The 51503-nt window shown below is 68.4% G+C and carries 46 protein-coding genes and 3 pseudogenes; 38 read left to right on the plus strand and 11 right to left on the minus strand.

Features of this window, described 5'->3' with window-relative positions:
- The 7 genes from HFP15_RS34715 to HFP15_RS34745 form a co-directional block, all read left to right on the plus strand.
- Nucleotides 1-653: ABC transporter permease (locus HFP15_RS34715; protein WP_168521460.1), on the plus strand; the 653-nt coding region annotated here is incomplete at its 5' end.
- Nucleotides 646-1446 carry an ABC transporter ATP-binding protein gene (locus tag HFP15_RS34720; RefSeq protein WP_168521462.1) on the plus strand — a complete coding sequence of 267 codons (801 nt, stop codon included), beginning with the start codon at nucleotides 646-648 and terminating at the stop codon, nucleotides 1444-1446. The genes HFP15_RS34715 and HFP15_RS34720, both read left to right, overlap by 8 nt.
- Nucleotides 1436-2416: an NAD(P)-dependent oxidoreductase gene (locus tag HFP15_RS34725; protein ID WP_168521464.1), complete on the plus strand. Its 981-nt coding sequence runs from the start codon at nucleotides 1436-1438 to the stop codon at nucleotides 2414-2416. Before HFP15_RS34720 ends, HFP15_RS34725 begins: the two co-directional genes overlap by 11 nt.
- Nucleotides 2413-3723, plus strand: a complete 1311-nt coding sequence (locus tag HFP15_RS34730) for an amidohydrolase family protein (protein ID WP_168521466.1) — start codon at nucleotides 2413-2415, stop codon at nucleotides 3721-3723. The genes HFP15_RS34725 and HFP15_RS34730 overlap by 4 nt, the downstream gene beginning before the upstream one ends.
- A 29-nt stretch (nucleotides 3724-3752) precedes the next feature.
- Entirely contained in the window at nucleotides 3753-4709 is a 957-nt protein-coding gene (locus tag HFP15_RS34735; protein ID WP_168521468.1) for an aldo/keto reductase, read from the plus strand.
- Nucleotides 4706-5491 (plus strand): SDR family oxidoreductase, encoded by a 786-nt coding sequence (locus HFP15_RS34740; protein ID WP_168521470.1) that lies wholly within the window; start codon nucleotides 4706-4708, stop codon nucleotides 5489-5491. The genes HFP15_RS34735 and HFP15_RS34740 overlap by 4 nt, the downstream gene beginning before the upstream one ends.
- A gap of 11 nt (nucleotides 5492-5502) precedes the next feature.
- Nucleotides 5503-6261 carry an HpcH/HpaI aldolase family protein gene (locus HFP15_RS34745; protein WP_168521472.1) on the plus strand — a complete coding sequence of 253 codons (759 nt, stop codon included), beginning with the start codon at nucleotides 5503-5505 and terminating at the stop codon, nucleotides 6259-6261.
- Nucleotides 6262-6416: 155 nt separating this feature from the next.
- Here the strand turns inward: HFP15_RS34745 and HFP15_RS34750 are convergent, their stop codons facing one another.
- A complete protein-coding gene (locus tag HFP15_RS34750; RefSeq protein WP_168521474.1) occupies nucleotides 6417-6983 on the minus strand; it encodes a manganese efflux pump MntP in 567 nt (188 codons plus the stop codon).
- Between the two features lie 322 nt (nucleotides 6984-7305).
- Here HFP15_RS34750 and HFP15_RS44230 point away from each other — a divergent pair.
- Nucleotides 7306-7494, plus strand: a pseudogene (locus HFP15_RS44230) (hypothetical protein); the annotation flags it as partial.
- A gap of 340 nt (nucleotides 7495-7834) precedes the next feature.
- Here HFP15_RS44230 and HFP15_RS34760 read toward each other — a convergent pair.
- The 3 genes and pseudogenes from HFP15_RS34760 to HFP15_RS34770 all read right to left on the minus strand — a co-directional run.
- Nucleotides 7835-8088: pseudogene (locus tag HFP15_RS34760) on the minus strand (tannase/feruloyl esterase family alpha/beta hydrolase); the annotation flags it as partial.
- Between the two features lie 29 nt (nucleotides 8089-8117).
- Nucleotides 8118-8876, minus strand: a complete 759-nt coding sequence (locus HFP15_RS34765; protein WP_168521476.1) for an SDR family NAD(P)-dependent oxidoreductase — start codon at nucleotides 8874-8876, stop codon at nucleotides 8118-8120.
- On the minus strand, nucleotides 8873-9691 hold the full coding sequence (locus HFP15_RS34770) for an ester cyclase (RefSeq protein WP_168521478.1): 819 nt from the start codon (nucleotides 9689-9691) through the stop codon (nucleotides 8873-8875). Before HFP15_RS34770 ends, HFP15_RS34765 begins: the two co-directional genes overlap by 4 nt.
- A 68-nt stretch (nucleotides 9692-9759) precedes the next feature.
- On the opposite strand from HFP15_RS34770, the gene HFP15_RS34775 reads away from it, so the two are divergent.
- From HFP15_RS34775 to HFP15_RS34790, 4 genes are read left to right on the plus strand one after another with little or no spacing between them, the layout of a single operon-like run.
- On the plus strand, nucleotides 9760-10533 hold the full coding sequence (locus HFP15_RS34775) for an enoyl-CoA hydratase/isomerase family protein (RefSeq protein WP_168521480.1): 774 nt from the start codon (nucleotides 9760-9762) through the stop codon (nucleotides 10531-10533).
- 10 nt (nucleotides 10534-10543) lie between these two features.
- Entirely contained in the window at nucleotides 10544-12097 is a 1554-nt protein-coding gene (locus HFP15_RS34780) for an acyl-CoA carboxylase subunit beta (RefSeq protein WP_168521482.1), read from the plus strand.
- 10 nt (nucleotides 12098-12107) lie between these two features.
- Nucleotides 12108-13082, plus strand: coding sequence for a cyclase family protein (locus HFP15_RS34785; protein ID WP_168521484.1), 975 nt, complete (start codon nucleotides 12108-12110; stop codon nucleotides 13080-13082).
- A gap of 14 nt (nucleotides 13083-13096) precedes the next feature.
- Nucleotides 13097-14026, plus strand: a complete 930-nt coding sequence (locus HFP15_RS34790; protein ID WP_168521486.1) for an SDR family NAD(P)-dependent oxidoreductase — start codon at nucleotides 13097-13099, stop codon at nucleotides 14024-14026.
- Nucleotides 14027-14090: 64 nt separating this feature from the next.
- Here HFP15_RS34790 and HFP15_RS34795 read toward each other — a convergent pair whose 3' ends face one another.
- Nucleotides 14091-14975: an LLM class F420-dependent oxidoreductase gene (locus HFP15_RS34795; protein ID WP_168521488.1), complete on the minus strand. Its 885-nt coding sequence runs from the start codon at nucleotides 14973-14975 to the stop codon at nucleotides 14091-14093.
- A 69-nt stretch (nucleotides 14976-15044) separates the two neighbouring features.
- Here HFP15_RS34795 and HFP15_RS34800 point away from each other — a divergent pair, with 69 nt between their 5' ends.
- Genes HFP15_RS34800 through HFP15_RS34825 form a run of 6 tightly spaced genes read left to right on the plus strand, consistent with a single transcriptional unit; the run spans nucleotide 15045 to nucleotide 21255 of the window.
- On the plus strand, nucleotides 15045-15212 hold the full coding sequence (locus HFP15_RS34800; RefSeq protein ID WP_168521490.1) for an aldehyde dehydrogenase: 168 nt from the start codon (nucleotides 15045-15047) through the stop codon (nucleotides 15210-15212).
- An 11-nt stretch (nucleotides 15213-15223) separates the two neighbouring features.
- Nucleotides 15224-16981, plus strand: a complete 1758-nt coding sequence (locus HFP15_RS34805) for an acetyl/propionyl/methylcrotonyl-CoA carboxylase subunit alpha (RefSeq protein WP_168521492.1) — start codon at nucleotides 15224-15226, stop codon at nucleotides 16979-16981.
- The gene (locus HFP15_RS34810; protein WP_168521494.1) at nucleotides 16978-18063 is read left to right on the plus strand and encodes an acyl-CoA dehydrogenase family protein; all 1086 of its coding nucleotides are present in this window, start codon (nucleotides 16978-16980) and stop codon (nucleotides 18061-18063) included. Before HFP15_RS34805 ends, HFP15_RS34810 begins: the two co-directional genes overlap by 4 nt.
- Nucleotides 18064-18087: 24 nt before the next feature.
- Nucleotides 18088-18954 carry a 3-hydroxyacyl-CoA dehydrogenase family protein gene (locus tag HFP15_RS34815; RefSeq protein WP_168521496.1) on the plus strand — a complete coding sequence of 289 codons (867 nt, stop codon included), beginning with the start codon at nucleotides 18088-18090 and terminating at the stop codon, nucleotides 18952-18954.
- The gene (locus tag HFP15_RS34820) at nucleotides 18951-19736 is read left to right on the plus strand and encodes an enoyl-CoA hydratase/isomerase family protein (RefSeq protein ID WP_168521498.1); all 786 of its coding nucleotides are present in this window, start codon (nucleotides 18951-18953) and stop codon (nucleotides 19734-19736) included. The genes HFP15_RS34815 and HFP15_RS34820 overlap by 4 nt, the downstream gene beginning before the upstream one ends.
- 28 nt (nucleotides 19737-19764) lie before the next feature.
- Nucleotides 19765-21255 carry a class I adenylate-forming enzyme family protein gene (locus HFP15_RS34825; protein WP_168521500.1) on the plus strand — a complete coding sequence of 497 codons (1491 nt, stop codon included), beginning with the start codon at nucleotides 19765-19767 and terminating at the stop codon, nucleotides 21253-21255.
- Here HFP15_RS34825 and HFP15_RS34830 read toward each other — a convergent pair whose 3' ends face one another.
- On the minus strand, nucleotides 21256-22410 hold the full coding sequence (locus HFP15_RS34830) for an acetyl-CoA C-acetyltransferase (protein ID WP_168521502.1): 1155 nt from the start codon (nucleotides 22408-22410) through the stop codon (nucleotides 21256-21258).
- 114 nt (nucleotides 22411-22524) lie between these two features.
- Here HFP15_RS34830 and HFP15_RS34835 point away from each other — a divergent pair, with 114 nt between their 5' ends.
- The 14 genes from HFP15_RS34835 (at nucleotide 22525) to HFP15_RS34900 (ending at nucleotide 41171) form a co-directional block, all read left to right on the plus strand.
- Nucleotides 22525-23295, plus strand: a complete 771-nt coding sequence (locus tag HFP15_RS34835; protein ID WP_168521504.1) for an SDR family NAD(P)-dependent oxidoreductase — start codon at nucleotides 22525-22527, stop codon at nucleotides 23293-23295.
- A gap of 27 nt (nucleotides 23296-23322) precedes the next feature.
- A complete protein-coding gene (locus HFP15_RS34840; protein WP_168521506.1) occupies nucleotides 23323-23979 on the plus strand; it encodes a TetR/AcrR family transcriptional regulator in 657 nt (218 codons plus the stop codon).
- Nucleotides 23980-24085: 106 nt separating this feature from the next.
- Complete coding sequence (locus tag HFP15_RS34845; RefSeq protein ID WP_246272319.1) at nucleotides 24086-25246, plus strand: acyl-CoA dehydrogenase family protein; 1161 nt, start codon at nucleotides 24086-24088, stop codon at nucleotides 25244-25246.
- Between the two features lie 147 nt (nucleotides 25247-25393).
- On the plus strand, nucleotides 25394-26866 hold the full coding sequence (locus HFP15_RS34850) for an aldehyde dehydrogenase (protein ID WP_168521508.1): 1473 nt from the start codon (nucleotides 25394-25396) through the stop codon (nucleotides 26864-26866).
- 30 nt (nucleotides 26867-26896) lie between these two features.
- Nucleotides 26897-28015, plus strand: coding sequence for an NDMA-dependent alcohol dehydrogenase (locus HFP15_RS34855; protein WP_168521510.1), 1119 nt, complete (start codon nucleotides 26897-26899; stop codon nucleotides 28013-28015).
- A gap of 674 nt (nucleotides 28016-28689) precedes the next feature.
- Nucleotides 28690-29964: an ABC transporter substrate-binding protein gene (locus HFP15_RS34860; RefSeq protein WP_168521512.1), complete on the plus strand. Its 1275-nt coding sequence runs from the start codon at nucleotides 28690-28692 to the stop codon at nucleotides 29962-29964.
- A gap of 96 nt (nucleotides 29965-30060) precedes the next feature.
- The gene (locus HFP15_RS34865) at nucleotides 30061-32856 is read left to right on the plus strand and encodes a branched-chain amino acid ABC transporter permease/ATP-binding protein (protein ID WP_168521514.1); all 2796 of its coding nucleotides are present in this window, start codon (nucleotides 30061-30063) and stop codon (nucleotides 32854-32856) included.
- On the plus strand, nucleotides 32853-33575 hold the full coding sequence (locus HFP15_RS34870) for an ABC transporter ATP-binding protein (protein ID WP_168521515.1): 723 nt from the start codon (nucleotides 32853-32855) through the stop codon (nucleotides 33573-33575). The genes HFP15_RS34865 and HFP15_RS34870 overlap by 4 nt, the downstream gene beginning before the upstream one ends.
- 156 nt (nucleotides 33576-33731) lie before the next feature.
- Nucleotides 33732-34844, plus strand: a complete 1113-nt coding sequence (locus HFP15_RS34875; protein ID WP_168521517.1) for a CaiB/BaiF CoA transferase family protein — start codon at nucleotides 33732-33734, stop codon at nucleotides 34842-34844.
- A 9-nt stretch (nucleotides 34845-34853) separates the two neighbouring features.
- Complete coding sequence (locus HFP15_RS34880; RefSeq protein ID WP_168521519.1) at nucleotides 34854-35969, plus strand: acyl-CoA dehydrogenase family protein; 1116 nt, start codon at nucleotides 34854-34856, stop codon at nucleotides 35967-35969.
- Between the two features lie 10 nt (nucleotides 35970-35979).
- The gene (locus HFP15_RS34885) at nucleotides 35980-37176 is read left to right on the plus strand and encodes an acyl-CoA dehydrogenase family protein (RefSeq protein ID WP_168521521.1); all 1197 of its coding nucleotides are present in this window, start codon (nucleotides 35980-35982) and stop codon (nucleotides 37174-37176) included.
- Between the two features lie 25 nt (nucleotides 37177-37201).
- Complete coding sequence (locus tag HFP15_RS34890) at nucleotides 37202-38092, plus strand: amidohydrolase family protein (protein WP_168521523.1); 891 nt, start codon at nucleotides 37202-37204, stop codon at nucleotides 38090-38092.
- The gene (locus HFP15_RS34895) at nucleotides 38092-39702 is read left to right on the plus strand and encodes an AMP-binding protein (RefSeq protein WP_168521525.1); all 1611 of its coding nucleotides are present in this window, start codon (nucleotides 38092-38094) and stop codon (nucleotides 39700-39702) included. Before HFP15_RS34890 ends, HFP15_RS34895 begins: the two co-directional genes overlap by 1 nt.
- Nucleotides 39699-41171, plus strand: a complete 1473-nt coding sequence (locus HFP15_RS34900; RefSeq protein WP_168521527.1) for an aldehyde dehydrogenase — start codon at nucleotides 39699-39701, stop codon at nucleotides 41169-41171. The genes HFP15_RS34895 and HFP15_RS34900 overlap by 4 nt, the downstream gene beginning before the upstream one ends.
- Here HFP15_RS34900 and HFP15_RS34905 read toward each other — a convergent pair.
- The 4 genes from HFP15_RS34905 to HFP15_RS34920 form a co-directional block, all read right to left on the minus strand.
- Nucleotides 41161-42528: an amidase gene (locus HFP15_RS34905; protein WP_168521529.1), complete on the minus strand. Its 1368-nt coding sequence runs from the start codon at nucleotides 42526-42528 to the stop codon at nucleotides 41161-41163. The two genes, HFP15_RS34900 and HFP15_RS34905, sit on opposite strands and share 11 nt — an antisense overlap.
- Entirely contained in the window at nucleotides 42525-42701 is a 177-nt protein-coding gene (locus HFP15_RS43145; protein ID WP_168521531.1) for a hypothetical protein, read from the minus strand. Before HFP15_RS43145 ends, HFP15_RS34905 begins: the two co-directional genes overlap by 4 nt.
- On the minus strand, nucleotides 42698-43840 hold the full coding sequence (locus HFP15_RS34915; RefSeq protein WP_312871899.1) for a CaiB/BaiF CoA transferase family protein: 1143 nt from the start codon (nucleotides 43838-43840) through the stop codon (nucleotides 42698-42700). Before HFP15_RS34915 ends, HFP15_RS43145 begins: the two co-directional genes overlap by 4 nt.
- A 130-nt stretch (nucleotides 43841-43970) precedes the next feature.
- Complete coding sequence (locus HFP15_RS34920) at nucleotides 43971-44687, minus strand: aldehyde dehydrogenase family protein (protein ID WP_281355718.1); 717 nt, start codon at nucleotides 44685-44687, stop codon at nucleotides 43971-43973.
- Between the two features lie 120 nt (nucleotides 44688-44807).
- Between HFP15_RS34920 and HFP15_RS34925 the strand changes: the two genes are divergently transcribed.
- The 6 genes from HFP15_RS34925 to HFP15_RS34950 are packed head-to-tail and all read left to right on the plus strand — an operon-like array spanning nucleotide 44808 to nucleotide 50411.
- Entirely contained in the window at nucleotides 44808-45773 is a 966-nt protein-coding gene (locus tag HFP15_RS34925) for an alpha/beta hydrolase family protein (protein WP_168521537.1), read from the plus strand.
- A complete protein-coding gene (locus HFP15_RS34930; RefSeq protein ID WP_168521539.1) occupies nucleotides 45758-46546 on the plus strand; it encodes an ABC transporter ATP-binding protein in 789 nt (262 codons plus the stop codon). Before HFP15_RS34925 ends, HFP15_RS34930 begins: the two co-directional genes overlap by 16 nt.
- Complete coding sequence (locus HFP15_RS34935; protein ID WP_168521541.1) at nucleotides 46521-47390, plus strand: ABC transporter permease; 870 nt, start codon at nucleotides 46521-46523, stop codon at nucleotides 47388-47390. The genes HFP15_RS34930 and HFP15_RS34935 overlap by 26 nt, the downstream gene beginning before the upstream one ends.
- Before the next feature lie 27 nt (nucleotides 47391-47417).
- Nucleotides 47418-48521 (plus strand): ABC transporter substrate-binding protein, encoded by a 1104-nt coding sequence (locus HFP15_RS34940; protein WP_168521543.1) that lies wholly within the window; start codon nucleotides 47418-47420, stop codon nucleotides 48519-48521.
- 47 nt (nucleotides 48522-48568) lie between these two features.
- On the plus strand, nucleotides 48569-49747 hold the full coding sequence (locus HFP15_RS34945; RefSeq protein ID WP_168521549.1) for a CaiB/BaiF CoA transferase family protein: 1179 nt from the start codon (nucleotides 48569-48571) through the stop codon (nucleotides 49745-49747).
- A gap of 55 nt (nucleotides 49748-49802) precedes the next feature.
- Nucleotides 49803-50411 carry a TetR/AcrR family transcriptional regulator gene (locus tag HFP15_RS34950; protein WP_168521551.1) on the plus strand — a complete coding sequence of 203 codons (609 nt, stop codon included), beginning with the start codon at nucleotides 49803-49805 and terminating at the stop codon, nucleotides 50409-50411.
- A 444-nt stretch (nucleotides 50412-50855) separates the two neighbouring features.
- On the opposite strand, the pseudogene HFP15_RS34955 reads toward HFP15_RS34950, so the two are convergent.
- Nucleotides 50856-51343, minus strand: a pseudogene (locus HFP15_RS34955) (IS5 family transposase); the annotation flags it as partial.
- Nucleotides 51344-51503 lie beyond the last annotated feature (160 nt).

Genomic DNA, 51503 nt, shown 5'->3' on the forward strand with positions numbered 1-51503 from the left:
CGGCCACGACCTTCTGGTCACTGCTGACCACCGGTGTGCTGTTCGTCAACGTCTGGGCGACGCTGTGGCGCCTGGCGCTCGGGTGGGTGATCGCCGCGGCGATCAGTCTGCTCGTCGGGTTCTTGATGGCACGGGTGCGGGCCATCGAGGACCTGGTGCTGCCACTGGTCAGCGTGCTGCTGCCGATCCCGTCGATCGCGTGGATTCCGTTGTTCATACTGTGGTTCGGCCTGGGCAACACGAGCGTGCTCATCCTGGTCGTGTTCTCCGCGACGCTGCCGATGACGCTGAACATGTGGACGGGCATGCGCTCGGTGCGGCCCATCTGGCTGCGCTCGGCGGCGTCGATGGGGGTGACCGGGTACCGGCTGTTCCGCAAGGTCGTGCTTCCCGGCTCACTGCCCTTCGTGATGACCGGGTTCCGCATCGGCCTCGCGCAGGCATGGCGCGCGGTCGTGGCCGGCGAGATGATCGCGGCGACGCAACTCGGCCTCGGCATCATGATCTTCAACTCGCGTGAGTTCCTGCAGACCGACGTCATGCTCTCCGCGTTGCTGGTCATCGGGCCGCTGGGCTACCTGCTGGAAAAGGTGCTGTTCCAGACGGTCGAGAACCACACGATCAAGCGGTGGGGGATGACCTCGGATGAATAGCGAAAGCGTGGCGGTGGAGCGCGAAACCGTGGTGGGCACAGGCATCGAAGTGAGCGGGGTGAGCGTTGCCCTTGGCGAGGCGCGCAAGCGGATCCACGTGCTCGACGATGTCACGCTGCACATACCGAGGGGCGAGTTCTGGTGCATCATCGGGCCTTCCGGCTGCGGGAAGTCGACGTTGCTGTCCATGCTGGCGGGCTTCGTGCAGCCCTCGGTCGGGCGGATCACCCTCGCCGGCGAGCCGGTACGCAGCCCGAACCTGCGGCGCGCAGTGGTCTTTCAGGAGTACGCACTGTTTCCGTGGTTGACCGCTGTGCGGAACGTGGAGTTCGGCCTGGAGAGCCAGGGCGTGACCGCGGACCGCCGGGAGCGGGCGCTGGCGGTCCTGGAGCGGGTCGGGCTCGCGGATTTCGCCGACACCTACCCGCACGAGCTCAGCGGCGGCATGCAGCAGCGGGTCGCGATAGCCCGGGCGCTCGCCTGTGAACCGGAGTTTCTGCTGATGGACGAACCGCTGGGCGCGCTCGACGCGCTGACCCGCGACCAGATCCAGGAGCTGATCGGAAAGCTGTGGCAGCAGTTCGGGCAGACCGTCGTTTACGTCACGCACAACGTCTACGAGGCGGTCTATCTCGCCGACCGGGTGGTGGTGTTCACCGCGCGCCCCGGGAAGATCAAAAGCATCGTCGACATCGATATTCCGCGACCGCGCGACCCGGCGAATCCGCGATACGGCAAGCTCATCGCCCACCTGCGTGGCCTGCTCACCGGGGAGGTCTCCGGTGACACGTGACCGGAAGAAGATCCTCTGCAGCGCGGGCATGCCGGAGCTGGTGGCGACCAGGCTCGCGGCCTTCGGCGACGTGGTGCCCGTCGCGGACGACGAACTGGCGGCGCAGGCCGGGGAGTGCATCGCCGTCGCCGCCCGGGCCTCGACCCGGGTGAGCTCCGCGATCATCGAGGCGGCCCCGGCGTTGCGGGTGATCGGGCGCAGCGGGGTCGGTGTGGACAACGTCGATGTCGCCGCGGCGAGCGGGCGCGGTATCCCCGTCGTGATCACCCCGGGCGCGACCACCGCCGGCGTCGCCGAGGGCGCCATCGCACTGGTCCTCGCGCTCGCCAAGCGGTTGCCCACCCTCGATCACGCGGTGAAGGGCGGCACCTGGGCGACGCGGGACACGGCCGACATTCTCGACCTGGCCGGGTCCACGCTCGGCGTGGTCGGGCTCGGCCGGGTTGGCCGGCACGTCTCCCGGCTCGCGCTGGCGCTCGGCTTCACAGTGCTGGGCCACGACCCGTTCCCGTCGCCGGAAATCCCCGACGGGATGCCGCTACTGGATCTCACCGCCCTCCTCGCGCGGTGTGATGTGGTGGTGCTCGCCGCAGCGCTCACCGGGCGCTCCCGGGCAATGATCGACGCCGGGATCCTGCGGAACTGCCGGCCCGGCCTGGTCCTGGTCAACGTCGGCCGGGGCGAGCTCGTGTCCTCGCTGGACGACCTTCACCAAGCCCTGCAGGCGGGCCGGCTCGGGGGAGTCGGGCTCGACGTCTTCCCACGCGAGCCGCCGGAGACGTCCCACCCACTGTTTCGCGACGAGCGCGTCCTGGCGTCCCCGCACGCGCTCGCGTTCACCAGGCAGGGGCGCGTGGCGATCTTCGAGGAGATGGCCGAGGGCATGGCCGAGGTCCTCTCCGGCCGCCGAGCCCGCCACGTGGCCGATCCAGCAGTGTATGAGTCCCGGAAGGGGGCGGTTCCGTCGTGAAGGCTCTCACCTGTGGCCGTGTCGTCGTCGGTGACGGCGCGGTGGTCGAAGGCCCCTGCGTCGTCCTCGTCGAGGACGGCCGCCTCGAAGCGGTGGGTACCGCCGAAGACGTGCCGATTCCCGGCGACGCGGAGATCATCGACGCGAGCGACCGGACGGTCATTCCCGGACTGATCGACTGCCACCTCCACCTGACCCAGTGGAACGTGCTGACCTTCGACAACTACCGCGTCGCGGCCTTCGAGATCAGCCCGCAGCTGCAACAGCTCTACGCTCTGCTGCACGCACAGATGTGCCTGGACATGGGCTTCACCACCCTGCGCGACCTGGGCGGGAACGGTTACGCCGGTTCGCTGGCGGCCGAGATGGTCGCCGTGCGCGACGCGATCAACCTCGGCATTCACGCCGGCCCGCGGCTCGTGGTCGCCGGGTTCACCGTCGCCACCGGCTCCCACCTCGACCTCATCATGCCGCGTAACGCGATCCGGGCTCCCGGGGTCACCGCGGATGGGCCGTGGGGGTTGCGTGAGCTCGCGCGCAGGCACCTGCGCACGGGCGTGGACCTGCTCAAGACCTGCGCGTCCGGTGGTGGCGGCACGGACAAGGAGGAGCCGGACGTCCGCAACATGACGCAGAAGGAACTCGACGCCATCGCCGACGAGGCGCACGCGGCGAACAAACGGTGCGCCTGTCACGCCTTCACGCCCGAGGCCCAGAAAATGGCCATGCGTGCCCGCGTGGACTCGCTCGAACACTGTGTCTTCACCGACGACGAAGCGGTGAAGATGATCCTCGACACCGGCACACCGCTGGTGCCTACCTTGGCCCACCGCAGCGACAAGGCGATCGAGCAGCGCCGCGCGGCCGGCACGCCCGAGTTCGTCTTGGAGAAGATGAAGCGGATCCAGCCCCTCTGCTGGGAGACGTTCCAGCGCCTGCATGCCGCCGGCGTGACGATGGCGATGGGCACCGACACGCAGATCGACCCGGACATGGGCGGCAACGCCTACGAGCTGGAGATCTACACCGAACTCGGGATGAGCCCGGCGGAAGCGCTGGCGACCGCGACGAAGAACGCCGCCGACGTGCTGGGGATCGCCGCCGGCACGGGGACGCTGGAAGCCGGCAAGACCGCCGATCTCGTGGCCCTGTTCCGTAACCCGCTCGACGACATCACGGTGCTGCAGGAGCGCCGGTCGATCGAGCTGGTGATGAAGGACGGCTCGGTCGTCGTCGACCGCAGGCCGGGGCATCCGACCCGCTCCGCCGTCCACCGCGAAGCCTGGGACTGGGCCAAACCGTGCTGAGTTGAAACAGGGATGCGTAAGCCATGGAGATGGAACATCGTCGTCTGGGCAATACCGGCTTCCGCGTGTCCGCGCTCGGGCTCGGTGGCAACGCGTTCGGTGGGCGCGCCGACGCTCGATCCGCGCGGAACATCCTCGATCGCGCGCTCGCGGCGGGCATCACCCTCGTCGACACCGCAGACTCCTATGCCGGTCAAGAGTCCGAGCGCATCCTCGGCGAAGCGCTGACCGGCCGTCGCGATCAGGTGGTCCTCGCCAGCAAGGGCGGCTCCCAGGTGGGCGCGGGGCCCAACGACCATGGCGCGACCCGGCACCACCTCATCGCCGCCCTCGACGGCAGCCTCCGCCGGTTGCGCACCGACTACCTCGATCTGTACACGGTGCACTTCGCCGATCCGGAGACCGGCGACGAGGAGACTCTGTCCGCATTGGAGGCGATGGTCTCCGCAGGCAAGGTCCGGTACGTGTGCGCCTCCAACTACCCCGCCTGGCGGGTGTGCCGGGCACTGTGGACCAGCGACCGCCGCGGCCTCGTCCGGTTCCAGGCCGTCCAGGCCAGCTACTCGCTGGTCGACCGCACCGTGGAACTGGAGACGCAGCCGCTCTGCCTGGATCAGGGCGTCGGCATCATCGCATTCTGGCCGCTCGGTGGCGGGCTGCTGAGCGGCAAGTACGCGCCCGGGGAGAACCCGCCTCCGGGGTCGCGCGCACTGACCCAGCCCATCTTCCGGCGCAGCTTCACCCCGCAGCGGCTGGAACTGGCACGCGAACTCCGGTGCATCGCCGAACAACGCGGCGAGACGCCCGGCGCGCTGGCGCTCGCCTGGGTGCTGCGCCGACCCGGCATCAGTTCCGTCCTCGTCGGCGCGACCCGGGTTGAGCAGCTCGAGCAGAACCTGCGATGCCTGGCCGTGGAGTTCGATGACGAACTGATGGAGCAGCTCGACTCGTTGAGCGCCGCGTCGCGATGGACACCCTTCCGATGACCGGGGCGCAACTCGAAGGCCGTACCGCGGTGGTGGCCGGCGGAGGCGGTGGCATCGGCAGTGCGGTCGTGCGGCTGTTCGCCCAGCACGGCGCGACCGTGCACGCACTCGGCCGCAACCGGCAGGCGCTCGCCGCGGCCGTGCCGCCCGAGTTTCTCGACTCGCGTCACGTAGTTCCCCACACCGTCGACGTCACCGACGAGGAGGTCGTCCATGAGTGCCTCGCCGGCATCCACGACACGACCGACATCCATGTCCTGGTGTCCGTGGTCGGGGTGAACGTGCCCAACCGCCGGCTCGGCGACCTCACCACCCGGGACTGGGACGCCATCCTGCGGAGCAATCTCGACAGCTGCTTCTACCTGATCCATGCCGCGCTGCCGGCATTGCGGCGGACGAGCGGCACGGGGATCTTCATCGGCAGTGCCTCAGCCTACTGGCCCAACGGATCAGGCGCGGCGTACCAGGCGGCCAAGCTCGGCCTGCTCGGGCTGACCCGGGCCGCGAGCTATGACGAACACACCCGCGGCGTCCGGTTCACCACGATCTCTCCCGGTCTGGTCGACACCCCACACCTCGCCCGGCGCGCCACCCCGCCCAGCGCCACGGCCCGCGCCGCCAGTCTGCGACCCGAGGATGTCGCCGGCGCCTGCCTCTACATCGCCTCCCTGCCCGCGACCGTGCACGTTCCCGAGATGGTCATGCTGCCGACCGCGTTGCAGGCACCCGGCAAGACCGAGATCCCGGACGCGCCGTCCCGGCCAACGTCACCATCGTCGTGAAGGGGACCACGATGTCGCTTCGCGAACTGATCGAGAAGAAGACCGTCACCTACGGCGGCTGGTGCTCCCTCCCGTCACCGCTGGTCGCCGAGGTGCTCGGCCGCGCCGGTTTCGACTGGATCTGCGTGGACTGCCAGCACGGCTTCGTCAACGACGAGACGCTCGTCGGCATGCTGCAGGCCCTCGACGCGGCCGGCCGGCCCGGCCTGGTCCGGGTCCGCTGGAACGATCCCGCGGCCATCATGAAGGCACTCGACGCCGGCGCGCAGGGTGTGCTCGTCCCGATGGTGAACTCCCCCGAGGATGCCGCCCGCGCCGCCCAGGCCTGCCGCTACCCGCCGGCGGGCATTCGAAGCTGGGGACTCAGCCGACATGTCCTGGGCCGGCCCTACGATCCGGCCTCGGCCAACCATGACACCGTTTGCGCGATCCAGATCGAAACCACCGGCGGACTCCGAGCCGCGAAGGAGATCCTCGCCGTCCCCGGTATCGACGTCGCCTATGTCGGTCCGGCCGATCTCGCGGTCTCCGCAGGCATCGCCCCCACCTTCGACGTGACCGATCCGCAACACGAGCAGATGATCAACACCGTCCTGCGCGCCTGTCTCGACCAGGGAACCGTGCCGGGAATACACGCACCCAGCCAGGCCGCGGCCACCCGGTGGCGCGACGCCGGCTTCCGGCTCATTACCGCGGCCACCGACATCGGCTACCTGCGTGCCGGAGCACACGCAACCCTGCACGCCCTGGACCCTGGACCAGTGCCGTGAACCAGTTCACGGGACCGGCACCGGCGTTCCGGAGAGGAGCAGCGCGGACGCATCGTGGCGGATTCCCATTTCGAGCTGAAGTCCAAAGGGGAAAACCCGTCCTCATTCTCAGCGTGAACCGACAAGGATGGGTGCCCACGTCGCAGGGGTCGATATCAGCCGTACGAGAGCGGCAGAGTGACGCCGAACGCCATCAAGACCGCCATTGCGGCGAAGCAGGCGCCGACCAGCAGGTCGGTATTGACTTTCGGGATGTAGTTGATGAAGTGCGCCACCGTGCGGCCGATCTGGTGGCCGGCAAGCGACATCAGGAAGGTCATGCTGCCGAACAGAATGGGCGCGAGCCAAGGACTGTATCCGGCAACGCCCAGTGCCGCGCCCGCGGCGATGTTGTCGACGCTCAGCGGAATCGGCAGCCCCCACCGTGCCCACTTCAGGTTCGGATCCGCGCTCTCCGGAGACCTCAGCGCACGAACGACGAGGAACAGCCCGTACACGCCCAAGCCGATCATGACAATCGTATTGGTCGTGTCGTCGTCGATCAGGTCGCCGAGAGCGTCTCCGATCAGCAGCCCGACCAGCGGTGCGACAGCGTCCCACAATCCGAAGATGGCGGATGTCTTGACCGACTGGACAATCGTCGGCTTGAGGCCTCCCAGCACGAGTGAACTGCGGAAGTTGTCAAGACTCAGAACGAACCCGATCGCAAGCAATCCGAACATCGAGAATTCCATTCTTCGGTCTGAGTGGGCAGGCAATCTACGGTCGATAACATGGAAGGCATCTGTGGTCCCGCGTAAGCCTTCCTGGCGGAAGATTCTCTGATCATCGCCAATGAACATTCAATGAACGCGGGACGGACGGCGGAAATCTGGAGTCCATCAACGGGCGGGGCGCGATGAACGGTGTCGCTACGCCACGAGGTGAACCCGTTGCTTCCTGAATGGAGAAAACGGACATATCATCTGTGTCGACCGTTGTGAGCGAGTCCGAGCAGGAATCCATTCGCGCGGAATCTACTTCCTCACCGACACCGGCACGGCGTTGATCTGGACACGTCCCGACCATCGCTGGGTCATCGGCCTGCCTGACACCGCCGAGGACGGCGATCCACAGCAGACAGTGCGTGACGTGCTCGGGATCGGCGACCTTCCGGTCGAAGTGCTCGGCGCCAACCGCTGGACAGCCGCCGCCCAGACCGCGGTGCGTTACTCCCAGGGCCTGGTCTTCCTCGCCGGGGACGCACCCGCCCGGCGCCGACTACCAGCCCAGCGCGGCCCCCGCTTGCCGAGCCCCCACCTCTGGCTCGACTCCGGTACCTCGACCATCGACCTGTTCGGCCGCGACCTCGTTCTGCTCACCGCCCCCGGCGCGGCGTGGCGCGCCGCCGCCGGCTCTTCCCGCGCACGAGGGATGCCGGTCATGCAGCCATCTCATCACCAATCCCGCTTGGCCCGGCTGCTACGGCGTCACGTCCGCGGGCGCTGTCCAACGACGCCCGCGCCGGGCCAGCTCACACATCAGGACCAATTACTCACCGCCCTGAAAACCAGCACCGCATTCTCGGAGTACCTCAGAAGTTTGTGCAGCGGTAGCTCGACGCGAGGGCCGGGTCACCGTGGCCGTTGTAGCGAGACACCTGCGGGAGCGGGCACAGGTCCTGCGACGCCGAGCCGTCGAGGGCGGTCGCGGCCAGCGTGGCCGGAGCCTTGCCGTGCTCGACCGAATCCACCGGCGCACCCGGCGGGTTCACCGGCTGCGCACCCGCGCCGCCACCACAGTGCTGCGCACCGGGGCGAGGAACAGGCGATAGAAGTCGTTCACGCGCAGGGCTGCACGACCGGTGCACAGGCCTTTCAGTGGTTCTGGTACGCCCGCAGGTAGTCGAGGGTGCCCTGCGTCAGGCCGCCGTCGACGGCGAGCACCTGGCCGGTGACGTACCGGGAGTCCCGGCTGAGGAAGAACGGGACGGCATCGGCGATGTCCGCGGGCAGGGCGCGACGGCGCGCCGGTACAACCGCCTCGTAACGCAAGTCGCGTTCGGATCCGGACGTCAGTGCTTCTTGGCTGCCCTCCGTGCGCACGCCGCCCGGCGCGATGGCGTTGAACCGGATCCGGCGGCCGGCGAATTCCACGGCGCAGACCTTGGTCAGCGACACCAAAGCCGCCTTCGACGGCGAGTAGGCGCCCATGCCGATGGTCGGCGTGGTCGCGGCGATCGACGCGATGTTGACGACCGATGCGTTGTCGGCAGCGGTCAACTGCGGGAGGAAGGCCTGCGTGAGAATCAGCGGGCCGACGACGTTGACGTCCAGGACCGCGCGGAACACCGTCGGGTCGACGGTGTCCATCGGCGTCACCGGATAGATGCCGGCGTTGTTGACGATCGCGTCGAGCCTCGGCGTCCGGGCGGCGAGTGCCTTCGCCGCTTCGGCGTCGGTCACGTCCAGAACCTCGGGCGTGCCCCCGATCTCGGTGGCGACCTCCGTCGCGGTCGTCCGGTCGAGGTCGGCGACGAGGACGTGGTGGCCGTCGCGGCCGAGGCGCCGGGCGATCGCCGCACCGATGCCGCGGCCGGCGCCGGTGACGAGGACGACCGGGGTGTCGGAGGTCATCCGTTCGGCCTTTCCGTGGCAGAGGTGACTGCGCGGACGAGGGCGAGCCGGTCCGTGACGACGTGCCCGGAACGGACCTCGCCTTCCGCGACGTGCACGATGCCGGTCGCGTGCAGCGTCGCGGCGGCACCGGCGTGCCGATCGGACAGTTCGGTCAGGCCGCCCGCGTACGTGCCCCGCAGAGTGGCGCGGAACGCCACCGCGCTTCCCGCGGAGAAGATGTCGTCGACAGTCACGGTGACCCCGTCGAGGCGCGGGCCCGCTGAACCGTCGTTCTCGCGAACCTCGCCGGCGGAAACACAGGCGTGGAGCCACTTCGCGGCCGTCGCCTCGGCGTCCGCGTCGCTCGGCACCGCTCGCGTGTCCCACGGGGCGATCGCGGGCGGCTCCACGACCGTGGGCCGGCCGGACTTCAGCTGGCGCCGCCGGGCGAGATAGTCCTGCTCGACGTAGTTCTCGACCAGACGCTCGCCGTTCCACCGGTAGACCCCGATGCCGGCCCAACTCGCCACCGCTCCCGCATGCGTTCGCGAAGCCCCGTGTTCGCTGAAGCGCAATGCGAGCCGGTCGCCGTTGGTGACGATCTCGTGGACGGTGAGGCAGAGTCCTGGGAACTGGCGGAACTGCCGGACCGCGGCGGGCACGTACAGCTCGTCGCGGCCGCACAGCACGTCGTCTCCCATGTGGAGGGTGTAGCCGGGCTCCATGATCTCCGCGCACACCGAGGTGTCGTGGGAGTTGGTGTAGTCCACGACGTATCGCCGCATCAAGGCGACGAAACCGGGCGTATCCGCTGTTTCTTCTTTCTGCGCCACGACGCGAGACTACCAGACGGTCGTTTGATAAAGTGGCGACGACCGAGAGGCCGGACGAGGAGAACTGGATGCGGAAGCGCTATGGGATGCTGGCGGTGGAGACGGTCGGCGCCGTTGCCGAGGTTGCGCTGGACCGGCCCGACAAGCTCAATGCGCTCACGGCCGGGTTCTGGGACGACCTGCAGGACCTGCTGCGCGACGCGGCCGGCGACAGCGCGGTGCGCGCACTGGTGCTGTACGGGCGAGGTCAGTGCTTCAGCGCGGGCGGAGACATCGCCGGTTTCGGCGAGCTGACCACGGTGCCCGCGCGACGGGACTACCAGGAGCGGGCGTTCGCCGCGTTCCGGGCGCTCGAGCGCTTTCCCAAGCCCACGTTCGCCGCAGTGCACGGGTACGCGCTCGGCGGTGGTTGTGAGCTGACGATGGTGACCGATGTCGTGGTCGCCGACAGCACGGCCAGGTTCGGCACACCCGAGGCGTCGGTCGGGCTGATGCCCGGGCTCGGCGTCGTGCGCGGCCGCGCCAACGTCAACCTGCACTGGATGAAATACCTCGTCTTCACCGGTGAACGGCTCGACGCCGAGGAAGCCCGCCTCGCGGGACTGGTCAACAAGGTCGTCCCGGAGGGCGAGCACCTCGGCGAGGCGCGTCGGCTGGCATCACTGGCAGCGGGCAAGCCCGCGGTCGCGCTCGCGGTGGCGAAGCGCGTGCTCGGCCGTGGCAGCGACGAGGGTTACGACTACGCGCTGGAGGCCACGTCCCTCCTGCACGGCACCGAGGACCAGCACGAAGGGGTGCTGGCCTTCAAGGAGCGTCGTGCTCCGCAGTTCCGAGACCGGTGAAGGGAACACAGTGACGGACACGAGCGCCGCGCGCGCCACTATGAAGGAACGGCTGGAGGAGCTGGCCCGCCGTCGCGAGGTCGCCCTGGGCATGGGCGGTCCCGCGAAGATCGAGCGCCAGCACGCGGCAGGGAGGCTGACCGTCCGGGAGCGGATCACTGGTGTCGTCGACGAGGGCTCGTTCTTCGAGATCGGCCTGCTCGCCGAGCCCGAGCTGCGGCACGAGCGCCCCATCCCCGGCGACGGAGCGGTCACCGGGTTCGCGCGCATCGACGGGCGTCCCGTCTGCGTGATCGGCATCGACGCGACGACGCTCGCGGGCACCACGGCGCCGGTCAGCATGCGCAAACAGGGCCGGATGGCGGAGGTCGCCGCGCGCAAGGGCCTGCCACTCGTGCTGCTGTGCGACGCCGACGGCGGCCGGATCCCCGACGTGATGGGCTGGCGGTTTTCCGGTCTGCCACTGGATTTCGGCACTTTCCTGCAGGTACCGGACGGCTACCCGGAGGTGCCCCGCGTCGCCGCGGTCCTCGGGCCGGCCTACGGCGACTCCGCGCTGCACGCGAGCACCGCGCACGTTGTCGTGATGACGGAAAGCTCCTCGATCGCGCTCGTCGGCCCGTCGGTGGTCGGCGCCGCGATCGGTGAGCAGGTCACCGACCACGAACTCGGCGGGCCCGAGCACGCGCAGGCGGTCGGCACGGCGCACCTGGTGGTGCCGACTGAACCCGATGCGTTCGACGCGATCGCGGCGGTGCTGTCGTACCTGCCCAGCAACGCCGCGCGCCCCGCGCCGAGGGCCGCGCCGGTCGAGCCGGGTGCTCCGGCCGAGCGGCTGCGGGACATCATCCCGGTGAATCCCAAGCAGGCCTACGACATGTTCGAGGTGCTCGACTCGATCGTCGACGCCGACACGCTCCTGCCGTGGCGCCCGGAGGCCGGTAAGGCGGTCATCACGACGTTCGCCCGCGTCGACGGGCACGCCGTCGGCGTCATCGCGAGCCAGCCTCGCTACGGCGCGGGTGCGCTCGACGCGGTGGCGCTGCGCAAGGCGCACGATTTCGCCGACATGTGTGACACCTTCAACCTGCCCCTCGTATTCCTCCAGGACGTTCCCGGACTCATGGTGGGAATCCAGGGGGAGCGCGACGGGATCGTCCTGCACTACGAGCGGCTCGTCGCGCGTCTCGCCCGCGCGAAGGTGCCGAAGATCTCCGTGGTGGTGCGCAAGGCGTACGGCGGCGGGCACATCGCGCTCGGCGGCCGGGCGACCCGGCCCGATCTGCTGGTGTGCTGGCCGATCGCGGAGCTGGGTTTCATGGCGCCCGACGCGGGCGTGAAGACGGTCAACCGCCGCAAGCTCGAGGACGCCGAGGCGACGGGCGGCGAGGCCGCGCGGCGCGCGCTCGAGAACGAGCTGACCGCACACTGGTTCGACGAGTCGGCGCCGTGGGAGGCCGCGGCGCACGTCTACGTCGACGACATCATCGATCCCGTCGACACGCGCTCGGTGATCCTGGCAGGCATCGAATTCGGCTGGGGCGACCGGGACCGTGTCGGCTGAAGGAGAGCGAGTGACCAGCGAGTTGCCGTCCTACGACGAACTTCCCGTGACACCCGGTGCCCCGCCCGGATCGTCGTGGGGGGTGTGGGGCGAGATCGGGACCGACGTGCTCGGCTGCCTGAACCTGCTGACGCCCGAACGTGTCGCGCGTGCCGCGTCGCTGGTGCGGCGTGGCCGGGTGTTCGGGCTCGACCTCGACGCCACGCTGCCCTCGCCACCGTTGTTCGGTCGGCCGCCGTTCCGGCACGAGGTCGTCGGGAAGATCGGCGGCTCGCACGACGACCTCCTGCACGACTGGAACACCCAGTCCTCCAGCCAGTGGGACGGGTTCCGGCACGTGGCGCACCCGCTGTACGGGCACTACGGCGGCGTGCCGGACGAGGAGCACGGCATCCAGCACTGGCACGGCCGGATCGCCGGACGGTGTGTGCTCGTGGACTTCGGCCGGTGGCGCGAGGCGCAGGGCCGGCCGCTCGCCTACGACGAACCGGACCCGATCACGCCCGGGGAACTGCGCGCGTGCGTCGAGGACCAGGCAACGCCCATCGAAGCGGGCGACGTCGTGCTGCTGCGCACCGGCTGGCTGTCCTGGTACCGCACGCTCGACGAGAGCGGGCGCGCCGCGGTGGCGCGGCCGGACGGTTTCGCCGCACCCGGCCTGCGTCCCGGTCAGGACATGCTCCGGTTGCTGTGGGATCTGCACATCGCGGCCGTCGCCGGCGACAACCCCGGAGTCGAGGTGCTCCCGCTCGGCGTGTTCACCGACCGGTCGGTGGCGCGGGAGGACAAGACGCGGTGGCCGGACGTCTTCATGCACACGGCTCTGCTGCCGTTGCTGGGAATGCCGCTCGGTGAACTGTTCGATCTCGACGAGCTGGCCGAGGACTGCGCGGCGACGGGAACGTACGAGGCGTTCTTCACCTCCTCGCCGCTGAACATGCCACAGGGTGTGGCGAGCCCGCCGGGCGCGGTGGCGATCCGTTGACACAGGAGGATTCGGTGCAGCATCTCAAGGACCGTGTGGTGATTGTGACGGGCGCGGGTGGTGGTCTCGGGCGTGAGCACGCTCTGCTGTTCGCGCGCGAGGGAGCCAAGGTCGTGGTCAACGACCTCGGCGGCGCGTCGGCGGTCGTCGACGAGATCCGCGCGTCCGGCGGCGAGGCGGTGGCGAACACCGACTCGGTGGCCGACTGGGCGGGCGCCGAGCGGATCGTCCGGACCGCGGTCGAGGAGTTCGGTGACCTGCACGCGCTCGTCAACAACGCCGGCATCCTGCGCGACCGCATGCTGGTCAGCATGACCGAGAGCGACTGGGACAGCGTGATCACCGTGCACTTGAAAGGCACGTTCGCCTGTACCAGGCACGCCGCCGGGTACTGGCGGCAGAAGGCCAAGGAAACGGGCGGGCCGGTGGAGGCCGCCATCGTCTGCACCTCGTCGGGGTCAGGGTTGCTGAACGGGGTCGCCCAGTCGAACTACGGCGCGGCCAAGGCAGGGATCGCGGCGTTCGCGCAGATCGCGGCGAAGGAGCTCAGTCGTTACGGGGTCCGGGTGAACACGATCGCGCCGGTCGCGCGGACACCCATGACGGCGCCCACGGAAGAGTTCGCCGAGATGTTCCGGCCCCCGGCCGACGCGGACGCGTTCGACGTCTTCGACGCGGCCAACGTGTCCCCGCTGGTCGTCTACCTCGCCAGCACACTGTGCCCGTACACCGGGGGAGTGTGGCAGGTCATGGGCGGCGAGGTCGGGTTGTTCGAGGGCTGGCAGGTGGTGGCGAGCCTCCAACGCGAGAGCCGGTGGAGCGTCGAGGAGCTGCGAAAGGAGATCGCCGGTCTCGTCGGTGCCCGCGCGAGCGCGGAGGGCAAGCTCCTCTCCGAGGCGAAACCCTTCGCCGGATGGGAAGCCACCCTCCGCGAACCCCGCTAGCTAGCCGTCGGCTTGGGCAGGTTCGGCCGTGGTCACCGACCCTGCCCAAGCCGACCGGGACTTTCTACAGCGCGGTGGCCACGTCGACGACGTCGGCGGCCACGCGGTCGAGCTTCGAAAGCAGGCGGTCACGATCCTTGGCTACGACCTCGACGATCACGCGGTCGACACCGGCGTCGCGGAAGCGCGCAAGCTTCTCCTTGTCCAGGTCCCGGAGTCCGGGGCAGACACTGACGGAGACGTCGGCGAGGCTCCGGCCGCGTTCGGCCAGCATCGGCTCGAGCCGCGCGAGCGCACCAGGCACGGCCGCCGGGTCGGGATTGAGGCTGTACCAGCCGCGGCCGAACTCGGCGACGCGCCGGAGCGCGGCGTCCGTCTCGCCGCCGACGTGGATCGGCGGATGGGGTTTCTGGACCGGCTTCGGGTTGAAGCGGCAGGGGGCGAGCTCGTAGTACTTGCCCTGGTAGCTCGACACTTCATCGGTCCAGCACGACTGCATCACACGAAGGTAGTCGTTCGTGCGACCACCTCGGTGCTCGAACGAAGCGCCCAGTGCCGCGAATTCCTCGCGCAGCCAGCCGATCCCGATCCCGAACTCGACCCGCCCGCCGGACAGCAGGTCCACATCGGACACCTGTTTCGCCGTGAAAACCGGATTGCGTTGCGGTACCACGAGAATCCCCGTGCCCAGACGTAGCGTCGTGGTCACGCCGGCGAGGAAGGACAGCGCGGTCAGCGGTTCCAGCAACGCGCCGTCGCTAGGACCGGGAAACCGCCCGTCCTCGGTGTAGGGATACCGGCTTTCGTAAGAATCGTGGTCGAACAGAACGTTGTGCTCCGCGAGCCACAGCGATTCGAAGCCGCGCTCCTCGAGCGCGGGCCCCAGCGTGCGGACGTAGGAGGCGGAGACGTTCTTTCCGCCGAGCGGAACCATCGCACCGATCTTCACACGGACGACGGTAGCACCCGCCGCACCCAGAAGTCTACCATTCGGTTGGTAGACATCTACTGTGATTCGATGTTAGGTTTCCTTCGCCGGGCACGACGTTCCGTGCGGCCCGGCGGTTTCGGTGCCGATGGCTGGGGCCGGGAGAGCGGGCCGAACGCGATGGACGAGTTCCTCGAGACGAAAGCCGTGCAAATGGACCTGATCGGGGCGGATCGCGACCCGCTGGTCGCCGGATGAAGGAGACGCCTGTGTTCGATTCGGTGCTGGTGGCCAACCGCGGCGAGATCGCGGTCCGGGTCATCCGGGCGTGCCACGACCTCGGCCTCCGCGCGGTCGCCGTGTACTCCGACGCCGACCGCGAAAGTCGGCACGTCGCGCTCGCCGATGCCGCGGTCAGGATCGGCGAGGCCAGCCCCGCGGACAGCTATCTGAACATCGAGCGCATCCTCGGCGCCGCACGCGAAAGCGGTGCCGGTGCCGTCCATCCCGGCTACGGTTTCCTGTCGGAGAACGCCGGGCTCGCTCGCGCCGTCACCGACGCGGGGCTGACGTTCATCGGCCCCCCGGCCACGGCGATCGAGGTCATGGGGGACAAGGTCGCCGCACGACGCGCGGCTGTGGAGGCCGGGGTGCCGGTCGTGCCCGGCTCCGACGGCGCGCTCGCCGACGCCGAAGCGGCGGTGGCTTTCGCCCGACAGCACGGGTTTCCCCTCGCGCTGAAGGCGTTGCACGGCGGCGGTGGTCGTGGCATGCGCATCGTCCGTGCGCCCGGTGAGTTGCCCGTCGCGTTCGAGGCCGCGGTACGCGAGGCCACCCTCGCCTTCGGCCGTGGCGACTGTTATGCCGAGCGCTACCTGGAACGGCCGCGACACATCGAGGTGCAGATCCTCGCCGACCATCGCGGTACGGTGCTCGCCCTCGGCGACCGCGACTGCTCCGTGCAGCGCCGCCACCAGAAACTCATCGAGGAGGCGCCCGCGCCAGGCCTCGATCCCGCTGTGCGGCGGGCGATCGCGGACGCGGCCGTCCGGCTCGCGCGACACGTGGGCTACACGAACGCCGGCACGTGCGAGTTCCTGCTCGACACCGACGGCCGCACCTTCTACTTCCTGGAGATGAACACGCGGCTGCAGGTCGAGCACCCGGTCACCGAGCAGGTCACCGGCATCGACCTCGTCACCGAGCAGATCCGCGTCGCCGGCGGGATGCCGCTCGGGCGTGTCCAGCGGGACGTCACCGTCACCGGCCACGCCGTCGAGGTGCGCATCAACGCCGAAGACCCCGCGGAGTCCTTCGCTCCCCGCAGCGGGAAGGTGCATGCGCTGACGCCGCCGCTCGGCCCGTGGGTGCGGTTCGACACCGGCCTGGAGGCGGGGCAGGAGATCTCGCCGTACTACGACTCCCTCATCGGAAAGCTCGTGACGTGGGGCGCGAACCGGGACCAGGCGCTGCATCGCATGGCGCGCGCACTGGACGAGTTCCAGCTTGCGGGCCCGGCGACGACCCTTCCCTTCCACCGCTTGGCGCTCGCGCATCCGCAGTTCGTCCGAGCGGAGCACTCGACCGTCTCCGTCGAGTCCGAATGGGACTTGTCGGACCTCGAGCCTGCGGAGACGGGTGACGTGACCGTTCAACCAGAAGCCGCCCCGCGGCGCGACGTCCGGCTGCCCCTCGGCGACCGCGTCTTCACGATCACGATCACCGGCACGGCCCACGACGCCGCGCGTGCGAGTTCCGCGCGGCGCCGGCAAAGCGGCGCCACGGCGACTCGCACGGATCGTCCTGCCGCCGAGACACCCGAGCTCCGGTCGCCGATCCAAGGCGTCGTCAGCCGCCTCGACGCGAAAGACGGAGACGAAGTGCGGCCCGGTGATCCCATCTGTGTCGTCGAAGCGATGAAGATGGAAAACGTCGTCGTGGCGCACCGGTCCGGGCGGCTCACCCTCACCCGCAAGGCCGGTGAAGGGGTCGAGCACAGGGCGGTCCTCGCCGTGATCGAGCCGTGAACACGATCGCGGAACTCGTCCTCGGCATCGGACGGAAATACGAAGGCTTGCCGCTCGACGACCTGACCGCCGCGGAGAGTCTCCGGGAGGACCTCGCCGCCGCGGACATCGCGGGCCTGTCGTTGCCGGAGGAATACGGCGGTTCCGGGACGCTGGCCGAACTCTGCCAGGCGATCGAAGCCGTCGGGCTCACCGGGATGACCGCCCCGGGGCTGTTGCTGAGCACAGGTGTCGTCGGCCGGATCCTTGCCGAGCACGGGACCGCGGTGCAGAAAGCCGCCCTGCTCCCCGGAATCGCGACCGGCGAGGTGCGGTTCTGCTTCGCGCTCACCGAGGCGGAGTCTGGTTCGAACCCGATGCGGATGCGCACCACTGCAGTGCGGGAGGGCGACGACTGGATCATCCGCGGCGAGAAGACCTACATCTCCGCCGTCGACCACGCCACGCACATGCTGCTCGTGACTCGCGCGGCGGACGCCCTGACGCTCTTCGTGGTCGAGCTGCCGGCCGAGCGGGTCACGAAGACACCGGTCACGGTGTACGTGCCGGTCGCGGAACGGCAGTGGACCCTGCACTTCGACGATCTGCGGCTCCCCGCGACCGCCGTGATCGGCGAACCCGGCCAGGGCGGGAAAGCGCTCTTCACCGGGCTCAACGCCGAGCGGCTCGCGGTCGCCGCGCAGTCGATCGGGCTGGGGCGCTGGTGTCTGGCCAAGGCGGTCGAGCACGCCAGGTCCCGCGAGGTTTTCGGCGTCCCGATCGGCGCGCACCAGGCGGTCCAGCATCCGCTCGCCGACGCGCACATCGCGCTCGAGAGCGCCGCTGCCGTGTTGTGGCGTGCGGCCGGCGAACGGGACGACCGCGGCACCGCCTGCACCATCGCGAAAATCGCGGCCTGTGACGCCGGGCTGCAGGCGGCGGACGCGGCGCTGCAGACGTTCGGCGGCAGCGGCTACACCGATGAAACCCAGGTATACCAGCGCTTCGCGTTCTTGCGTCTCGCGAAGTCAATCCCGGTCACGCGGGAGCTGGCCCTCAACCACGTCGCGACGGCCGCCCTCGGCCTGCCGCGGTCGTACTGAAAGCACGAAGAGAGGCAAGGGAGCATGGCTGTCGAGAAAATCACCGTCGTCGGCGGTGGTGGGCAGATGGGAAGCGGCATCGCGCAGGTCGCGGCGAGCGCCGGGGTCACGGTCACGATCGTCGATGCCGACGAGAAGGCGTGCGAGCGAGGCCTCGGCCGGATCGAGCGGAGCCTCGCGCGGCTGGTGAAGGCCGGCAAGCTGACCGAGGACGAGAGCGCCGGCGTGCGCGGCCGCATCGCGACCACCACCGACCTCGAATCCGGCTGTGCCGAGGCGGACTACGTCATCGAGAGCGTGTCGGAGGACCTCGACCTCAAGAACGCCCTGCTCGCCCGGATCGACGCGAGTGTCCCGGCACATGCGCTCATCTCCACCAACACCTCGCAGATCGCGATCTCCAAGCTCGCGAACGCCGTCACCCGGCCCGAGCGGTTCATCGGCACGCACTGGTTCAACCCGCCGCCGCTGATGCGCCTCATCGAGGTCGTGCGGGGCGCGAAGACCTCCGACGAGACCCTGCAGGCGACGCTCGATTTGGCGAAGCAGCTGGGCAAGGAGACGATCGTCTGCAAGAAGGACACCCAGGGCTTCATCACCTCGCGGCTGATGAACCTGTGGTGCATCGAAGCGGCGCGGATCCTCGAAGAGGGCATCGCCGACGCCGACGACATCAACCGCGCCTGCGTGCTCGCGTTCAACCACGCGATGGGGCCGCTCGCCACCGCCGACATCGGTGGCCTGGAGACCGTGCTCGCCGCATCCGAGTCTCTCACGCAGAACTTCGGCGAACGGTTCCGCCCGCCGCAGGTGCTGCGCACGCTGGTGAACGCGGGTGACCTCGGAACCAAGACCGGCAAGGGTTTCAGCGACTACGGGGAGGCCCGATGAGCGACGCCGTCAGCATTTCCCGGCCGGCGGACGGGGTCGCGGTGGTCACCGTCGACTTCCCGCCCGTCAACGCGATGGGCCAGGAGGTGCTGGCCGGGCTGGAGAAGGTTTTCTCGCAGCTGCGGGACGACTCCGCGACCCGCGCGATCGTCCTGACCGGCGCCGGGGACAAGGCGTTCATGGCGGGCGGGGACATCTCGTCGTTCGAGCGATTGCTCGCCGAGGACGGCGCGATGGACCGGTTTTCGGCGTGGACCAGGGGGATCTTCGAGATCATCGAGGTGATCCCGCAGCCCCTGATCGGCGCGGTGCAGGCCCCCGCGGTCGGCGGTGGGCTGGAGATCGCGCTGCTGTGCGACCTGCTCGTGATGGATGCGAACGCGAAGGCGGGCCTCACGGAGGTCGGCATCGGGCTCATCCCTGGCGGCGGCGGCACACAGCGGCTCACCCGCCGGGTCGGGTTGTCGATCGCGACCGAGCTGATGCTCACCGGCAAGGTGATCAGGGCGCCGCAGGCACTCGAGATCGGGCTCGTGAACAAGGTGAGCGAGGCGGGCAAGGCACTCGCCGACGCGGTCGAGCTGGCGACGTCCATCGCCGCCAAGCCAGCCGTCGCGGTGCAAGCCGCCAAGCGCGCGGTGCGCGAGCCCGGCCGGGCGGACCTCGAGGCGGGCCTGGAACTGGAGCGCGCGTTGTTCCTGAAGGCGTTCGCTTCCGCGGACTGCAAGGAAGGATTCCAGGCGTTCCTGGAGAAGCGCGCTCCACAGTGGACACACTCGTGATGTTCTGATTGCGAAGGGAACCGGTGCGATGGCGCACGTCGGGCAGTGGACGTCTTTTCACCGCGACTTCCGCCCCGGCGGCGTCGCGCTCCGGTTCGGCGACGAGCAGCTTACCTGGCTCGAGCTGGACTCCCGCGTCGCGCGGCTCGCGGCCGGCCTGCGGGCGGAGGGGATCGGGCCCGGTGACCGGTTCGGGTTGCTGCTGCGCAACCATCCGTCCTTTGTGGAGCTGGTCCTCGCCGCGGCGCGTCTGGGCGCGGCGTTCGTCCCCCTGAACACGATGCTGACGCCGCCCGAGCTCTCGCACATCATCAGCCACTCCGGGCTGAGGCTGCTGGTCACCGACGCGTCGTTCTCCGAGCGCTTGAGCGCCACGACGCATTCGGTGGAGAAGGTCTTCTTCGTCGGTGCTGTGCCGGACGGCGGGCGCGGCTTCGACGAGCTGCTGTCGCACGGCGAGGCCGGCTACGACCCGGATCTCGACCCCGATGCGCCGCTCGCGATCTGTTACACCAGCGGCACGACCGGCTTGCCGAAGGGTGCTGTGCTCACGCACCGCTCGATCGAGGCCATGGCGTCCTCGTCGATCGCGGCCGGTGGCCTCGGCCCGGCGGACAGGGCGCTTCTCCCGTTGCCGCTCCCGTTCACCGGCTCGGTCATCGCGGTGGTCATGCCGATCATGAAAGCGGGCGGTACCCTCCGGATCACCGCGAAGTTCGACGCCACCGAGGTGCTTGACGCCATCGAGAAGGACCGGATCACGTTCCTCATCGGTGTGCCGACCGTGTTCGACGCGATGCTGCGCGCCCCCGGCTTCGGCGAGCGGGACCTGTCGAGTCTCCGCGAGGTGCGCATCGGCGGCGCGAACGTCCCGGCGGCGCTCGTCGAGGAGTACCTCCGCCGCGGTATCCGGCTGATGGGTGCCTACGGTCTGACCGAGGGCGGCGGGTTCTGCCTCCAGGTCCCGCGAGACCGCGTCGCGGAGAAGATCGGCTCCTCGGGCAGGCCGCTGCTGGGCCAGCAGGTGAAGGTGCTCCGCGCCGACGGCACGGAAACGGTGCCCGGGCAGGTCGGTGAGCTGGCCGTCAAGGGCGAGAACATCATGAAGGAGTACCTCGACGACCTGGCGGCCACGGCCGCCGCGATCGTCGACGGCTGGCTGCGCACGGGTGATCTCGCGGTCGCCGATGACGACGGCTTCCTGACGATCGTCGACCGGGCGAAGGACATGCTCATCTCCGGCGGCCTCAACGTGTACCCGAGCGAGATCGAGAACGTGCTCCGCCGCTACCCCGGCGTGCTCGAGGTGGCGGTGGTCGGGGTACCCGACGAGAAGTGGGGCGAGGTCCCGAAGGCGTACGTCGTCACCGACGGCACCGCGCCGGATTTCGCGCGGGTGCGGGAGTTCCTCGCCGGGTACCTGGCGAAGTACAAGCTGCCCAAGCACTTCGAGGTCGTCGAGGAACTTCCGCGCACCCTGAGCGGGAAGGTGCTCAAGCGGGAACTGCGCCGCCGGTGATCATCCGAGCCGCTCGATGATCGTCACGTTCGCCTGACCGCCGCCCTCGCACATGGTCTGCAGGCCGTAGCGGCCGCCGGTGCGCTCCAGCTCGTGCAGCATGCTCGTCATCAAGCGTGTGCCGGTGGCGCCGATCGGATGCCCGAGCGCGATGGCGCCGCCGTTGGGGTTGACACGCTCCGGGTCCGCTCCGGTCTCCTCGAGCCAGGCCAGCACGACCGGCGCGAAGGCCTCGTTGATCTCGACCACGTCGATGTCGCGAATGGACAGACCGGCGCGCTTCAGCGCGAGCTTCGTCGCGGCGATGGGCGCTGTCAGCATCAGCACGGGGTCGTCGCCGAGTACGGTCAGCTGGTGGATGCGCGCCCGCGGCGTGAGGCCGTGTTCCCGCACGGCGCTTTCCGAGGCGATCAGCATCGCCGACGAGCCGTCCGAGATCTGGCTCGACACGGCCGCGGTGATCTTGCCGCCCTCGACGAGCGTCGGCAGCTTGGCCATCGTCTCCAGGCTGGTGTCAGGCCGGGGACCTTCGTCGGCCGTCACGCCCGCGAGTGGCAGGATCTCCCGGTCGAAGTGCCCAGCTTGCTGAGCTGCGACGGCCCGCCGGTGACTCTCCAGCGCGAAGGCCTCGAGGTCGTCGCGGGTATGTCCCCACTTGTCCGCGACCAGTTCGGCGGCGCGGAACTGGGTGATCTCCTGGTCGCCGTAGCGTGCGAGCCAGCCGGTGGAGCCGCTGAACGGGTCTTTGTCGCCGAACTGCTCCCCGAGCCGGAACGCCACTCCGATCGGGTACCGGCTCATGGTCTGGACGCCGCCCGCGACGACGAGATCGGCGGTGCCGCTCATCACCGCCTGCGCCGCGAAGTGCACGGCCTGCTGCGACGAGCCGCACTGCCTGTCGAGGGTCACGCCGGGCACCGTCTCGGGGAGGCCCGCGACGAGGGCGGCCGTCCTGGCGATGTCGCCCGCGTGCGCGCCGATGTTGTCGGTGCAGCCGTAGATCACGTCGTCGATGGCAGCGGGATCCACTCCCGTCCTGTCGACGAGCGCGCGGATGACGTGCGCCCCGAGGTCCGCGGGATGCACCGCCGACAGCCCGCCGCCCTTCTTGCCGACCGGAGTGCGGACCGCGTCGACCACGAATGCCTCGGGCATCTTCGCTCCTCGTAAAGTAGACTAGCAAACAGTTGGTAGAAATCAGGATGGCACATCACCAGTCGCAGAGGGAAGCCGCAAGGAGGATGTCTTGTCCGGTAAGCATTTCCCGGTGTGCGTCGAGCGGGGATCGTCGTGATCGCGCGGACCGCGCTCGTCACGGGTGGTAGCGCGGGTATCGGCCTGGCGACGGCGGCGCGCCTGCTGGCCGACGGCTACGCCGTGGTGATCACCGGACGCGACGGGGGCAGGCTGGCGGCCGCCACCGAGTCGCTAGGAAGTCCCGCCGCGCTGTCCTGCGTCGTGCTGGACGCGCTCGACCACGATGCGACCGTGGAACGGGTGGCCGAGTTGAAGCCGGACGTCCTCGTCGCCAACGTGGGCACGGCCTTCGCCGGCGACCTCGCGCATACGTCGCTTGACGCCTGGCATCGGGTGCTCTCGACCAATGTGACGAGCGCATTCGCCGCACTGCAGGCCTGCGTGCCGCACATGAAGGAGCGGGGGTGGGGGCGGATCGTCACGGTCGGCTCGCTCGCCAGCCACCGGCCGATCCGGTTCGGCGTCGCCTACACGGCGTCGAAGCACGCGCTGTGGGGGCTGACTCGCGCGGTGGCCCTGGACCTTCGTGGCACCGGTGTGACGGCCAATCTCGTTGCGCCGGCGTTCGTGCGCACCGGCATGACCGAAGCCAACGTCGCGACGATCTCCGCCGCCAGCTCCCGGTCCGCCGCGGAGGTCGAGCAGCGGCTGGCCGGGCTGTCCGACCTCGGCCGTCTGCTCGAACCCCGGGAGGTGGCCGACGAGGTCGCGGCGTTCGTCGCCGACGGCTCGCGGTCAGGGGAGATCAGGGTCATGGGGGACAGCGCGCGGATGTCACAATGAACCAAACACTTGGATGGTGGGGCGGATATGGCGAACGTGAACGAAAAGCGGGGAACGGGCTCGAAGCGCTTGGTCTGGCCCGCGGACGAGTCGAAGGGGAAGCAGTCCCGTGGCGCGCACCGCGCCCAGCAGATCGTCGAGATCGCGCTGCGCCTGTTCCACGAGCAGGGTTACGCGAGCACATCGATGGACGATCTCGCGAACGCCGTGGGAATCCTCAAGGGCAGCCTCTACTACTATGTGGACTCCAAGGAGGACCTGCTCTTCCTCATCGTGGAGCACGTGCACGACACCGTCACGAGCCTGCTCGATCAGGCGATCTCGCGGGACGACCTGTCGCCGCTGGACCGGATTGTGGAGTTCGTCCGGCTCCAGCTGCGCTACAACGCGTCGAACATCACGGAACTGGCGGTGTACCACCACGACTGGACGCGCCTGGAAGGCGCACGCCACGACGACATCCTGCGCCGCCGCCGGGCCAACGAGGCCGCGGTGATCGATCTGATCGACCAGGCCAAGAAACTGGGCGAGGTGCCGAAGGCGATGGACAGCAGGCTGGCTGTCGCGCACACCACGGCCGTCATGGTCTGGCCCTACACCTGGTACAACCCGCGCTCCCGCACCTCGGCCGACCAGCTCGCCGACAGCGGCGCCGAGTTCGTCCGCAAGGCGCTCGCCAGCTGAGCCAGCTCGCCAACTGCCAACCAATTGGTAGAAAAGTAGAGGGCTCCCTGCTAGCGTCGGCTCAGGCCCGAGTGCGGGCACGAGCCTGAGGGAGTGAGCGGTGACGATGATGCCGGGCTTCACCAAACCGGTCCGGGTGATCTTCGGGCCGGAGCACGACGCCTTCCGTGTATCGGTCCGTGCGATGCTCGCACGCGAAGCCGCCCCGCGCGCCGAGAAGTGGCTCGCGGACGGTGTCATCGACCGCGGGTTCTGGAAGACCGCCGCTGCGCAGGGGTTCGTGGCCTTCGCGGCTCCTGCCGAGTACGGCGGACTGGGCTTGGCCGACTTCCGCTTCAACGCGATCCTCGACGAGGAGATCGTGTACGCCGGGGTCGGTACCGACGCCTTCATGATGGCCAACGACATCGTGGGCCCCTACCTCTGGGACCTCGCGAACTCCGAGCAGCGCGAGCGCTGGCTCCCCGGCGTCGTCTCCGGCGACACCGTTCTCGCGATCGCGATGTCCGAACCGGGTGCGGGCTCGGATCTCCGGGGCATGCGGACGGTCGCTCGCCGGGACGGAGACCACTACGTCCTCGATGGCTCGAAAACGTTCATCACCAACGGAATCCAGGCCGACCTGGTGATCGTCGCGGCGCAGACCCATGTCGGCGACCGGGACAGGATCAGTCTCTTCGTCGTCGAGGCCGGCGCACCGGGCTTCGGCCGCGGCCGCAGTCTGCACAAGATCGGCCGGCACGCTCAGGACACCGCGGAACTGCACTTCGACGGCGTCCGCGTGCCGCAGGAGAACGTGCTCGGCGAGGTCGGGTCGGGATTCGGCGCACTGATGCGGAACCTGCCGCAGGAGAGGCTGGCCATGGCGGTCACGGCGATTGCCGACGCGGAGCACGTGCTGGAGCGCACCGTCGACTACGCCCAGCAGCGGCGTGCTTTCGGGCAACCCATCGGCAGCTTCCAGGCGAACCGTTTCGCCATCGCGGAGATGGTCACCGAGGTCCGGATCGGACGCTCTTATGTGGACGATTGCATCATGCGCCATTGCGCCGGGCAGCTGACAGCGGCCGAGGCGGCTGGCGCGAAGTACTGGGCGACCGAACTCGAATGGCGGGTGGTCGACCGCTGCCTGCAACTGCACGGCGGCTACGGCTACATGGAGGAATACGAGATCGCGCGGCGCTGGCGGGACGCCCGGGTGCAGCGGATCTACGGCGGTACCACGGAAATCATGAAGGAGATCGTCGGCAGGTCCGTCGGTCTCTGACGCTCGGCGGCACTTCCGGCGGGTGCGTTCCTGTGAACTCCACACGACAATCAAACGGATGGTAGACAGAATGCGAGACTCTCGTTAGCGTGAGTCGCACGCTCATCGAGGAGGCGAGCGCCTCCGCGCCGTGTGAGGAGACTCGTCATGACCACCGCCGTCCCTGTCGCGCACGCCGATCGTTTCTTCATCGGCGGGAAGTGGGAAACCCCGTCGACGGACTCGACGTTCGAGGTGATCGAAGCCCCGACCGAGGAGAAGTACTTCACCGTCGCCGAAGCCCGGCGGGGCGACGTCGAGCGTGCGATCGCGGCCGCACGCACAGCCTTCGACGAGGGGCCGTGGCCTGGGCTGAGCCACGCGCAGCGGGCCGAGCACTTGAAGGCCATCGCCGCCGGTTTGATCGGGCGCTCCGAGGACATCGCGCAGATCTGGCCGCGTCAATCGGGCGCACTCTATTCGATGGCGCAGTATGCCGCCGCCGAGGCAGCGAATTTCTTCAACTACTACGCGGATCTCGCCGGCGAGTTTCCGTTCGTCGAGCCCCACAGCCCGACGGCGGGCGGTGAACTCGGTTTGCTGGTCCGCGAGCCGGTCGGCGTGGTCGGAGCGATCGTGCCGTGGAACGCGCCGATCGGCAGCATCAGCGTGAAGGTCGCGCCCGCGCTGCTCGCCGGCTGCACCGTCGTGATCAAGCCGTCGCCCGACGCCCCGGGCGAGGCGTACGTGCTGGCCGAGATCGCCGAGGCCGCCGGGCTGCCACCCGGCGTGGTCAACGTCGTGACCGCCGATCGGGAGGCCGCCGAAATCCTGGTCACCGACCCGCGCGTGGACAAGATCGCCTTCACCGGCTCCACCGCCGCCGGCCGCCGTATCGCGTCGCTCATGGGTGAACGCATCGGCCGATTCACGTTGGAACTCGGTGGCAAGTCGGCGGCGGTGATTCTCGACGACGCGGACATCGACGCCGCGGCGGCCAACCTCTCCTTCATGGAGACGCTGGTGACCGGCCAGGTCTGCTCCACCCTGACTCGCGTCGTCGTGACCCGGCGGCGTCACGACGAGGTCGTCGAGGCGCTGGTCAAGAACTTCGGGCAGGTGAAGGTCGGCGATCCGTTCGCACCGGACGTCCAGATGGGCCCGCTCGCCGGCGCGCGGCACCGCGAGCGGGTGGAGGGCTACATCGCCAAGGGGCTGGCCGAAGGTGCCGACCTCGCCACCGGTGGTCGTCGTCCCGCCGGGCTCGAGCGGGGCTTCTTCATCGAACCGACCGTTTTCGCCAACGTCGACAACTCCTCGACCATCGCCCAGCAGGAGATCTTCGGGCCGGTGCTGAGTGTTATCCCGGTCGCCGACGAGGCGGAGGCGGTGCGGGTCGCCAACGACACCATCTATGGCTTGAACGCCTCGGTTTTCACCGCCTCGGCGGACAAGGCGCTCGCGGTCGCGCGGCAGTTGCGCGCCGGAACAGTCGGGCACAACGCCTTCCGCAGCGACTTCGGCATCGCTTTCGGCGGCTTCAAGCAATCGGGTGTCGGTCGTGAGGGCGGCCGGGAAGGCGTACTGCCGTATGTCGAGCTCAAGACGGTGATCCTCGACGGCACCCCGTCGAGCTTCTAGACCGCGGATCCCCACCGCAGAGAGGCAACCATGAAGACCAGAGCGGCGCTGCTGATGCGGCAGCCAGGTGAGTACGAAATCCACGAAGTCGACCTGGATGGTCCGGGTCCCCACGAAGTCCTCGTCCGCATGGTGGCGTCGGGGCTCTGCCACTCCGACGATCACCCCGCCAAGGGCGACACGCCGATGCAGCATTTGCCGGTGTGTGGTGGGCACGAGGGTGCCGGCGTGATCGAGGCGGTGGGGCCCGGTGTGCAGGGGCTGGAGGTCGGCGACCACATCGTCACGTCCTTCATCCCGAGCTGTGGCCGGTGCGCGTTCTGTGCGCGCGGCCAGCACACGCTCTGCCAGAACGGCGCGCTGCTCATGACCGGCGCCATGCTGGACGGCACCTTCCGCATGCACCTCGACGGCACGCCGGTCGGTCAGCAGTCGGTGCTCGGCACGTTCTCGGAATTCATCACCGTGTCCCAGTGGTCGTGCGTCAAGATCGACAAGCGCTTTCCGTTGCGCGCGGCGGCTTTGCTCGGCTGCGGCGTGCCCACCGGCTGGGGATCGGCCGTCAACGGCGCCAAGGTGCGGCCCGGCGACGTCGTCATCGTGGTCGGCACCGGTGGTGTCGGCATCAACGCCGTGCAGGGGGCAGCCCACGCCGGGGCGAGGAGAGTCATTGCTGTCGACCCCCACGAGCTCAAGCGCGACACGGCACTAAAACTCGGTGCGACCGACGCGTTCGCCACCATCGGCGAAGCAACCGAACTGGCGATGTCCCTCACCAATGGTCAGGGTGCCGACTCGGCGATCGTCGCCGTCGCGGTCCTCACCGGCGAGGACGTGGCGAACGCCTTCGACGCTGTCCGCAAGGACGGCACCGTCGTCGTCACCTCGGTGTCGAGGGCGGACGCCGTGGGAATCCCGGTGAGCCTGATGATGCTCACGATGTACCAGAAGCGGATCCAGGGAGCCCTCTACGGGATGATGTCCCCGGCCGGCGACGTGCCGAAGCTGCTGGAGATGTACGAGCAGGGTCAGCTCAAGCTCGATGAGCTCATCACCGGCTCCTACACCCTCGACGAGGTCAACAAGGGATTCGCGGACATGCACGCGGGCCGCGTGATGCGCCCGATGATCGATTTCGCTTCGGCCTGACTTCCTCGCCGGGATCGGTCCACGGTGGACCCGCGAGCGAGCGCTCGCCGAACCAAGTGGCCCCCGAGTATCACCCGATGAGCGCGACGCTTGGCTGGTTCTTCCGATAGCCGATCGGGGATACCTCACCGCCCGGGTCATCCGCCGTGATCGCGGCGATATGGAGATTCCAGAGCAGTCCGACGGTTGTCCTGCCCGGCGCGAGGCCCGGCGGGCGAAGCCGTCGCGCCGGCTGGCCGCGAGGCGCCCGCATTCATGGATCCCGGTCAATGCAGTCGCGAGCCCGACATTCGCGGGTCGTCGATGGGCTCGGTCACGGTTCAAAAACTACCGACCGAATGGTAGACAAAAAGCTGTGACCCGAACTACTCTGGGGCGCACTCCACAGCTGACGTGTCAGAGGCGAAGGCGGTCGTTCAATGAAGATCGGCGCTATGGTCCCGCCCGATGGGAGGGTCATCTCCCCGGCGGAGGGTCTCCGCGTCCTGTTCGACCACGACCGATATGGCAGCCGGTCGCCGCTCTGCCGGTCTTCGCCGGTGTGACGACGAAGCTGATCCGGTCTTCACCGCCGAGCAATGTCCTATGTGGACATTCTGGCTGGCACTCCGCTGCAACCTGGGACCGGCTGTGCCCGCGAAGGGCAAGCGAAGGAAAGGAACAAAGGGCAAGTGATGGCACACCTCAAGCGCAAGCCCATGGCGATCGGTGCCATGGCTGCTGCTCTCGCCTTGACACTGGCGGCGTGCGGTTCGAGTTCGGAGGGAGCCGGGACGGCTGCAGGCCTCCCCTCCAATCCCGCCGACGCATCGCTGGCGCCGCTGCTCATCGGATACCTGAGCTCGGAGAACGATCCCGCCGCGAACTACCCGGAGGGTCGCGTCGCCGCCGAGGCGGCCGTGCAGTACATCAACACCAGCCTCGGGGGCATCGACAAGCACCCGGTCAAGTTGGACACCTGCATCGTGCAAAGCACGCCGGAGAGCGAACAGGCCTGTGCCAACCAGATGGTCGCGGACAAGGTGGTCGCGGTCCTCAATCCCTACAACTACTCCGAGGCGGTCGAGTACCCGATCTGGCAGGCCGCCGGCCTGACCTCGTTCGGTGGCGGGGTGACGCCCGCGGGCATGAACGCGCCGACCAACATCTCGTGGACGGCCGGTTCCTACCAGCTCAACAGTGCCGCCGCATACGCCGTCGTGGACAAGCTCCACGCCAAAAAGGTCGCGTTCATCTACCTCGACGCGGCCGCGATGGCTCCGGTCACGGCCGGAATGGTGGCCGGGATGGCTGCCAAGGGCGTGCAGCTCGACAAGGTGGGCGCTTCGGCCACCACGACGGACTGGATCCCCGTGATCCAGTCCGCTTTGGACAAAAAGCCGGACGCCATCATCCTCTACGCCGCACAGGCCGGCTGTATCGGCGCGATGAAGGCCTACAAGCAGCTCGGTGCCACGACACCGGTGGTGACACAGACCCTCTGCACCGACCGGTCGGTGCTGGACGCGACGAACAACGCCGCGAACGGCTGGTACGTCGTCAGTTTCGGCCCGTGGCCGGACAACCCCGGTGAGAACCAGGAAATCAAGACCTTCAACGACGCACTCACCGCGTACGCGAAGGGCGGCAAGATCAACACCGGTGGCCAGGCGCTCATGTCGTTCAGTTACATGATGACGATGTATGAGAACATCCTGAAGCCGCTCGGATTCGACGGTGCCAACTCGAAGGCGATCCTGGACAAGGCCAAGACGATCACCAGTGGCAACGCCTTCGGCAGCTCGCCGCTGTTCAAATGCGGTACCTACGCGGCGATCCCGTCGGCGTGCGGCGGTGCGGGCGAACGGCTGTACCAGTTGGAGAACGGCAAGTTCAAGGCCGTGGACGGCGGCCAGTTCATCGGCACCGATCTCGCCGCCTTCGGCGCGAACAAGCCGGCCGGCGCGTGACCGGCTGATTCACGTGGTGGGGCCGCCTGCCGGGCGGCCCCACCACCGGGCATTTCCGGATGGAGTCTCCTATGAACGCGTTCCTGGCAGGGTGCCATGTCTAGCTACTTGTTCTACCTGCTGCTGGGACTCGGGGCCGGCGCTGCCTACTCGCTCCTCGGTCTCGGCGTCGTGCTCATCTACAAGGGCTCCGGCGTCATCAACTTCGCGCACGGTGCCATCGCGATGTGGGTCGCGTACGTCTACGCGATCCTGCAATCCGACGGCGCCTACGTCTTCCCGATTCCCGGCGTCCCGCCGTTGACCATCTCCGAGACCGGCGTCAGCATGGGGCTCTCCGTCGTCATCGCGCTCGCGACGGCGGCGATCCTCGGACTGTTCCTGCACGTGGCCGTATTCCGCTGGCTGCGTGATTCGCCGCCGCTGGCCAAGGTGGTCGCGACCGTGGGTGTCATGCTCACACTGCAGGCGATCGCCGTGCTGCAGTTCGGCTCGATCCAGGTGGGCATCAGCGAAGTCGTGCCCTCGGACGCGATGAAGCTCTTCGGCCTCACCCTCCCGCGAGACCGCTTCATCCTCACCGGCATCACGATCGTCGTCGGCCTGGCCCTGGGCGCACTGTACAAGTACACCCGGTTCGGGCTCGTCACGCTGGCCTCGGCGGAGAACGAGAAAGGCGCCTCCCTGCTGGGCTACTCGCCGAACCGCATCGGTGCGGTGAACTGGGCGCTGGGGTCCGTCATCGCCGGAATGGCCGGCATCCTGCTGGCCCCCATCGTGGGGCTCAACCCGGTGAGCCTGATCTACCTGGTGATCCCGGCTCTCGCGGCGGCGCTGATCGGCCGCTTCTCGTCCATCACCGGCACGATCGTCGCCGGGCTCGTGATCGGCATGCTCGAGTCCGAGGTCGTGAAACTCAAGACCGTGCTCTCGTGGTTCCCGAAGGAAGACGTCACGCGCGTGATTCCGCTGCTGGCGATCATCGGTGCGCTCTACTTCTTCGGGGACAAACTGCCGACTCGCGCCAGCCTGGTCGAACCCCGGCTGCCGCGTTCGGCGCCGCCGCGCTCTCCGTGGCCCCTGACGCTGGGGACGGTCCTCGTCTGCCTGGTACTCGTGCTCGTGCTTCCGCCGCCTTACCGCCTCGCGGTCATCCTGTCGATGATCGCCGCGATCGTGTGCCTGTCGTTCGTGGTGCTTACGGGTTATCTCGGGCAGATCTCCCTCGCCACGATGACCATCGCGGGCATCAGCGGTTTCCTCGTGAGTCACCTGTCGACGTCCTGGCACGTGCCGTTTCCCTTCGACGGCATCCTCGGTGCGCTGGCGGCCGCGGCCGTCGGCATCGTGATCTCCTTGCCGGCCTTGCGTATCCGCGGTGTCGCGCTGGCGGTGGTGACGCTGGCGCTCGCCGTGACGGTGCAGGACTGGCTGTTCCAGACTCCGGAGTTCGTCGGCGGCGCGACCGGCGCGGAGGTCGCGGGACCGACGCTGTTCGGGATCGACTTCTCGATCAACAAGGGGGACTACCCCAACCGCTGGTTCGGGATCTTCATCCTCGTCGTGCTCGCGGTGGTGGTCCTCCTGGTCGGGAAGCTGCGGCTGCACCAGCTCGGCCGCACGATGCTCGCCGTCCGGAGCAACGAACGCGCCGCGGCGGCCACGGGCATCCGGATCACCAGGGTCAAGATTGCGGCCTTCGCCGTCGCGGCGCTGCTGGCGGGAATCGCGGGTGCGCTGACGGGCTATCAGCAGGGCAACCTGTCCATCGCGAGCTTCGACGCCTTCGTGACGATCGCGTTCCTCGCCGTGGCCTACATGGGTGGCATCTCCAACGTTCCCGGCGGCCTCATCGGCGGCCTGCTCGCCGCCGGCGGTCTCGCTTTCGTCTTCTTCCAACGCGTTTTCGGGCTGCCGGCCAGCTACGTGCCGTTGATCGGTGGGGTCGGCCTCGTGCTGGTCGTGATCATGCAGCCCGACGGCGGGTACGAAGCGATGAAGGCGCAGGCGAGCCTGTTCCGCCGCTTCTTCTCGTCGAAGAAGAAGAGCCCCGCGCCCGCTGCTGCGCGGCAGCCGGTCGCCGATGTCGCCGAGGAGAGGTTCTGGACGGAATGGCTGCCCGCGGACCGCGTCCCGGCGGACCGGCCCTTGCTCGAGGTGCGTGATCTCAGCGTGCACTACGGCGGTGTGGTCGCGGTCGACGGGCTGAACCTCGAGGTGAAACCGGGGCAGCTGGTCGGACTGATCGGCCCGAACGGCGCCGGTAAAACCTCGGTCGTCGACGCGCTTTCGGGCTTCACGGCTTCGAAGGGCGCGATCCGGCTCCTCGGGCAAGATCTGACGGGCAGGGCTCCACAGCAGCGGGCGAAATTGGGCATGGCCCGGACTTTCCAGACATCCGACGTGTTCGACGACCTGCTCGTCTCCGAGAACGTGCAGGTCAGCGACCGGCGCAAGGAGCGGAAGACGAACCGTGCGAGCCAGGAGGGCAATATCCTGGAATTGTTCGATCTCTCCGGCTACGCCGATCGCTGGCCTTCGGAACTGTCGAACGGACAGCGCCGCCGCCTCGGCGTCGCCCGCGCGGTCTGCCAGGCGCCCAAGATGCTGATCCTCGACGAGCCGGCAGCGGGACTCGACTCCCGTGAGAGCGGTGAGCTGGGCCGGCATCTGCGGCGCATCGCGGAAGCGGGCATCGGTGTCCTGCTCATCGACCATGACATGGACCTGGTCTTTCAGCACTGCGATTACGTCTACGTCCTGAACTTCGGATCGCTGTTGGCGGAAGGCGATGTCGACAGCGTCCGGAGCAACGAGCTCGTGCTCGAGGCCTACCTCGGTTCGATGGCGCACGAAGCGGGCCAAGGGGAACGTCCGGAGGTGACGGCATGAGCGCCGTCTTGCGGCTTGCAGGCATGACATCGGGCTACGGTGCCGTCGCGGCGGTCCGGGATCTCGACCTCGAGGTCGGCGAGGGTGAGGTGGTGGGCTTGCTCGGACCCAACGGGGCCGGGAAGACCACCACCTTGCTGACGATCTCCGGGCTGCTGCAGCCTTCCCGCGGGTCGATCGAGCTGCTCGGCCAGGATCTGGCCGGGCGCAGGCCGCATCGCGTCGCCCGCATGGGCGTTGGTCACGTCCCGGAGGACAAGTCGCTGTTCTACCAGCTCACGGTGCGTGACAACCTCGCGCTCGGCACCCGTACACTGCGCCGCGATCTCGACCAGGTGACGTCCTGGTTCCCCGAGCTCGCGCGGCTGCTAAACCGGAAGGCGGGTCTGCTCTCGGGTGGTGAGCAGCAGATGCTGGCCCTGGCGCGCACGCTGATCCGGCGGCCGCGCATCCTGTTGATCGACGAGATGAGCATGGGGCTGGCCCCGATCATCGTCGAGCGTCTGTTCGGGATGATCGGCGACATCCAGCGTGAAACCGGCCTGTCCGTCCTGCTGGTGGAGCAGCATGTGGCGATGGCACTCGGCGCGTGCGAACGGGTCTACGTGCTCAACCACGGCCAGTGCATGTTCGAGGGCGCGGTCCAGGTGCTGCGCAAGGATCCGGCCCTGCTGGAGGCGGCCTACCTGGGAACCTCGGCCGTCGGTCAGACGGCATAGCCGCCGGAACGTTAACGAACGAATGGTTGGTAGAGGGCCGGGAACAGTGTTAGGTTTTGGTGGGCGGAAAGACAACGAGGTGGTGCGGCTCGTGGTGCGGTACGTCGAGCTCATGGTGGAACCGGTACCGAACGACGCTGTGGAGGGTCGCCCGTGATGGCAGAGGCAGCCGCGTTCACCGGTCCGCTGACCGGTCTTCGCATCATCGAGGTGGGAGGCATCGGACCGGTCCCGGTCGCGTCGATGATGCTCGCCGACCTCGGCGCGGACGTCACGCGGATCGACAGGCCGGCCGATCCCAACGCCCTGCAGCAGAGCGACCCGGTGTTCCGCGGGCGCAAGTCCATGGTGCTGAATCTCCGCAGCAGCGACGACCTCGGCTGCGCACGTGAGCTGATCGCGGACGCGGACGTCCTGCTGGAGGGTTTCCGGCCAGGTGTGATGGAGCGCCTGGGCCTCGGTCCCGAGGAGTGCCGCAAGAGCAACCCGCGTCTGGTGTACGGCCGCATGACGGGCTGGGGACGGCAGGGCCGCCTGGCCGCCAAGGGCGGTCACGACATCAACTACATCGCGCTCACGGGAGCGCTGCACGCGGTCGGCCCGCACGAGGGCCCGCCGGTTCCGCCGCTCAACTTGTTCGGCGACTACGGCGGCGGCTCCATGATGCTGATCATGGGCGTCCTGGCCGCGCTCTTCGAGCGGTCGAACACCGGTGCAGGCAAGGTCGTCGAGGCGGCCATGGTTGACGGTGCCGCGGCCCTCATGTCGCAGGTGTATTCCGCGCTGACACGCGGCTGGTGGCAGGACGAGCGCCAGATGAACATGATCGACGGCGGCCGCCCGTTCTACGGCACGTACCGCACGCGCGACAACAAGTTCGTGGCGCTCGGCGCGATCGAGCCGCCGTTTTTCGCCGATCTGATCAAGGGGCTCGGGCTGCCGGAGGTGTACCTTGAGCACCAGCACGATCCGAACTGGTGGCCGGCCATGCGCGCCGACTTCACTCGTAAGTTCCTCGAGCGCGACCGTGACGAGTGGGCGGAGCATTTCGAGCAGTTCGACGCGTGCGTCACACCGGTGCTGTCGATGAACGAGGCATTCCTCCATCCCTACAACAGCGAGCGCGGGCTGTACCAGCGGGTCAGCGGTCAGCCGACGTCGGTGTGCCCGGTGACGTTCGATGGGGTGCGGCCGGTCGGTGCGACCGTGGTGCCGGCCACGGGCGAGCACACTCCCGCTGCGCTGCGGCGTCAGTCGGCGAAGGCCTGAGGAGAACCGGTGTCTCTCATCCTGAGTGCGGAGCAGGAGCAGTTTCGCGCATCGGTGCGGCGCTTTCTCGAGGACACGTCCCCGGAGACCGAGGTCCGGCGGCTGATGGACAGCGCGGACGGCTACGACAAGGATGTCTGGCGCGCGATGGCCGGCCGGCTCGGTCTGCAGGGCCTGGCGATCCCCGAGGAATTCGGCGGATCCGGCTTCACCTTCGTGGAGCTCGCCATCGTCCTGGAAGAGCTGGGCCGCGCGTTGACGTGCGTCCCGTACTTCTCCAGCGTTGTCCTCGCGGCGACGCTTCTGCTCGCGTCCGGTGACGAAGCGGCCAAGCGGCAGTACCTGCCGGGGATCGCGGACGGCTCGCTCCTGGCCACCGTCGCACTCGCGGAAAGTTCGGACCGGTGGGACGAGCGCGGCGTGACCCTCGCCGCGACCGCGTCCGGAGCCGGCTGGCGCCTGTCGGGCGAGAAGCGTTACGTGCTCGACGGACATATCGCCGACGTCGTCTTCGTCGCGGCGCGCACACCCGCGGGCGTCTCCCTTTTCGGCGTCGACAGGGGCGCCGCGGGGTTGAGTACCGAACTTATGTCCACTATGGACAAGACGCGCAAGCAGGCTCGGGTGCGGTTCTCGGACACCCCCGCCCGGCTCGTGGGCGCGGACGGCGAGGGGTGGCCGGTCGTGTCCAGGACGCTCGACGTCGCGGCCGTCGGCCTCGCCGCCGAACAGGCCGGGGGAGCCGCGAGGGTGCTGGAGATGTCCGTCGACTACGCCAAGGTGCGCGTCCAGTTCGGCCGGGTGATCGGCAGCTACCAGGCCATCAAGCACAAGTGCGCGGACATGCTCCTCGAGGTCGAGTCGGCCAGATCCGCCGCCTACCACGGTGCCGCCGCTGTGGCCGGGGCCTCCGCCGAGCTTCCCGTTGTGGCGAGTCTCGCCAAGGCGTATTGCTCCGAGGCGTTCACCCATGCGGCGAGCGAGAACATCCACATCCATGGCGGTGTCGGTTTCACCTGGGAACATCCGGCACACCTCTACTTCAAGAGGGCTCGGACGTCTCACGCGCTCTTCGGCGGCCCCACCTACCACCGTGAGCTGCTCGCGCGGCGTCTCGGGATCTGAAGGAGTCCGGATGAAGACGATGGAGGAGTTCCGGGCCGAAGCCCTCACCTTGCTCCGGCAGCACCTGCCGCCCAGACACGACGCGGGTTGCTCCGCCTGGGGAGCCGGTTCCGACGACGTCAGCATCTTCCCCGAACACTCGCTCGAGGAGGAGCTGGCGGGTTTGAAGCGCGCCCAGGAGTGGCAGGCGGCCAAGTTCGACAACGGCTTCGGCTGGATCACCGGACCCGTGGAGTACGGCGGGGCCGGGCTCCCACAGGAGTACGCCCGCGAGTTCGACGAACTCGAGGAGGGTTTCCTCCATCCGGAAAAGGTCTTCTTCAGCATCGGCCACGGCATGGTGGGGCCGACGTTGCTCCGCGAGGGCATACCGGAGACGAAGGACCGCTACCTTCGGGCGATCTACCGCGGCGATGTGATCTGCTGCCAGCTTTTCAGTGAGCCCGAGGCGGGCTCCGATCTCGCGTCGTTGCGGACCACCGCGGTGCGGGCGGACGGCGACTGGGTTGTCAACGGCCAGAAGATGTGGACCTCGGGCGCCCACTACAGCCACTTCGGGTTGCTGCTCGCGCGGACGAATCCCGATGCGCGCACGCACTCGGGCATCACGATGTTCCTGCTGCCGATGGACACCGCCGGCGTCGAGGCCCGTCCGCTGCGGCAGATGACCGGCGGAGCGCACTTCAACGAGGTGTTCCTCGACGATGTGCGCATCCCGGATTCGATGCGGCTCGGCCCGGTCGACGAAGGTTGGCGCGTCGCGATGGACACGCTCGCCAACGAGCGCGCTTCGATGCGCCCAGGCGGTTCGAACGCGACGTTCGGCGTGGTCTCGCACGAGCGGGTCGTCGAACTCGTCCGGCACCTGGGTCTGGCCGACGACCCGGTGGTGCGTCAGGAGGTCGCCCAGCTCTACACGACGCGCCGGGTCTTCGAGTTCAACGCCCAGCGTCTCCTGGGAAGCGACCACCCGGCCGGACCGGGAATCTGCAAGCTCCTCAACACCTTCATCGCCCGCGGCACGGCTGAGCTGGTCTCGAACGTCCTGGGCGACCGGATCGTGGCCGACTCGGGGGAGTGGGGGACGTACGCCTGGGCGGCGTACGTGCTGGGCGTGCCCGCGATGCGGTTGGGTGGTGGCACCGACGAAATCCAGCGCAACATCCTCGCCGAACGAGTGCTGGGCCTTCCGCGCGAAAGAATCTGAGAAAGTCTGTGAGAAGGGACGAGCAATGGTCGCCGAGGACCGAGCCCGGGTCATCGAGTTCCTACGGGCGAAATCGCCCGACGGGATCATCGATGTCTACGTGAACGGAAACGCTCCCGAGCTGGGTGCGAAGTGGAGCGGCGAGGGTGCACCGGCCGGACTCGACATCTTCGGCAAGACGGTGGCGCCGAAGGAGACCGTCGAGCAGCTCGTCGAGCAGATGGACCTCTGGGGAATCAAGAAGGTCCTGCTGAGCACGCCGACGACTTCGGCGGACCGCACGTACGAAGACGATCACCGTTGGGCACTCGACGTGGTCCAGAAGTACCCCGATCGGTTCGCGCTCGCGGTCCGGGCAGATCCCAACGACGGGGTGCGGGCCGTGCGAGCACTCGACTCGATGGTGCGCAACGACGGTGCACGTGCCCTGCGCATAACGCCCGTGCGGTGGGGCAAGCCCATCAACGACAAGATCTACTACCCCTTGTTGTCCAAATGCGCCGAGCTGGACATCCCGGTCACGGTCACGACGGGGATCTCCGCCCCGCGCCTGCCCAGTGAAATCCAGAACCCGATCTATTTCGACGAAGTGTGCTACTTCTTTCCCGAGCTCACCATCGTCTCGACGCACGGCGGCGAGCCGTGGCAGAACGTCCTGGTCAAGCTGATGGCCAAATGGCCGAACCTCTACCACATGATCTCGGCGTTCGTGCCGAAGTACTACCCGAGGGAAACGGTGGACTTCCTGCGCTCCTCGCGCGGCCGCGACAAGGTCATGTTCGCCACCGACTACCCTTTGGTGCAGTGGGATCGGGCGATGCTTGAGCTCGCCGACCTGGACCTGCCGGACGCGGCCTGGCGGGCCTTCCTGCACGACAACGCCGATCGCGTGTTCTGGAGAGGCGGCGAGGACTGATGGACTCCGTCGGCCGGGAGGGCCTGCTGCCCAACATCATCGCCCGCCACGCCGAGCAGCGGCCCGACCAGGTTTTCGTCGAGCACGTCGACGGCCGGGTGATCACCTACTCCCAGTTCCACGAGGACGTTCTGCGCTGGGCGACGGCGCTGCGCCGACTGGGAGTCTCGCGCGGCGACAACGTACTGAACATGCAGCCGAACGACCCGAACGCCTACCAGTCCTGGCTGGGGTTGGCGTGGCTGGGCGCGGTCGAAGTGCCACTCAACACGGCCTACCGCGGCAAGATCCTCCAGTACACCGCCGACTGGTCCGACGCGCGCGTCTGGATCGTGTCGCAGCGTTACCTCGACGCCGTGGCGGAGGTGATCGGCGACCTCCCGAAGATCGAGACCCTCGTGGTCTGGGACGCCATCGAGCCGGTGACCGGTTTCGCCCAGCGGGTGGTGACCGGCGCGGAGCTGTTCGACGGCGTCGTTCCCGCGCGGGATTTCGTGCCGCCCGACCCGTGGGACCTTTCCTGCATCGTCTGGACGTCGGGCACGACGGGCCCTTCGAAGGGCGTGATGATCCCGTGGGCGGAGATGAGCTCGACGGAGTTCCAGCGCTTCCTGCGGCCCGGGGACAAGACCTACCACTTCTGGGCGCCGTTCCACCTCGGCGGCAAGTCGATCGTGTTCATCGCGGCGGACGTGCAGGTCACGCTCGTCATGCGGGAGACGTTCAGCGCGGGGAAGTTCTGGGACGAGGTCCGCGCGTTCGGCATCACGCATTCGCTGTTCTCCGAAGCGATGGCGCAGATCCTCATGGTGGCGCCGGTCAAGGACGACGACGCGGACAACCCGTTGCGCGGCATCACCCCGTACCCGGTTTTCGCGCAGGTGCGCAAGTTCATGGAGCGCTTCGGAATCGAGTCCTGCACGACGGCGTACGGCACGACCGAGGTCGGGCAGCTTTTCCTGTACGACGAGGATTTCCCGCCCGTGCTCGAGGCCTGCGGCCGGCTTCGCGACGACTTCGAGGCCCGGATCGTCGACGCACACGACTATCCGCTGGGGCCCGGCGAGATCGGTGAGCTGCTCGTGCGCAGTAAGCACCCCTGGGTGCTGAACGCGGGCTACTACAAGATGCCGCAGAAGACCGCCGAGGCCTGGGTCAACGGCTGGTTCCACACCGGGGACGCATTCAAGTACGACGAGGACGGCAACTTCTATTTCATCGATCGGATGCGGGATTCGATTCGTCGTCGGGGCGAGAACATTTCCAGCTTCGAGGTGGAGAGCTTCGTGATCGACCACCCGGACGTGGACGAGGCCGCAGCGATCGCCGTAGCGTCCGCGCTCGGCGAGGACGACGTCAAGGTGGTCGCCGTTCGCGCGCCGGGCAGCTCACTGACGGAGGCGGAACTCCTCGACTGGCTCACGGAGAAGATGCCGCGTTACATGGTGCCGCGCTACCTCGAGTTCGTCACCGACCTTCCCAAGACGGACGCCACCATGAAGGTGCAGAAGGCCAAGTTGCGCCGCGACCCGTTGAACGACAACACCTTTGACCGGGAAACCCAGTGCATGGTGCCGGCGGTGGCCGGGACGAAGGGGAGCAACCGATGACCGAGAATTTCCGACTCTACATCGACGGGCAGTTCGTCGACGCCCAAGACGGCCGAACGTTCGACTCGATCAACCCGTACACGGGTGAGGTGTGGGCGCGGCTTGCCGACGCCGGCCCGGCTGATGTCGAGCGAGCCACGCTGGCCGCCAAGCGCGCGTTCGAACCCGGTTCGCCCTGGCGCGAGATGCCGGGGCGCGACCGTGGCCGGCTGTTGGCCAAACTGGCCGGAGCTCTGGACGAGAACGCCGGCCGGCTGGCGAGGATCGAGTCGACCGACAACGGGAAACTGCTGCGTGAAATGGCCGTGCAGACGTCGTATCTGCCGCGATGGTACGAGTATTACGGCGGCCTCGCGGACAAGATCACCGGCGAGACGATCCCCTCCGATCGTCCGAATTTCCTGCTCTACACCCAGCGCGAGCCGGCCGGTGTGGTCGGCATGTTCATCCCGTGGAACTCTCCGCTGCTGTTGCTGACCTGGAAGCTCGCCGCGGCGCTGGCGGCGGGCTGCACCGTGGTGATCAAACCGTCGGAACAGGCGGCGGCGTCGACGGCAGCGTTCGCACAGATCGTCGACGAGGTCGGGTTTCCGCCCGGTGTCCTGAACGTCATCACGGCCGACTCGATCGAGACGTCCGCGGCGCTGTCGGCCAGTCCACACCTCGACAAGATCGCCTTCACCGGATCGTCCGCGACCGGCAGCGCCATCGTGAAGTCGTCCGCCGACAACCTCACGCGCGTGATGCTGGAGCTGGGTGGCAAGTCCCCCAACATCGTGTTCGCGGACAGCGATCCGGCGGCGTCCGCCAACGGCGTGATCTCGGGCATCTTCGCCGCGGGCGGCCAAACCTGCATCGCCGGATCGCGCCTGGTGGTGGAGCGATCGATCCACGACGAGCTGGTCGACCGTCTCGCCGCGCGCGCGGCCACGATCGTGCTCGGCGACCCCATGGATCCGAAGACGGAGATGGGCCCCTTGGCGACAGCCGCGCAACTCGCCAAGGTCACCGGCATGGTCTCCGATGCCCGCGCCGACGGTGCGCAGGTGCGCACAGGCGGCAGGAAGTCCGAGCTCGGCGGCTTCTTCTACGAGCCGACGATCCTCACCGGCGTGCGCAACGACATGGTCATCGCGCAAGAAGAGGTCTTCGGTCCCGTCCTCGCCGTGATCCCGTTCGACGGCGAGGAGGAGGCGGTGGCGATCGCCAACGACTCCAAGTACGGCCTCGCCGCAGGGGTGTGGACCAGCAACATCCAGCGTGCGCACCGCGTCGCGGGCAAGCTCCGTGCGGGCACGGTCTGGGTGAACTCCTACCGGGCCGTGTCCTACACCGCGCCTTTCGGCGGCTTCGGCGCCAGCGGGTGGGGCAGGGAGAGCGGGCCGAACGCGATGGAGGAGTTTCTCGAGACCAAGACCGTGTGGATCGAGCTCACCGGTGCGACTCGAGACCCTTTCGTCATCGGCTGAACGACTTCGCTTCGGCCAGGTGGAAATCGGTCCTGGACTGGAACACCTCGGCGACGGCCAGCACGGCGTGGTCACGTCCGGCGGCGCCGGCGATCTGCATCGACAGGGGCAGCCCGGTGTTCGTGAATCCGATCGGGATGGCGACGGCGGGAACGCCCACCGCGGACCAGTACTGCGTGTGCGTGGAGCCGAAGATCCGGCCCCGGTCACCCTCGAGTAGGTCGTCCAGGGCCGGTGCACCGATCGTGGCCACGGGGCTGAGATGAAAGTCGACGTCGCGGAAGAGCGCCGTCGCCTGTTGCCATGACCGCGCGCGGATGCGTTGTGCCTGAACGTAGTCAGGGCCGGTGAAGGCGAGACCGCCGAGGAGGAACTGCCGCGTGGCGCGGCCGTAGCCGAGCCATCTCGCGCGGAGACCGTCGAGGTGGTGCGTCAGCCCCTCGCAGAGCAGGACCACCTGGTTCGCGGCCACGATGGTGGCGTAGTCCGGTAGGGGCAGCTCGACCAGCTCGGCGCCGGCCTCGGCCAGGGTCGCCAAGGCGAGGTCGAACGCCTCCACGTGGCCATCATCCGTGGCGGTGGTGACCGCGGCGAGCCGGTCGTACCCGATCCGCAGTCCGCCGAGATCGGCCAACTCGTCCGGAGCTCCACCGGGCGGTGCATCCCGGATCACGTCCAGGATCAGCCGGCAGTCGGCGGCGCTGCGTGCCATCGGCCCGACCGTGTCGAAGGACCAAGCCAGGGGTATGCACCCGGTGAGATTCACGCTTCCCCAGGTCGTCTTCAAGCCCGTGATACCGCAGAACGCGGCGGGGAGCCGCACACTTCCCCCGGTGTCTGTTCCGATCGCGCCGAGCGCGAGCCCGGCGGCGACCGCGTTCGCGCTTCCTCCGCTCGATCCGCCGGCCCAGTGATCGGGCGCCCACGGGTTGCGCGGAACAGGGAAGGGTTTGGTCAGGTCCGGGACGCCGACGGCGTACTCGGCGAGGCTGGCCTTACCGATGATGACGGCGCCGGCCGCGCGGAGCCGGGCGACCACTGTGGAATCGGCGCGGTGAAACAACTCCGGGTCCTGCGCGGAGCTCCCCGCCGTGGTCGGCCCTTCGCGGGTGCTGAGCAGATCCTTGATCGCGATCGGGATGCCGTGCAATGGACCTTGGTCGGTGCCGGCGGACAGCTCGACGTCCGCGGCCGACGCGGCGGCGAGGGCTTCGTCGTCGAACCTGGTGATGAAGGCGCCGAGCGCGTGATCGAACTTCTCGGCGCGGGCGAGCGCACGCTCGACGATGGCGACGCTGGTGGTTTCTCCCGCGCGCAGTGCCGCGGCGGCCTCGGTGATCGTGCCCGGCCCGGTCACCGCGAGTCCTCCCGGGTGGGCGTCGGCAGGAGAGGGGGCGGCAGTTCGGCACCGGAATGGAGCGGCGCGGCCATGGCGCGCGCGGACGTGAGCCAGGCCGCGATCTCGGCGATCTCGTCCTCCTGCACGGTCAGTCCGGCGGCGCTCAACAGACTGCGAACGTCGGCTGTCACGCGCCGAACTCCTGCCTGAGCGGTTCGTTGTGCTCGCCGAGCGAGGGCACGGGCAGCATCAGCGCTTCGGTGCCGTGTAGTGAGACCGGGGGGAGCAGTGCCCGGACCCGGCCACCGGGGGCGTCCACCGTGCGCCAGCGGTCGCGTGCCCGCAGCTGCGGGTGGTCGAAGAGGTCGGCCGGCTGGTGCAGGCGGGCGTTGGCGATGCCGGTTTTCTCCAACAGGTCCACGACTTCGGTGACTGTCTTGCCCGCGAAGGCGCGTTCGATGGATTCGGTGATCAGCCGGTTGTGCTCGACGCGCTCGGGATTGTGGATGAAGCGCGCGTCCCCGACCATCGAAGGATCGCCGATCACCTCCCTGCACAGCACTTCCCACTCGCGGTCGCTCTGCACGGCGAGGAAGACCTGCTCGCCATCACCACAGCGGTAGGGGCCATAGGGTGCGAGGGTGCCGTGCCGTGTACCGGTGCGCTGCCAGGGCTTCCCGCCGTACGACGAGTAGTAGGCCGGCTGCATCATCCATTCACCGACCGCGTCGATCATCGCGATGTCAAGGGAGCTGCCGCTTCCGGTGCGCTCCCGCCGGTAGAGTGCGGTGAGGATGCCGCTGTAGGCGTACATACCCGTCGCGATGTCCGCGACCGAGGCGCCGACCTTCGCCGGTGCCTCGGGGGAACCCGTTGCCGCGATCAGGCCGGTCTCCGCCTGGATGAGTGCGTCGTAGGCCTTCTTGTCGCGGTAGGGACCGTGGTCGCCGTAGCCGGAGATCGACACGTGAATGAGGTCGGGGTGCTTCGCGCGCACCGTTGCGGCGTCGAGGCCGATGCGCGCCATCGCGCCGGGAATCAGGTTCTGCACCAGCACATCCGCGCCGGCGATCATGTTGTCGAGCACCGTGCGGTCGGCAGAGTTCTTGATGTCGAGCTCGATGCTCTCCTTGCCGCGATTGAGCCAGACGAAGTAGCTGGCCTGCCCGAGGACAGTCCGGTCGTAACCGCGGGCGAAGTCGCCGGCCCCGGGTCGCTCCACCTTGATCACGCGTGCGCCGAGATCGGCGAGTTGACGGGTCGCGAACGGAGCGGCCACCGCCTGCTCGAGGGAGACGACGGTGATTCCATGCAAAGGTGGCGTGCCCACTGTTGGCCTTTCCTGCGTTACGTGAGCCGGTTCGGTGATCCGCACAGTGCGCGGATTCTCGAAGCCGCTGGTGGTCAGGAGCGTGCATCGCGTCAACGGTGTACGCCCAGGCATCCCTGTCTCCCGCCGACTAGCAAACGGTCGGTAGATATCTGCTACTCTGACACATCACGGACCTGATGGGAATCGCGAGGAGGTACCAGCTTCGCGAGCCCCGGCGCTCGGCGCGAAAGCGGCTGGACGAGGCGGAGGCGAGGTTGCGCCGGCCCAGATCGGCGATCGAGGCAGGGGTTGAGGCGACCGCGCTCGTCGAGTCGATCTGAGGCGCAGGTGCAGCGCGCTGCCTCCCGCGCGGAGCTTGCGGGCATACCGGGACCGAATTTGCTCGACCGCGCTGAGGTATACGGGATGGTCGACTCGCTCGGTGTGCTTCGAGTGCCTCGGCCACGCGCATGGCGCGGCGAAGGTCGCCGCCGTAGACGTAGGCAGCCAGTCCGTATTCGGTGTTGTTGGCCAGCGCGATGGCTTCGGCGTCGTCGTCGAAGGGGATGAGGGAGGCGACGGGGCCGAAGACTTCTTCGGCGACGATGTCGGCGTCGCGGGGTACGTCCATGAGCACGGTGGGCGGGTAGTAGTAGCCGACGCCGCTGCGACGGGTTCCGACGGTGGCGGTGGAGGCGCCGCGGTTGACCGCGTCGTTGACCAGTTCGGTGACCTTCGCGACCGCTTGCGGGCTGACCAGCGGGCCGAGTTCGGTGTCCTCGCGGCTGGCCGGTCCCACGCGGAGCGAGCCCATGCGTGCGCCGAGGACGTCGGCGAGTGGTTTCATGACATCGCGCTGGACCAGGCATTTCCCTGCTTGAGCGTTGTCACCCCCGCCGCCCTCGTTTGCCTGCTTCCGATCTGATGCTTGCCGGGCTGACTTATTAGCGTTACGTTACTAATGAAACGCTAGTAAGGAGCAGACGTGGTTGATCGCAACGACGCGGGACCGCGGTGGAGCCGGCCGGGACCACACAGGGTGGTCACGGCTGAGTTCGACGATTGGGCCGTCGTCAATGGACAGCGGGTTGCCGTCATCGTGCGGTACCCGCATTCGGACACGCCGTTGCCTGCGGTGGTGCTGTGCCATGGGCTCGGCGGCGACCATCGCGGCTACGCCGGCCTCGGCGTCTGGTTGGCATCGCACGGATATGCGGTGCTGCACCCGCAGTTCTGTGATTCCCTCGCCATCGCCGGGCCGAGGCTCGGACTGCCCGTCACGCAGCAGCGGGCACGACCCGAGGACGCGTCCGTGCGCGAACTGCTGCACACGATGTTGTTCGACCGGGAGCACTGGGTCTCCCGAGTCGCTCGGGTCCACGCGGTCATCGACTCACTCGCCGGGCAGAGCCGCGTGCCTGCCCGCATCAGGGCCGACGGGGTGCTCGTCGCGGGCCATTCGTTCGGCGCCTACACCGCGCAGCTCCTGCTCGGCACGCGACTGTTCGACGTCGGGCTGGACCACGAGCGCTTCGCGCACCCGGCCGTCGTGGGCGGAATCCTGTTGTCTCCGCAGGGAAGCGGGGACCGTGGACTCACCGCACGCTCCTGGGAAGGCGTCACGACACCTGTGCTGACTGTCACGGCCACTCACGACTTCGGCGCCCGGGGTGAGGGTCTGCCGTGGCGGCGGGAGGTGTTCGACCGGGCGCCGGCGCGGTTCAAGCACCTCGCGGTCGTCCGCGGCGGCGACCACCAGCTCGGCGGAATTCCCCGGGCCGACAACGAGGACCAGGCCGGTGCGCGAGTGCGCACCGCGATCGCGGCCGTGACCACCGCGTTCGCCGACCACGTGCACGGCGACGAGGTCGCCGGCGCGTGGCTCGCGAGCGGTCCTTTCCCGACGATCCTCGACCACACCCACCGGGAGACCGCATGTCCGACATCGTGATCAAGGGGACCGGCGTCGAGCGGACGTTCATCGCGCGGGGCCACACGGTGCACGCGCTCGGCCCGGTCGACCTGACCGTCGAGCGGGGAGAGTTCGTCGCCATCGTCGGCCCGTCCGGATGTGGGAAGTCGACACTGCTGCGCATCGTCGCGGGGCTGGCGGCACCGACCGCGGGCGAGCTCGTCATCGACCGGGCCGATCCAGGGGCGCCGCTGTGTTCGATGGTGTTCCAGGACTACGGCATCTTTCCGTGGAAGACCGTGCTCGCGAACGTCCGGCTGCCGCTGGACATCGCGGGTGCCTCCCGCGGCCGGGCGAACGAGGTCGCGCGAGACTGGATCGACCGGGCGGGTGTCGCCGGCTTCGAATCCGCCTACCCGGCAACGCTTTCCGGTGGTATGCGGCAGCGGGTGGCCCTGGCGCGGGCGTTCGTGGCCAATCCCGAGATCCTCCTCATGGACGAACCGTTCGCGGCGCTGGACGCCCAGCTCCGCCTTGTCCTGCAACAGGAGTTGCTGCGGGTGTGGGAGGCGCATCGCCGCACGGTCCTGTTCGTCACCCACTCCATCGACGAAGCGTTGCTGCTGGCCGACCGTGTCGTCGTGATGTCGTCACGACCGGGCCGCATCCTCGACGACATCACGGTTCCGTTCCCCCGGCCGCGCACGCGGTCCGCGCGCTCGGCGGCTGAGTTCGGCGCGCTCGAAGACCACATCTGGCGACTCCTGAAGGGTGAGGTGGAAGAACGTGAGCACGCTCATGACGTCGCATGACCAGCTGGACCGCCGTGACCTCGTGCGGCGGGTCCCTGGCCCGGCCGAACGGGCGCCGCAGCGGCACGCGCGGCGTCGTCGCGCCGTCACGGTCACCCTCGCCTGGGCGACACCGGTGCTGCTGATCGTGGCCTGGGAGCTCGCCGCACGGTTGGGCACGCTCGACACCCGGTTCTTCCCCGCACCGAGCGTCATCTGGCAGGCAGGCGTTCAATCCATTCAGGACGGTGCGATGACCGGAGCCATCGTCGACACGGTCCGCAAGCTGCTGATCGGCTACGGGATCGGCGCCGTCGCCGGGGTGGCGCTGGGCGTCCTGCTCGGCCTGTCGTGGATCGCCCGTGCCGCACTCGAACACACCCTGGTCGCGCTGTACACGCTGCCCAAGCTCGCGCTGTTCCCGGTTTTCCTGCTCATCTTCGGGCTCGGTTCGATGCCGCAGATCGTGCTGGTCGCGGTCTCGGTGTTCTTCATCGTCGTGCTGGCTTCGACCACCGCGGTGATCTCGGTCGAGCAGGGTTACCGCGACGCGGCGACCGTGCTCGGCGCGAAACGCACCCAACTGCTGCGGCACGTGATCATTCCCGCTGCCCTGCCCGCGATCGCGACCGCGATCCGGTTGACCGCGGGCATTGCCATCCTCGTGATCGTCGGTATCGAGATGGTGTCCGGCGACAGCGGGCTCGGTTACCTGATCTTCCAGCGATCCCAGGTGTTCGACCCTGGCACGATGTATGCGGGCGTGATCATCGCCGGACTGATCGGCGTGGCCTTCACCGGCCTCGTCAGCTTCGCGATGAAGTTCGCCGTTCCCCAGCAACGACCGCGGCTGCGCCGGTCCTGAGTCTTCTTGTCACCGTCAGGAGAAAGCATGTTCGGAAAATCCCGCGCACGAACGATGTGCGCCGCCGTCATGGCCGCCGGGCTGGCGTTCACGAGCGCGTGCGCCCCGTCCACCCAGCAAACACAGGCTACCGACGCGAAGCAGGTGTCCGTCCTGCCCGCGGGTGTGAGCCTGTCCGGCACGCCGGACACACCGGCAGCCAAACCGCTGGCGCAGCACGCGTCGCTGAAGGTCGGCATACCGTCCAAACTGGAACTTGAGGCCCCCGCGCTGCTGGCGCAGACCTATGGGGAGTTCGCCAAGGAGAACCTCGACGTCACGTTCGTCACCGACACGGTGCCGAACCTGCTCACCTTGCTGGGGCAGAACAAGATCGACCTCGTCTACGCGGGAGCGCAGGCCCTGGTGTTCAACGCACTTCGCCACGGCGTGCCGATCCGCTGGGTCTCCGGTGTCGCATCGTCCTCACCGGACAGTGGCGTGTACATGAGTACGAAATACGGCACGTCGGCGAGCGACTTCAACCCCGCGCTGTTGAAGGGCAAGAACATCGGGGTCAACCCCGGCGGGCTGGCTGCTCCTTCGGAGTACGGGCTCTACGACCTGATCACGAAGGGCGACCTCAGCCCGAGCGATGTGCGGATGACACCGTTCAGCGACATCGCCGCGATGGCACAGGCCCTCAACAACGGGTCGCTCGACGGCGCCACCCTCGGCGCACCCTTCACCGCCAGTCTCAAGCCGGGCGTCGCTTTCCAGGCCCAAGCCGGTTACCCGGCGAGCATGCAGATCGCCGGCTACTTCGCGACCACCGAGCTGCTCGGCGCGCACCGGGACGCGGGCGTCGCGTTCTTCCGGGCGCTGGAGCGGACCGTGAACACCTACCTCAGCGGTGACTACCACCAGAACACCGAAGTGATGACCAAGATGGCGCAGCAACTCGGCACCACCGTCGAGACGCTGCGGGTGGCGGCGTCGGTTCCATTCGATTTCAACGTCCCCGCACAGTCGGTGGACAGCCTGCAGAAGATGTACCAGTCCGTGCCGGGGACCCTGCAGGTCGGTAACCCGGTCAAGCCCGGCGAACTGATCGACCTGTCGCTCGTGATCGATGCGGCACAGGGGAAATGACGGCCGGACGAGGTCTATCCGACGCAACCACGGAGGACAAGCACACGATGAGCGACGCGCTGGCCGGTATCAGGGTCCTCGACGCCGCGACCGTCCTTGCGGGGCCGGTTTCAGCGACGATCCTCGGCGACTTCGGTGCCGAGGTCGTCAAGATCGAGGACCCGAAGGTGGGTGACTTCACCCGCGGCGGAGGGCGATCGGCCGGCTGGTTGCAGGAAGGCCGCAACAAGAAGTCCGTGGCTCTGGACCTGCGGACCCCGGCGGGCCAGGCGCTGCTGCACCGGTTGGTGCCGCATTTCGACGTGGTGGTCACCAACTTCCGGCCGCCGACCCTCGCGCGCTACCGGATGCTGCCCGAGCACCTCCAGCCGCTCAACCCGCGCGCGGTGCTGCTGTACCTGACCGGATTCGGCTTGACGGGGCCGTATCGCGACAGGGGCGCGTTCGACCGGATCGCCAGCGCGTACAGCGGCCTGACCTACGTCACCGGCGAGCCGGAACGGCCGCCCGTGCGCAGCGGGTACTCGGTCATCGACTACATGAGTGCGTACCTGGCGGCTTTTTCGGTGGTGGCCGCGCTGCACCATCGCGATGTCCAGTCGGGTTCGGGGCAGGTCATCGACCTGGCCCTGTACGAAGCGGCCCTGCGGTCCAGTGAGGACTCGGTCACCGCGTTCGGTCTGGACCGGCAGGTCCGGGAACGACTGGGCAACAAGAACCCGGCCATCGTGCCCGCGTCGGACTTCGTGACCGCCGACGGCAGGCGGGTGTCCTTACACGCCGGTACGGATTCGTTGTTCCGGCGCCTGGCCGCCGTCATGAACCAGCCCGAACTGGCCGCGGACTCCCGCTTCGCGGACCGGGCCGCGCGCATCCAGCACCAGGACGAGCTGTACCCGATCATCGGTGCGTGGGTCGGCGGGCTGACCGCCGACGAGGTCGTCAAGTTGCTGAGCGACGCCGACATCCCGGCATCGCCGATCATGAGTGTCGCGGACCTGATGAACGACCCGCACTGCAAGGACCGCGGCTCGATCGTCACCGTTCCCGACCCCGAGTTCGGAGAGGTCCCGATGGTTGCTCCGCTGCCGAGGCTGAGCGCCACCCCGGGAACCGTGCGCTGGGTGGGAACCACGCTGGGCGCGCACACTGACGAGGTGCTCGGCGGTCTGCTCGGCCTGTCCGCGAGCGACATCGATGCGCTGCGCGAGCAAGGCGTGGTGTGAGCGATCACTACGATGGCTGTTCGAATCCAGGGCCACGACCAACCCAGGAGATGATGTGAACGACACTGCCGGGCAGACGGCGCAGGGCCGGCGATCGCGGGATCGGGCCCGCACGGAGGCCGACCTGCTGCAGGCGACCTACGACCTGCTCCAGCGCGACGGCATTTTCGCCGGGCTGAACCTGCAGGAGGTGGCCGAGCGGTCCGGGGTGAACCGTGGCCAGATCTACCAGTACTTCGGCGATCGACGGTCGCTGCTGAGGGCGGCGGTCGCCCATCGCGCGCGGGAGTGGGCGGCCGGGGCGAAACGGCATTGGGAGAAATCGTTCCTCGGGCGCCGCAAGGCCATGTTCCGCAGTGCGTTGGCCAACCCGGCGTCCACTCTGGTGGAGGCGTTGCTCGCCATCGACGGCGATCCCGACTATCACCCGTTGCCGGAGATCGAAAAGACGAAAGCCGCGCTGGAACGGGATCAGCGCAACGGCGACCTCCCGGCCGGCTCCGATGCGCTCGCCATGCACACCTTCATGGTGGCGGCGTACAAGGGATACCTGATCTTCCGGGAAGCGATCGCCCGCGACCTCGGCGTCCCGGTCGACCAGCTCGACGCCCGCGTGCTGGCAGTCCACGACCGCGTACTCGAAGCGATGGCACGAGAGGGCTGAACATCCCAGACCGATCGTCCGGAGTGGACACGCCGAGCGCGGCGGCACGACCGCGCCGTGTTCGGGCGAGCGGGGTTCCGCGACCGCCGGAGCAGTCGACGGGGTAAGCGAACGGGGCGGAACGGACGCGGGCGGACCGCCCTCGCGCGCGGCGGCCGCCCCTGCGCCGGCGCGGGACCTGGCCCAGGAACTCGGCGGCGGTGGTCGCTGATCTGGCTACCCGGCCTCGCCGTCGCGGTCGGGCGGCCTTCGCAACCGCCCGTCGGGGCTCTCATCGCCTCTCAAGGGAACGGGCCCAACACTGGAGCGCATGAGTCGGCGCGAAAGCGGCTGGACGCGGCGGAGGCGAGGTTGCGCCGGCTCAGATCGGCGATCGAGGCAGGGGTTGAGCCGACCGCGCTCGTTGAGTCGATCAATGAGGCGCAGGCACAGCGCGCTGCCGCCCGGTTTCAGCGCGTGGCTGTCGTGGGTGTTGGCTGCGGAGATGGCGACGGTCAGGGGCAAACCGGCTCGGTCGGACAGGGCGTGGATCTTCGAACCGGGTTTGCCGCGGTCGACCGGACTGGGTCCGGTCAATCCGCCCCTTTTTTGGCCCTGACGGATGCTCCGTCGAGAACCGCGCGGGACCAGTCGATGAGGCCCCGGCTGCCGAGTTCGTCCAGCACTGCGTGGTGTATCTGTCGCCACAGTCCGACCTCGGTCCATTCGGTGAAGGTCCGATGTGCCGTGGGAACGGTCACCCCAAACGACGGTGGCAGGTGCCGCCAGGCGCAGCCGCTGGTCAGCACGAACACGATCGCCGTGAATACCGCCCGCGAATCCGTTCTCGAGCGCCCACCCCCCTGGGGGCGTACCTTTGCCGGCGGGATCAACGGTTCCACCAGTGCCCACAACTCGTCGGGCACCAACCGTTGCGACAGTGAGTCGATCACAACACAAGATCATGACAACTCAGCCCCCAAGATCCAAACGAGACACGCTCTTAGTACCGCGGTCGCGTTTGCTGAAATGTCTTGGGAAAGGTCAACGCAGAACCGGGCCCCGACGAACTCCGCCAACAGACCGGGCTGCTCGCCAATCTGAAGGTTCTGC

Source organism: Amycolatopsis acididurans (assembly GCF_012328925.1).
GTDB lineage: Bacteria > Actinomycetota > Actinomycetes > Mycobacteriales > Pseudonocardiaceae > Amycolatopsis_E > Amycolatopsis_E acididurans.

What these genes read in the sequence shown, in the direction of transcription:
- HFP15_RS34855 (WP_168521510.1), top strand. Translation starts at nt 26,897, where the DNA reads ATGAAGACCAGAGCGGCGCTGCTGATGCGGCAGCCAGGTGAGTACGAA.
- HFP15_RS34830 (WP_168521502.1), bottom strand. Translation starts at nt 22,410, where the DNA reads ATGCCCGAGGCATTCGTGGTCGACGCGGTCCGCACTCCGGTCGGCAAG.
- HFP15_RS34820 (WP_168521498.1), top strand. Translation starts at nt 18,951, where the DNA reads ATGAGCGACGCCGTCAGCATTTCCCGGCCGGCGGACGGGGTCGCGGTG.
- HFP15_RS34895 (WP_168521525.1), top strand. Translation starts at nt 38,092, where the DNA reads ATGGACTCCGTCGGCCGGGAGGGCCTGCTGCCCAACATCATCGCCCGC.
- HFP15_RS34860 (WP_168521512.1), top strand. Translation starts at nt 28,690, where the DNA reads ATGGCACACCTCAAGCGCAAGCCCATGGCGATCGGTGCCATGGCTGCT.
- HFP15_RS34750 (WP_168521474.1), bottom strand. Translation starts at nt 6,983, where the DNA reads ATGTTCGGATTGCTTGCGATCGGGTTCGTTCTGAGTCTTGACAACTTC.
- HFP15_RS34870 (WP_168521515.1), top strand. Translation starts at nt 32,853, where the DNA reads ATGAGCGCCGTCTTGCGGCTTGCAGGCATGACATCGGGCTACGGTGCC.
- HFP15_RS34720 (WP_168521462.1), top strand. Translation starts at nt 646, where the DNA reads ATGAATAGCGAAAGCGTGGCGGTGGAGCGCGAAACCGTGGTGGGCACA.
- HFP15_RS34865 (WP_168521514.1), top strand. Translation starts at nt 30,061, where the DNA reads ATGTCTAGCTACTTGTTCTACCTGCTGCTGGGACTCGGGGCCGGCGCT.
- HFP15_RS34930 (WP_168521539.1), top strand. Translation starts at nt 45,758, where the DNA reads ATGTCCGACATCGTGATCAAGGGGACCGGCGTCGAGCGGACGTTCATC.
- HFP15_RS34890 (WP_168521523.1), top strand. Translation starts at nt 37,202, where the DNA reads ATGGTCGCCGAGGACCGAGCCCGGGTCATCGAGTTCCTACGGGCGAAA.
- HFP15_RS34815 (WP_168521496.1), top strand. Translation starts at nt 18,088, where the DNA reads ATGGCTGTCGAGAAAATCACCGTCGTCGGCGGTGGTGGGCAGATGGGA.
- HFP15_RS34800 (WP_168521490.1), top strand. Translation starts at nt 15,045, where the DNA reads ATGTTAGGTTTCCTTCGCCGGGCACGACGTTCCGTGCGGCCCGGCGGT.
- HFP15_RS34885 (WP_168521521.1), top strand. Translation starts at nt 35,980, where the DNA reads ATGAAGACGATGGAGGAGTTCCGGGCCGAAGCCCTCACCTTGCTCCGG.
- HFP15_RS34940 (WP_168521543.1), top strand. Translation starts at nt 47,418, where the DNA reads ATGTTCGGAAAATCCCGCGCACGAACGATGTGCGCCGCCGTCATGGCC.
- HFP15_RS34850 (WP_168521508.1), top strand. Translation starts at nt 25,394, where the DNA reads ATGACCACCGCCGTCCCTGTCGCGCACGCCGATCGTTTCTTCATCGGC.
- HFP15_RS34900 (WP_168521527.1), top strand. Translation starts at nt 39,699, where the DNA reads ATGACCGAGAATTTCCGACTCTACATCGACGGGCAGTTCGTCGACGCC.
- HFP15_RS34740 (WP_168521470.1), top strand. Translation starts at nt 4,706, where the DNA reads ATGACCGGGGCGCAACTCGAAGGCCGTACCGCGGTGGTGGCCGGCGGA.
- HFP15_RS34875 (WP_168521517.1), top strand. Translation starts at nt 33,732, where the DNA reads ATGGCAGAGGCAGCCGCGTTCACCGGTCCGCTGACCGGTCTTCGCATC.
- HFP15_RS34825 (WP_168521500.1), top strand. Translation starts at nt 19,765, where the DNA reads ATGGCGCACGTCGGGCAGTGGACGTCTTTTCACCGCGACTTCCGCCCC.
- HFP15_RS34840 (WP_168521506.1), top strand. Translation starts at nt 23,323, where the DNA reads ATGGCGAACGTGAACGAAAAGCGGGGAACGGGCTCGAAGCGCTTGGTC.
- HFP15_RS34845 (WP_246272319.1), top strand. Translation starts at nt 24,086, where the DNA reads ATGATGCCGGGCTTCACCAAACCGGTCCGGGTGATCTTCGGGCCGGAG.
- HFP15_RS34945 (WP_168521549.1), top strand. Translation starts at nt 48,569, where the DNA reads ATGAGCGACGCGCTGGCCGGTATCAGGGTCCTCGACGCCGCGACCGTC.
- HFP15_RS34745 (WP_168521472.1), top strand. Translation starts at nt 5,503, where the DNA reads ATGTCGCTTCGCGAACTGATCGAGAAGAAGACCGTCACCTACGGCGGC.
- HFP15_RS34775 (WP_168521480.1), top strand. Translation starts at nt 9,760, where the DNA reads ATGCGGAAGCGCTATGGGATGCTGGCGGTGGAGACGGTCGGCGCCGTT.
- HFP15_RS34735 (WP_168521468.1), top strand. Translation starts at nt 3,753, where the DNA reads ATGGAACATCGTCGTCTGGGCAATACCGGCTTCCGCGTGTCCGCGCTC.
- HFP15_RS34765 (WP_168521476.1), bottom strand. Translation starts at nt 8,876, where the DNA reads ATGACCTCCGACACCCCGGTCGTCCTCGTCACCGGCGCCGGCCGCGGC.